The sequence below is a fragment of the Pseudomonas xionganensis genome (genome assembly GCF_009763245.1).
Taxonomy (GTDB): Bacteria; Pseudomonadota; Gammaproteobacteria; order Pseudomonadales; family Pseudomonadaceae; genus Aquipseudomonas; species Aquipseudomonas xionganensis.
In genome coordinates this window covers 620,103-676,137 of the sequence record NZ_WKJZ01000001.1, presented here as the reverse complement: position 1 = coordinate 676,137, position 56,035 = coordinate 620,103, and the positions used below count along the sequence as shown (strand labels likewise).

Sequence of the window (56,035 nt, the reverse complement as noted above, 5' to 3'; positions counted from 1 at the left end):
GGACAGTTGAATATCCAGGTCCTCTGGAATGGGCCAGCGCAAGCGGCGTTCACGCACCAGCACCCGACTGACGCGCTGGCCCTCCAGGTAGGGAGCAATGCCGCGGCGGGTGGTTTCGACTTCAGGCAATTCGGGCATGGTGGCACTTCAAGGCAAAATCGCCGGCAACCTTACCAGCAATCCACAGTGGAGGCAGCAGGGCTCAGAGGCTGAGATCGCGGATGCTCTCGCGCAGCATCTCGAAGTCATACTCGGAAAGCCCGACATACTCCAGCACCAGCTGCTCGATGCACTGCCACTCATGATCGAAGGCCTGACCACCGAGCACCTTGTGGCTGGCGCAGATATGCTCGGCCATCTTGAGAATGGCCAACAGGGTCTTGAGCTGAGCGTCGCCGGACTCGTCGCGGAAAATGGCCAGGGCGTTGTGATGGCTGGCGATGGCCTCGCACAGGTGCAGCGGCAGGTTCCACGACTTGGCCACGTAATAGCCAACCACCGCATGGTTGGTATTGAGCAGGCGGTTCTCGGTGTCGACCACACGGCGCTCGTCGCTGGCGCTGGCATAGGCCTCCTCCAGCACCGTCATATAGTGCGGAAAGCGCTTGATCATCAGCGGGATGCCGCAGTTGTGGAACAGCCCCAGGGTATAGGCCTCATCGGCGGCCTGGTAGCCGATGCGCTTGGCCAGGCTCAGGCAGGTCATGGCCACATCCTGGGCGGTGTCCCAGAAGCGGTTGAGGGTGACGATGGCCTCGTCGGTCAGCTCGCCGCGGATCGACTGGGCATTGATCAGGTTGATCACCGTATTGCAGCCCAGCAGGTTGACCGCCTGCTGGATCGAGGCAATGCGGTTGGTCAGACCGAAAAAGGGCGAGTTGACCAGCTTGAGCAAGGCCCCGGACAAGCCCGGATCCTGGCTGATCAGCTTGGCGATGGCCTTCAGATCCGGCGATGGCATGATCTGCTCCATCTGCAGATCCACCATGATCTGCGGCTGCGGCGGCACACTGATGCCCTGCAGCACCTGCTGGATATATTCGGCGGAAAGCTCTTGGGCCATGACGGACAACCGGAAATGAGAAACAGGCCACAGTCTAGCCAAAGGGCGAAGACTTCGGCAGCTGACTTTTGTAACCGCCGCGACGCTGATGAACCCGCTATAATTCCGCTCTTTTTCTCCCGGAGCCCGCCCCTATGTCCCTGCCCAGCCTGCGCCTGAAAGCCAATGCCGATCGACGCCTGCGCGCCGGCCATCTGTGGGTCTACAGCAACGAGATCGACGTCGCAGCCACCCCGCTGCACGGCTTTGCCGCAGGCGATCAGGCCATTCTCGAAGCCGCCGGTGGCAAGCCTCTGGGCGTGGTGGCCATGAGCCCGAACAACCTGATCTGCGCGCGCCTGCTGTCACGCGACACCAAGCACGTGCTGGACAAATCCCTGCTGGTGCACCGCCTCAACGTCTGCCTGAGCCTGCGCGAGCGTCTGTTCGAGCAGCCCTGCTACCGCCTGGTGTACGGCGACTCCGACCTGCTGCCAGGTCTGGTGGTGGATCGTTTCTTCGACATTCTGGTGGTGCAGCTGGCTTCCGCCACGATGGAACGACACAAGGACGACGTACTGGCCGCCCTGATCCAGGTGTGCAAGCCCAGCGGCATCCTGTTCAAGAACGACTCCGCCGCCCGCGATGCCGAGGGCCTGGAGCGTTATGTCGACACCGCCTTCGGCGTGGTGCCGGAGTGGGTTGCCCTAGAAGAGAACGGGGTGAAGTTCGAGGCACCGGTGATCGAAGGGCAGAAGACCGGCTGGTTCTACGACCACCGCATGAATCGCGCGCGCCTGGCGCCTTACGTCAAGGGCAAGCGCGTACTCGACCTGTTCAGCTATATCGGCGGCTGGGGCGTACAGGCGGCGGCCTTTGGTGCCAGCGAAGTGTTCTGCGTGGACGCCTCGGGCTTTGCCCTCGATGGTGTGGAACGCAATGCCACCCTCAATGGCTGCGCCGAAAAGGTCACCTGCGTGGAAGGCGATGTATTTGCCGCCCTGCGCGAACTGAAGAGCGCCGAAGAACGCTTCGACGTGGTGATCGCCGATCCACCCGCCTTTATCAAGCGCAAGAAGGACATCAAGAACGGCGAGGCCGCCTACCGCCGCCTCAACGAAACCGCCATGCGCCTGCTCAACAAGGACGGCATCCTGGTCAGCGCCAGCTGCTCCATGCACCTGGAGGAAGACAACCTGCAGAACATCCTGCTGACCAGCGCCCGTCATCTGGATCGCAATATCCAGCTGCTCGAACGCGGCGCCCAGGGCCCGGATCACCCGGTGCACCCGGCCATTGCCGAAACCCGCTATATCAAGAGCCTGACCTGCCGGCTGCTGCCCAATAGCTAACCTCCCTTCATGCACCTGCCGCGCGCATGGCGGCAGGTGCAGCGCCTCATCCTGCCCCAAAGTGTTACCCAGCGCCTCACTCGGCCTGGCGTAAATACGCCCCTGTACTAGGCTTGAAAAGCTGAACGATGCGTCAGCCGTAGCTTTGCCAACGGCTGGCCTGCATATTGCTATCTCAGTGGCAAACAAGGTTGGCCCGACACCAGAAGAAACGAGGCCCGCCGCTTTGCACAGTCGAACCACAGGCCATAAGCCGCCGGTTCGTTTTCAAGGAATATGGGGAGGGGTATGGCTGACCTGGCTGGGGACAAAGCGTTCCTGCAATTCACCAACGTCAAGAAGACCTACGACCACAAGAGCCTGGTGGTCAAGGATTTCAACCTGGATGTGGCCAAGGGCGAATTTATCACCCTGCTCGGCCCCTCCGGCTCCGGCAAGACCACCTGCCTGATGATGCTCGCCGGTTTTGAGGATGTGACCAGCGGCGAGATCCTGATCAACGGCCGCTCGGTCACCAGCATCGCCCCCTACGCGCGCAATATCGGCATGGTGTTCCAGCAGTACGCCCTGTTCCCCCATATGACCCTGCGCGAGAACCTGGCCTATCCGCTGAAGATCCGCAAACGGCCCAAGGACGAGATCCGCGCCAAGGTCGACGAATACCTGTCCCTGGTGGAACTGCTGGACTTCGGCAACCGCTATCCCGGCCAGCTCTCCGGCGGCCAGCGCCAGCGCGTGGCCCTGGCCCGGGCGCTGATCTTCGCCCCGGATATCGTGCTGATGGACGAACCCCTGGGCGCCCTGGACAAGAAGCTGCGCGAGCAGATGCAGTTCGAGATCAAGCGCCTGCACGAGCAGCTCGGTTTCACCGTGATCTATGTGACCCACGACCAGACCGAGGCCCTGACCATGAGCGACCGCATCGCCGTGTTCAACAACGGCATCGTCCAGCAGTGCGCGCCGCCCCATGTGCTCTATGAGCGCCCGGCCAACCTGTTCGTCGCCGACTTTATCGGCGAGAGCAACAAGCTCAAGGGCGTGATCGAAAGCGTGGGCGAAGACAGCGTGCAGGTGCGCCTGGAAGATGGCGGCCTGGTCAGCACCCTCAAGGCCAACTGCACCGAGGTGGGCCAGCCGACCACGGTTTCCATCCGCCCGGAGAAGCTCAGCTTCAACGACCGCCTGGGCGGCGCCGGCAATCAGGTGATGGCGCGTTTCGTCACCCGCCACTATGTCGGCGAATACATCCGCTACCACTTCGAGACTGCCGATGGCACCGAACTGGTGGTCAAGAACATGAATGACAGCAGCGCCCCGCAACTCAGTGCCAAGGAAGAAGTCGCCCTGGCCTGGCTGCCGCAAGACAGCCAGGCCCTGGATCGTCCCGTCGCGTGACCCTACCAACCGAAGCAATGGAGCATCGTAATGGCTAGAACACTGACTACCCGCTTTTCCACCTTCGCCCTGGCTGCGGCCCTGGGCACGGCAAGCTTTGCCGCCAGCGCCCAGGACAGCCTGACCGTGGTGTCCTGGGGCGGCGCCTATGGCGCGGCGCAACAGAAACACGTGGTCGATCCCTATATGAAGGACAGCGGGGTCAAGGTGCTGTTCGAGGATTACTCCGGTGGCGTGGCCGAGATCAAGGCCCAGGTCGAGTCCGGCAATATCCAGTGGGATGTGGTCGACTTCGAAGTGATCGACCTGGAGCGCGCCTGCTCCGAAGGCCTGCTGGAAACCCTCGACCACAGCGTGCTGCCCGAGGGTGTGGACGGCACTCCGGCCGCCGACGACTTTATCCCCGAGGCCCTGGCCAGCGACTGCGCAGTGGGCAATATCGTCTGGTCGGTGGTGTTCGCCTATAACGAGCAGACCATCGGTGGCACCAAGGCGGCGAGCATCACCGACTTCTTCGACACCGCCAAGATCCCCGGCAAGCGCGCCATGCGCAAGCGCCCCCAGGTAAACATGGAGTGGGCACTGCTGGCCGACGGCGTGGCGCCCAAGGATGTCTATGAAGTGCTGTCCACCCCGGAAGGCCAGCAGCGCGCCTTCGACAAGCTGGCCACTATCAAGAACGACATCGTCTGGTTCGACTCCTGGTCCCAGGCCCCGCAGCTGCTCAACGACGGCGGCGCGGTGCTGGTGCAGTCGGCCAACGGGCGCTTCTACGATGCCATTCGCCAGGAGAACAAACCCTTCGTGATCGTCTGGGACGGCCATGTCTATGACCTGGATGCCTGGGCCATCGTCAAGGGCTCGCCGAAGAAGGAGCTGGCCATGGAGTTCATCAAGTACGCCACCGGCTCCAAGCCCCTGGCCGGCATGCCGGACGTGGCCTACGGCCCGACCCGCAAGTCGTCCATGCCCCTGGCTGACCAGAGTGCCGCGCCGCACCTGCCCACCGCCCACCTGGACAAGGGCATCCAGGCCGGTTCCGAGTTCTGGGCCGACTATGGCGAGTCCCTCGGCGAGAAGTTCAATGAGTGGCTGCTGAAGTAACGCCTGTAAAAGCCCCTCTCCCCCGGGAGAGGGGTTGGGGTGAGGGCTGCCTCACCATGATTGTTGGAGTAACGCCTTGTCCTCCCTGACCACCCTAGAAGCCGGCCAGGCCGCCAATGCCCGCAACAAGAAACGCCTCACCGCCTTTCTGTTCGTGGTACCGCTGCTGGTGTTTATCCTGATTACCTTCGTCGCCCCGATTGCCAGCATGCTGTGGCGCAGCGTGCACCATCCGATCGTGGCCGAACTGATTCCGCAAACCCTCAGCGAACTGCAGCGCTGGGACGGCAAGAGCACGCCGGACCGCCAGACCCTGCAGACCTTCGCCGTGGAGTTGCACAAGCTCAACGCCGAGCGCCTGTCGGGCAAGCTGGCCGAAGAGTTCAACCGGGCCTATACCGGCATGTCCAGCGTGGTCAAGGCCAGTGCCCGCCGGGTCGGCCGTCTGAGCGAGAGCCAGCTGCAAGCCGAAGGCGCCGAAACCCTGCTCAAGGCGCACAAGAACTGGGAAAAGCCCCAGCTGTGGTTCGCCATTCAGCGTGCCGGCCAGGTCTACACCTATGACTACTACCTCACCGCGCTGGATCTGGAGATACACCCCGAGCAGGGCATCCAGGTACGCGAAGACACGCAGATCTATGTACAGCTCTATACCAAGACGCTGAATATGGCCCTGGTCATCACCCTGCTCTGCGCGCTGCTCGGCTATCCCCTGGCCTATTACCTGTCGGGGCTGCCGGAAAACCGCGCCAACCTGCTGATGGTGCTGGTGCTGCTGCCGTTCTGGACGTCGTTGCTGGTGCGTACCACGGCCTGGATCGCCCTGCTGCAGACCAACGGGGTGATCAACTCCTTCCTGCTCGGCATCGGCGTCATCGGTCAACCCTACGAGATGCTCTACACCTCGTTCGCCACCGTGGTGGCCATGACCCATATCCTTCTGCCCTTTATGATCCTGCCGCTGTACAGCGTGATGCGCGGCATCGACCCCAGCTACCTGCGCGCCGCCATGAGCCTGGGTGCCAAGCCGCTGCCGGCCTTCGCACGCATCTATTTCCCCATGACCCTGCCGGGGCTGAGTGCCGGGGCGCTGCTGGTGTTTATCATCTCGGTCGGCTACTACATCACCCCGGCCCTGGTCGGCGGCACCGATGGGCAGATGATCAGCAATATCATCGCCTTCCATATGCAGCGCTCGAACAACTGGGAGCTGGCCGCGGCACTGGGCTCGCTGCTGCTGGGCCTGATCCTGCTGCTGTACTGGGTCTACGACCGCTTCGTCGGCGCCAGCAATATCAAACTGGGATGAGCTGATATGTCCAAGATTCCCGCCTACTACGGCTTCTGGCACCACCTGGGCAGCTGGCTGCTGAAAACCAGCTCCTGGCTGGTGCTGCTGTTTCTGATTCTGCCGATCCTGGTGATCATCCCGCTGTCATTCAATGTCGAGCCCTTCTTCAGCTTTACCGAGGGCATGCTCACCCTGCAGCCTGAAGCCTTCTCCCTGCGCTGGTATGAAGCCATCTTCAGTGACACGAAATGGACGCTGGCGATCAAGAACAGCTTTCTGATCGGCATCTTCGCCACCCTGATCGCCACCGTGCTGGGCACCTGCGCCGCCGTGGGCCTGGCCCGCGACGATATGCCGGCGCGGCGGCTGATCACCGCCCTGCTGCTGTCACCGATGATCGTGCCGCTGATCATCACCGCCGCCGGCATGTTCTTCTTCTATTCCGATCTGGGCCTGGCCGGCAATTACCTCGGCGTGATCATCGCTCATGCGGCTTTGGGTACGCCCTTTGTCATCATCACCGTCACCGCCACCCTCACCGGCTTCGACTACAGCCTGGCCCGCGCCGCCCTGAACCTGGGGGCCACGCCGCTGCGGGTATTCTTCGACATCATCATGCCGCTTATCCGCCCAGGGGTGATCTCGGGTGCGCTGTTTGCCTTTATCACCTCCTTCGACGAGGTGGTGGTGATCCTGTTTATGGCCGGCCCGCAGCAGCGCACCATTCCGCGGCAGATGTTCTCGGGCCTGCGCGAGCAGATCAACCCAAGCATCCTGGCCATCGCCACCCTGCTGATTCTGGTGTCCATCGCCCTGCTGGTCACCATCGAGCTGCTGCGCCGCCGCGCCGAGCGCCTGCGCGGCGTCGAGCGCATCGACTAGCCCGGCCACCGGACGCGCCGCGCTTTCGCCCCGGCGCGCAGTGGGATTAGAATCACCCCACTGCCGCCCCACCCAGGCGTTCGAGACCCGGCCAGGTCGGTGCCCCATCCCGCACCGCCCCAGGCCACAGCCCGGCAAATGCTTACATCCGTTTGCCTTGGGCCTGATCCCGGCTCACCATAGGCCCCAATACTCGCCCAGCCCCAGTGCCGGCCGCCCCTGACCCGATTAAGCCCGCAGGATGTTCGTCATGCCCGATTACCGCTCGAAAACCTCCACCCAAGGCCGCAACATGGCCGGCGCCCGTGCCCTGTGGCGCGCCACCGGGATGAAGGACGAAGACTTCAAGAAGCCGATCATCGCCGTCGCCAACTCCTTCACCCAGTTCGTGCCCGGCCATGTACACCTGAAAGACATGGGCCAGCTGGTGGCCCGCGAGATCGAGCGCGCCGGCGGCGTGGCCAAGGAATTCAACACCATCGCGGTGGACGACGGCATCGCCATGGGCCACGACGGCATGCTCTATTCCCTGCCGAGCCGCGAGATCATCGCCGACTCCGTCGAGTACATGGTCAACGCTCACTGCGCCGACGCCATCGTCTGCATCAGCAACTGCGACAAGATCACCCCCGGCATGCTGATGGCCGCCCTGCGCCTGAACATTCCGGTGGTATTCGTCTCTGGCGGGCCGATGGAAGCGGGCAAGACCAAGCTGGCCAGCCACGGCCTGGACCTGGTCGACGCCATGGTGATCGCCGCCGACGACACGGCCAGCGACGAGAAGGTCGCCGAATACGAGCGCAGCGCCTGCCCCACCTGCGGCAGCTGCTCGGGCATGTTCACCGCCAACTCGATGAACTGCCTGACCGAGGCCCTGGGCCTGTCGCTGCCCGGCAACGGCTCGACCCTGGCCACCCACAGCGATCGCGAACAGCTGTTCCTGCGCGCCGGCCGCCTGATCGTCGAGCTGTGCCAGCGTTACTACGGCGAGGGCGACGAGTCGGTGCTGCCGCGCAACGTGGCCAACTTCAAGGCCTTCGAGAACGCCATGATGCTGGACATCGCCATGGGTGGCTCGACCAACACCATCCTCCATCTGCTGGCTGCCGCCCAGGAAGGCGAAGTGGCCTTCGACCTGCGCGACATCGATCGCCTGTCGCGCCAGGTGCCGCAGCTGTGCAAGGTGGCGCCGAATATCCAGAAGTACCATATGGAAGACGTGCACCGCGCCGGCGGGGTGATCTCCATCCTCGGCGAGCTGGCTAGAGGCGGCCTGCTGCACACCGAAGTGGCCACCGTGCACAGCAAGAGCATGGCGGATGCCATCGCCCAATGGGATATCACCCAGACCCAGGACGAGGCCGTGCACACCTTCTTCAAGGCCGGCCCGGCGGGCATCCCGACCCAGACCGCATTCAGCCAGAGCACCCGCTGGGACAGCGTGGATGACGACCGCGAAAACGGCTGCATCCGCAGCGTCGAGCACGCCTACTCCCAGGAGGGCGGCCTGGCCGTGCTCTACGGCAATATCGCCGTCGACGGCTGCGTGGTGAAAACCGCCGGGGTAGACGAGTCCATCCACGTGTTCGAAGGCACCGCGAAGATCTTCGAAAGCCAGGACAGCGCCGTGCGCGGCATCCTCGCCGATGAAGTGCAGGCCGGCGATATCGTCATCATCCGCTACGAAGGTCCGAAAGGCGGCCCGGGCATGCAGGAAATGCTCTACCCGACCAGCTACCTGAAGTCCAAGGGCCTGGGCAAGGCCTGCGCCCTGCTCACCGACGGCCGTTTCTCCGGCGGCACCTCGGGCCTGTCCATCGGCCACGCCTCGCCGGAAGCCGCCGCGGGCGGCGCCATCGGCCTGGTGCGCGAAGGCGACAAGATCCTGATCAATATCCACGAGCGCTCGATCAACCTGCTGGTCAGCGATGAAGAGCTGGCCGCGCGCCGCGTGGAACAGGACAAGAAAGGCTGGAAACCGGTGGAAAACCGTCCGCGCAAAGTGACCACGGCGCTGAAAGCCTACGCCCTGCTGGCCACCAGCGCCGACAAGGGCGCGGTGCGCGACAAGGCCCTGCTGGACAAACTGGTGCCATAAACAGCACCTGCGCCTACAAGAGCCCGGCCTAGCGCCGGGCTCTTGCGTTTCAGCTGACGCCCATATAACGCCCGGCCCGATGGTTGATCGCCAGCACCATATTCAGCGCCACCGCGCCAAGGATCGACAGGGCCACCTTGTCCAGCGGCACGATCAGCACCGCGCCCAGCACGATCAGCACGTCGATGCCCATCTGCACCTTGCCGGCACGCAGGTCGAAGCGGCTCTGCAGGTACAGGGCCAGGATATTCACCCCGCCCAGGCTGGCCTTGTGGCGAAACAGCATCAGCAGCCCCAGGCCCATGGCGAAGCCGCCGAACAGCGCGCCATAGAGCGGGTTGAGATGAGCGAAGGCAATCCACTGCGGGGTCAGCTCGGCCAGCAGCGACACCAGGGCCACCGCGCAGAAGGTGCGCAGGGTAAAGGACAGCCCCATACGCCACAGGGCCAGGGCATAGAACGGCAGGTTGAGGCCAAAGAACACCAGACCAAAGGGCCAGCCCAGCCAGTACTTGAGCAGAAAGGCCAGACCCACGGTGCCGCCGGTGAGCAGCCCGGCCTGGCTGTATAGCGTGATGCCCAGGGCCACCATGGCGGTGCCCAGCAGCATGGCCAGGGCATCTTCCCACAGGGGATGACGGATAAAGAGCGCGGCGATGGCATCGGCCTCGTCGCGAGTGGTCTCGGGCTTGTTCATGGGTTAACCGGCCGGCGGAAATACAGGGATCAAGGCTAGCGGAGCCGGGGCCCGGCTGCCTTAACCGATGTCAATGAAAGACGCCGGCTACTTGCGGTCCCACACCTCGAACACATAACCCGGCGTTTCCAGCCCTTCTGGATGTTCAATGGCCGAGGACAGGTGCCAGTCCGCTTCGGCAAACACGGGAAACCAGGCATCGCCCTGGGGCTCCAGCCCGACCCGGGTCAGGTACAGGCGCTCGGCCCGGGCCAGGCCCAGTTCGTAGAGCTGGGCACCGCCGATCAGCATCAGTTCTTCGGCGTCTTCTTCGCGGGCCCAGGCCTCGGCGCGCTCCAGGGCCGCGTCCAGGCTGGGGAACACCTCGGCACCCTGCAGCTGCAGGCCGGGCTGACGGCTGACCACCAGGTTGAGTCGTCCGGGCAGGGGGCGGCCGAGGGAATCCCAGGTCTTACGGCCCATGATGATCGGCTTGCCCAAGGTCAGCGCCTTGAAGTGCTTGAGGTCCGCCGGCAGATGCCAGGGCAGCTGGTTGTCACGACCGATCACACGGTTTTGTGCGAGGGCGGCGATCAGGCAGAGAGGCAGGGAGTTTTTCATGCCGGCGAGCATACCCAGTCGGCGCCGCAGATTGAAGCCCGTCCTGCGATGGGCGGGCTCAAGGCTGCTTGCACACCACCCGATTGCGCCCCTGTTCCTTGGCCAGATACAGGGCCACATCGGCCAGACGCAGGGCATCTTCCAGGCTCTGATGAGGCTGTGGAGGCAGGTAGGCCAGGCCGATGCTGAGCGTCACCACCGGGGCCGCATCCGAATAGGCATGGGCCAGCGCCAGGGCTTCGGTGCTGCTGCGGATTTTCTCCAGAATCCCCAGCATCTGCTGTTCATTGAGGTCATACCAGATGCCGACAAATTCTTCGCCACCATAACGGGCCGCGCAGTCCAGCGGGCGCCGGGCATGCTCACCGATCACCCGCGCCACCTGGCGCAGGGCTTCGTCGCCGGCGGCGTGGCCATAGTGGTCGTTGTAGCGCTTGAAGAAATCCACATCCATCATCACCACGCCCAGGGCATGCCGCTCACGCTGGGCCTGCCGCCAGCTGCGTTCGGCTCGCTCGGTAAAGGCACGGCGATTAAGCAGGCCGGTGAGAAAGTCCTTCTCGGCCAGATCCTGCAACAGGCCGTGGGCGAGAAAGTTCTGCCGGGTGGTGTACTCCAGGGAATAACAGCCCACTGAGCCGATCACATTGGCCAGGCCGAGAAACATCGCATTGTTGATCAGCGCCTCCCCCGTCAGCCCCTGGCGCAGGCTCAGCTCGGTCGCGATATAGGCCATAAAGCTCACCCAGCCACAGAGCACCGCCGTGGTAAAGCGCAAGCCGGTGAGGAAATAGAAGAACACCGTGACCAGGATGATGCCCTCATAGGGCAACGGGAAGGCGTGATAGCGGGCGAGGCCGATGATGCCCACCACCGCCAGACCGGACAGCAGCGCGACAAGGCCGCCGATCAGCTGCAGATAATCACGCAAACCGTAGCGATAGGTCGCCAGCCAGGCCAGCAACAGCAGCGGCTGGATCACCCCCAGCCGCAGAGCGAGAATCTGCCCGCGCAAGGGATCCGGCAGGTTGAACGCATCGATCACCACAAACAGCAGGGCCAGCAGCATGGCCACCAGCAACGCCCAGCGCATGCGGCCCAGAAACGCGTTGGCGTGATAGCGCTTGTAGGCCTGTTCCAGTTCGTCCTCGAAGGCCAGGGTACGAAAGCCCCGCTGATGCTGGCGCAAAAAGGGTGAATCCTGATTGACCCAGTCCAGGTGCGGTAACTTCAAGGGAATACTCGCTTTTATGGTTTTCGATAAAAGGGCCGGAGCAGATATAGGCAGAAAGGCTACCGGCCTGCTTGCAGCCTAGACGGCCCGGCGCCGTCCGTACACCCCCGGCACGCCCCTGCCATGCACGGGCCCATGGGGTTATGCTCTGCACTGATCTGGCCCCCTGGAACGCCGCGTGAACCCAGCCGAACACCCCTCCATCGACCCGCTGCAACGCCTGTGGCTGTGCGAAACCCTGCGCCTGCGTGAGGAGCACAGCGGCCCCCTCGACGATGCCGAAGCCAACCGCCACGCCCGACGCACCGCGACCGACCTGCCCGGGCGAATCGAGGCCCGCGCCCTGTGGCTGGCTGCCCGGGATGGCCAACTGCAGGCTCAGCAACATTGGCTGCAGGGTGCGCGCCTGGCCATCCTGCTGCTGGGCCTGCTGGCCCTGCTCAGCGGCGCGGGCCTGGCCTGGGCAGCCCTGGGCGATGGCCAGCGCCCGGTCAACCTGTTCTGGGCCCTGGGCAGCCTGCTCGGCCTTAACCTGCTGATGCTGCTGGGCTGGCTGATCAGCCTGAGCCTGGGCAGCCGCCATAACGCCGCCCTGGGCCGCCTGTGGCTGTGGCTCAGCGAGAAGCTGGCGCGTGATGCCAGCGCCGCCCAGCTGGGCCCGGCCTTGCTGCTGTTGTTGCAGCGCCGGGGCCTCAACCGCTGGCTGCTGGGCCTGCTCGGCCATGGCCTGTGGCTGCTGGCCCTGCTGATCGCGCTGCTGGCCTGCCTGGCGCTGCTCAGCACCCGGCGCTATGGCTTCGTCTGGGAAACCACCCTGCTCGGCAGCCACAGCTTTATCGCCCTGACCCAGGGCCTGGGCGCCTTGCCCGCCCTGTTCGGCTTCCCCCTACCGGACAGCGACTTGATCCGCGCCAGCGGCGAGGCGCCCCTGGCTGGCGAAGCGCCGCGACAGATCTGGGCCAGCTGGCTGCTCGGGGTGCTGCTGGTCTACGGCATCCTGCCACGTCTGGGCCTGATGCTGCTCTGCCTGTGGCGCTGGCAGCACGGCCGTGGACGCCTGCAGCTGGATCTGAGCCTGCCCGGCTACGCCCTGCTGGCCGAGCGCCTGCAACCGGGCAGCGAACGCCTGGGGGTGTGCGACCTGGCCCCCGCCCAGCTGCACCAGCCCCAGGCCGGCAGCAGCCAGCTGCCCACTCAGGGCGCCCTGCTGCTGGCCATCGAACTGGACCCGCAACGCTCCTGGCCACCGCCCCTGCCGGCCGGAATACAGGATGCCGGCATCCTCGACAGCCGCGAACAGCGTCGCCAGTTGCTCGATCAGCTGGCGCGCTACCCGGCCGAACGCCTGCTGATCGCCTGCGACCCGCGCCGCTCGCCGGATCGTGGCAGCCTGGCGCTGCTTGGCGAGCTGGCTCGCAGCGCCGCCCACACCCGTATCTGGCTGCTCCCCCCTGAACCGGGGCAGAGCCTGGACAGCGAACGCCTGGCCGACTGGCACCAGGCTCTGGACAAACTGCAGCTCAGCTACAGCGACAGTGCGTCATTTAGCTGGCTGGAGACGGGGCATGATTAAACCTGCACATGCCCGTAGGGTGGATGACGCTGTCTTCATCCACCATCGCGGTCGGTGGATGGATAAAGCGCCACCCACCCTACAAAGCCTGAACAAACACCGCAGCAGCGGACACCCCCCCCCCGCTTGCGGGAGAGGGGCCGGGGGAGAGGGTCAATGAGCACACCACTGAAACTCGCCGTGGTCGGCCATACCAATGTGGGCAAGACCTCGCTGCTGCGCACCCTGACCCGCGACGCGGGCTTTGGCGAGGTCTCGCCCCGGGCCAGCACCACCCGCCATGTCGAAGGCGCGCGTCTGTCGGTGGCGGGGCAGGCGCTGCTGGAGCTGTACGACACCCCCGGCCTGGAAGATGCCATCGCCCTGCTCGACTACCTGGAACGCCTCGACCGCCCCGGCGAACGCCTGGATGGCCCGGCACGACTGGCGCGTTTTCTCGATGGCAGCGAGGCGCGACAGCGCTTCGAGCAGGAGGCCAAGGTGCTGCGCCAGCTGCTGGCCTCGGATGCCGGCCTGTATGTGATCGACGCCCGCGAGCCGGTGCTGGCCAAGTACCGCGACGAGCTGGCGGTGCTGGCCATGGCCGGCAAGCCGCTGCTGCCGGTGCTCAACTTCGTCGCCGGCCAAGGCCATCGCGAGGATGAGTGGCGCGCAGCCCTGGCCCGTCTGGGCCTGCACGCCCTGGTCGGTTTCGACAGCGTGGCGCCGCCCCTGGATGGCGAGCGACGCCTGTACGAGAGCCTGGCCCTGCTGCTGGAGAAGGCCCGCCCGCAGTTGCAGCGCCTGATCGAACACCACGAGCAGCAGCGCCAGGCCCGGCATCAGGCCGGCACCCGGCTGATTGCCGAACTGCTGCTGGACGCCGCCGCCTGCCGCCAGGGCGTGGCCAGCCAGGCAGAAGCGGTGGCCATCGAACAGCTGCGCCAGCGCATCCGCCAGCGCGAACAGCGCTGTGTCGAGGCGCTGCTGCGTCTGTATGCCTTCCGCGCCGGGGACGCCCAGGCCAGCGACCTGCCGCTGCTGGACGGACGCTGGGGCGATGACCTATTCAACCCGGAAACCCTCAAGCAGGTCGGCGTAAAGGTTGGCGGCGGCATGGCCGCCGGCGCTGCCACCGGGGTCGGTATCGACCTGCTGGTGGGTGGTATTACCCTGGGCGCAGCGGCAGCCCTGGGCGCCCTGATCGGCGGCAGTGCCCAGACCCTGCGCAGCTATGGCGCGCGGTTAAAAGGCAAGCTGAGCGGCCAGCGCGAACTGACCCTGGATGATGCCGTGCTGCGCCTGCTGGCCCTGCGTCAGCGCCAGCTGTTGCGCGCCCTGGATGCCCGCGGCCATGCCGCGCAGCAGCGCATCGAAGTGAAGCTGCCCGAGGACGACAGCTGGCGCCAGGGCCAGCTGCCCGAGGCCCTGAACAAGGCCCGCGCCCACCCCGAATGGTCGTCCCTGAACCCTGGGGCCGAGCTGGAGCAGATCCAACGCCAGCAGCAGGTCGAGGCGCTTAGCGCCGAGCTGGCAGACGCGGCCTGAGTCAGGCCGGCTTGGCGCCCATCAGCCCCATGATCACCAGCAGCAGCAACAGAATCAGCCCGGCATAAACCGCGCAAAAGCCCAGCAGACGCTTGGGTGCCGGTGCGCCGTTCAGCGCCTGCCAGGCACCGAGGCGCCCGGCCAGCAGCAGGCCAACCAGCATCAGCACGACAAACAGCAGGCTACTGGCCAGCAGCCAGGTCTGGCTCAGGGGCCAGCCAACCATATCCACCAGCACCATGCCGGTAACCGGCAGGCTCAGGGCCAGCAGACCGAGCACCGGCAGGCTGATCAGGCGGGTGCGCTTGAGCTTGCGCTGCAGGACAGCTGCATCGCCACTGCGCTGGGCTTTCCACAGCATAAACAGGTGCACGGGCACGCCGATCAGCAGGAGGATACCGGGCAACATGTGCAGCATTTTCAGCAACGGGTAGTGTTCCACAGCAAACTCCTAATCAACCGAGAAACAGGCGATAGGCCGGGTTATCCGACTCATCCCAGTAGGGGTAACCAATGGCGTCCAGGGCCGCCGGAATCAGATGACGTTCCTCATGGGGCACCTGTAGCGCGGCCAACACCCGGCCATCGGCAGCGCCATGGTTGCGGTAGTGGAACATCGAGATATTCCAGCGCCCACCGAGTTTTTGTAAGAAATTGAACAGAGCACCGGGGCGCTCGGGGAACTCGAAACGGAACACGCATTCATCCGGCACCGCCGCGGCATGGCCGCCGACCATATGGCGGATATGCAACTTGGCCAGTTCGTTGTCGGTCAGGTCCTGCACCGGGAAGCCCTGGTTGCGCAGGCTTTCCACCAGCGCGGCACGGGGGTCGGTTTCCGGGTGGGTCTGCACGCCGACGAAGATATGGGCTTCCCTGTCGCTGTGGTAGCGGTAGTTGAACTCGGTGATCTGGCGCTTGCCGATGGCCTCGCAGAAGGTCTTGAAGCTGCCCGGCTGCTCGGGGATGGTCACGGCGATAATGGCTTCGCGCTTCTCGCCCAGCTCGGCACGCTCGGCCACATGGCGCAGACGATCGAAGTTGACGTTGGCCCCGGAGTCGATGCCGACCAGCACCTGGCCAGTGCAGCCTTCACGCTCCACGTACTTCTTGATCCCGGCCACACTCAGGGCGCCGGCCGGCTCGGTGATGGAGCGGGTGTCGTCGTAGATGTCCTTGATCGCCGCGCAGATCTCGTCGGTGCTGACGGTGATCACCTCATCCACATGATCCTTGCACACCTCGAAGGTGTGGGCGCCGATCTGCGCCACCGCCACACCGTCGGCGAACAGCCCGACGCTCGGCAGCACCACCCGCTCACCGGCGGCCATGGCCGCCTGCAGGCAGTTGGAGTCATCCGGCTCGACACCGATCACCTTGATCTCCGGGCGCAGGTATTTCACGTAGGCGGCGATGCCGGCGATCAGGCCGCCACCGCCGCAGGGCACGAAGATGGCGTCCAGCTGGCCCGGTTGCTGACGCAGGATCTCCATGGCCACCGTGCCCTGGCCGGCGATGGTGTAGGGATCATCGTAGGGGTGGATATAGGTGTAGCCCTTCTCTTCCACCAGCTTGAGCGAGTGAGCCAGGGCCTCGGGGAAGCTGTCGCCGTGCAGCACAACCTTGCCGCCTCGGGAACGTACGCCGTGCACCTTGATCTCCGGGGTGGTCTTGGGCATCACGATGGTGGCCTTGACCCCCAGCACCTTGGCCGCCAGGGCCAGGCCCTGGGCATGGTTGCCGGCCGAGGCGGTGACCACGCCACGGGCCTGCTCCTCGGCCGTGAGCTGGGCCAGCTTGTTGTAGGCGCCGCGAATCTTGAAGGAGAACACCGGCTGCAGGTCTTCGCGCTTGAGCAGAATCTGGTTGGCGAAGCGCTCGGACAGCTGGTTGGCCGGCTGCAGGGGGGTTTGCTCCGCCACGTCATAGACGCGGGAGGTGAGGATCATCTTGACGTACTGTTCGAGCATGGCGGCTTCGCTGGCGGCTGGACGGACTAAGCCCGCGAGTCTACCCCAGGGCCGGCGCGGGCGACCACAGGAATACAGGGGGCTTTGCCGGCAGATGGGGCTATAATCCGCCCCCTTATTCCCCCAACTCCTTTCCCGTGGAACCCGGCATGAACCAGGATCAACTCAAGCAGGCAGTGGCCCAGGCCGCCGTCGACTTCATCCTCCCCAAACTCGAAGCCAAGAGCGTGATCGGCGTCGGCACCGGCTCCACCGCCAACTGCTTTATCGATGCCCTGGCCAAGTACAAGTTCGACTTCGACGGCGCCGTGGCCAGCTCCGAGGCCACCGCCGAGCGCCTCAAGCGCCACGGCATTCCAGTCTACGACCTGAACAGCGTCAGCGATCTGGAGTTCTACATCGACGGCGCCGACGAAAGCGACGAGCGCCTCAATCTGATCAAGGGCGGCGGCGCGGCCCTGACCCGGGAGAAGATCGTCGCCGCCGTGGCACAGACCTTTATCTGCATCGCCGACGCCAGCAAGCTGGTGCCGGTACTGGGCAACTTCCCCCTGCCGGTGGAAGTGATCCCCATGGCCCGCAGCCATGTTGCGCGCCAGCTGGTGCGCCTGGGCGGCGACCCGGTGTACCGCGAGGGCGTGCTGACCGATAACGGCAATATCATCCTCGACGTGCACAACATGCAGATCAGCGATCCGGTGAAGCTGGAGGCGGATATCAACGCCATAGTCGGGGTAGTCACCAACGGCCTGTTCGCCGCCCGCCCCGCCGACCTCCTGCTGCTGGGCACCGCCGACGGGGTCAAGACCCTCAAGCGCTAGGCTGCGCCGGTACTGGCAGGATGCGCTGCAGGGGCTAGGCTAAAGCCGGTCCCTACCCACAAGGAGTGCGTCATGTCCGGCAAATTCGAGCTGAAGAAGGCCAAAGACGGCCAGTTCCATTTCAACCTGCTGGCCAGCAACGGCCAGGTCATCCTCACCAGCGAACTGTACAAGGCCAAGGACTCGGCCCTGAACGGCATCGAGTCGGTGAGGAAGAACTCACAGCGCGACGGTGCCTTCGAAACCAAGGCCTCCAGCAACGACAAGCACTACTTTGTGCTCAAGGCCACCAATGGCCAGGTGGTCGGCCAGAGCCAGATGTATACCAGCGCCGCCAGCTGCCAGAACGGTATCGAGTCGGTGCAGAAGAACGCACCCGATGCCGCCCTGGATGATCAGTCCTCCTAGGGTCTGTTGCCGTTTCATTCGCGGCCCTGTGGGTTGCGCGGAAAATGGCAACAGACCCTAGTCGGCGGGCTTGCGGAATACGTAGAACAGATTGGGTTCGCTGATCAGGTAAAGGTTGCCTGCATTGTCGCTGGCCACCCCCTCGGCCTGCGGTACCCGCTTGGATAATCCCTGCATGCCTTTCAGCAGCGACAGGCGACTGACAGGCTTACCCTTGCTATCGACTTCCAAGACCATGTAAGACTCATGGGATAAGGCCAGCAGGTGCCCTGTACTCGTGTCGTAATCCAGGCTCGACAGATCCCGCACAAACAATCGGGCATCCCGTTTAGTATCGATGTTTACCTGTAAGTCAAGAGGCTTATGCGCGTCGACATGGGGAAAACCAACAATTTCAAAGATCCTCACCGGATCACGCTCTTTGGCCACCAGCAACCGCTGGCGCTCGCTATCCCAGGCTAGCCCTTCAAAACCCTTGTTGCCGTTCAGGCCGATACCTAAGGACAGCTGTTGAAAGCCTGCAACATCAACTGAATCAACACCCTCGCTGAGCACGACCTTGATCAAGCGCTGATCTTGCTCATCAGCCACCACGTAGGTATCGCGTTGCACATACTCGATGGCCTCGGGATCGGAGACGCCCCGTAAAGCGACCTCACGCAGCAGCTCACCCTCAAGGCTCAATTCGATAATTCGTGTCGGCCCACGCACTACACTGAATAAGCTATTGCGATCCGGGTCGTAGGTCAGTGCAGATAGCTCCTCAAGGCCCTCAACCTGTTTGGCTTCGATCACAACGCGATAATCGTTCAAACGCATGGACGGCTTATCGCCCCACCTGAGCTCGTACAACTCCAACGCTGCATACCAGGCACGCTCAAACAGACGATGCTGCTGGGCAAATAACCCAACCAACAGCAATGCCATCAGAAGTGCGCAAAAGAGAATGCGCTTGAAGGTAATGACTACAATCATCGAACTGCCCCATGGACTAAATGCGCCAAGAAAAACCGCACAGGCGACCGCCCGATCGGCATAACAGCCTGAAGATAAAGGGCTCAGCTGAAGCCAAGCTTAATCAACTTACACATGAGAGCTACCAGACACCTCAACCGCGTACCCGCGCAAACACTATGAGACAAGGCGCGTCACAGCACGTGACTGACGAAGCGGCTATGCCCCAGCAGTTCCAGCTCCAGGACGTCGCCCTTGCTCAGCGGGCCGACCCCGGCCGGGGTGCCGGTAAGGATCACGTCGCCGGCCTGCAGGCTGAAGTGGCCGCAGATATGCTGGATCATCGGCAGGATGGGGTTGAGCATGTCGCGGCTATTGCCGTCCTGGCGCACTGCATCGTTGATGCTCAGGCGGATACCGATATCGGTCAGATCTTCCACTGCATCACCCGGCACGAAGGGCGCCAGCACGCAGGCGCCGTCGAAGCTCTTGGCCACTTCCCAGGGGTAACCCTTGGCCTTGAGCTGGGCCTGCAGGTCGCGCAGGGTCAGGTCCAGGGCCGGAGCAAAACCGGAGATGGCGTCCAGCACTTCCTCGGCAGAGGGCTTTTTCGACAGTGGCTTGCCGATCAGCACGGCGATTTCCGCTTCGAAGTGCACGTCGCCACGGTCGTCGGGAATCACGAAACCCTCGTCCAGCGGCACCACGCAGCTGCCCGGTTTGATAAACAGCAAAGGCTCGCTGGGCACCGGGTTGTTCAGTTCGGCGGCATGCTCGGCATAGTTGCGGCCGATGCACACCACCTTGCCCATGGGAAAGTGGATCGGGGTGCCGTCGGTGTAGTGGTGCTGGTAGCTCATGGAGACTCCTGAAGATCGCAATGGTGGAAACGCTGCGCGGCTTTCCACCCTACAGAGCTGTCTTGTTCGTAGGAGCGGGCCATGCCCGCGAAACGCTCGTCTTAAAGTATCGCGGGCATGGCCCGCTCCTACAGGGCTCGATGATTCAGGCGAAAATTTTGCCCGGGTTCATGATGCCGTTGGGATCGAACACCTGCTTGATCGCCTTCATATAGGCAATCTCCGCCTCCGAGCGGCTGTAGTGCAGGTAGTCGCGCTTGGTCATGCCCACGCCATGCTCGGCGCTGATCGAGCCGTTGTACTTCTGCACGGTCTCGAACACCCACTGGTTGACGATGGCGCACTTGGCGAAGAACTCGTCCTTGCTCAGCGCTTCGGGCTTGAGGATATTCAGGTGCAGGTTGCCGTCGCCGATATGGCCGAACCACACCACCTCGAAATCCGGGTAGTTGGCCTCGACAATGGCATCGATGTCCTTGAGGAAGGCCGGCACTTGCGAAACAGTCACCGAAATGTCGTTCTTGTAAGGCGTCCAGTGGCTGATGGTCTCGGAGATGTACTCACGCAGCTTCCACAGGTTCTGCAGCTGCTGCTCGCTCTGGCTCATCACGCCGTCCAACACCCAGCCCTGCTCGACACAATGCTCGAAGGTGGCCAGGGCCGCCTCGGCGACTTCCTCGGTGGTGGCTTCAAACTCCAGCAGGGCGTAGAACGGGCAGTCGGTTTCGAAGGCCGCCGGCACGTCGCCACGGGCCATGATCTTGGCCAGGGCCTTGTCGGAGAAGAACTCGAAAGCGGTCAGGTCCAGCTTGTTCTGGAAGGCGTGCAGCACCGGCATGATCGAGTCGAAGTCCGGGGTGCCGAGCACCATGGCGGTGAGGTTCTTCGGCGCGCGGTCCAGGCGCATGGTGGCCTCGACGACAAAGCCCAGGGTGCCCTCGGCGCCGATAAACAGCTGACGCATGTCGTAGCCGGTGGCGTTCTTGATCAGGTCCTTGTTCAGCTCCAGCAGCTCGCCGGTACCGGTGACGACCTTCAGGCCGGCCACCCAGTTGCGGGTCATGCCGTAGCGAATCACCTTGATGCCGCCGGCATTGGTGCCGATATTGCCGCCAATCTGGCTGGAGCCGGCAGAGGCGAAATCCACCGGGTAGTACAGGCCCTTGTCCTCGGCGAACTGCTGCAGCTGCTGGGTGACTACCCCCGGCTGGCACACCGCGGTGCGGTCGTACTCGTTGAAGGCAAGAATCTGGTTCATATAGTCGAAGGACACCACCACCTCGCCATTGGCGGCGACAGCGCCGGCGGAGAGGCCCGTGCGGCCGCCGGACGGCACCAGGGCGACCTTGTGCTGGTTGGCCCAGCGCACGATGGCCTGCACCTGTTCGATGCTCTTGGGGAAGACGATGGCGCTGGGGGCCGGGGCGTAATGCTTGGTCCAGTCCTTGCCGAAGGCGTTCAGGGAATCGGCATCGGTCAGCACCTTGCCGGGCTCAACCAGGGTCTTCAGCTCTTCGATCAGCGCAGGGTTGGTCATCTACGGAACTCTCAAACGATTCATGGTCACCCTGAGTACGCTTCATCTGCCAGGGTAGGTGTTTCGCGGGGCTCGTATGCTAGCATACGCACCCCCGCAAATCGCCCCATGGGCCGACTTGCGGGGCACGGCCGGCGCCTGATGCCGGCGATTGCCCTGACCATTTCCAGCGGGATCCAAAGGTACTCCGATGAGCAAGACCTCCCTCGACAAGAGCAAGATCAAGTTCCTTCTTCTCGAAGGCGTCCACCAGAATGCGGTGGATACCCTGAAGGCGGCCGGCTACAGCAATATCGAGTACCTCAAGGGCGCCCTGTCCGACGACGAGCTGAAAGCCAAGATCGCCGACGCCCACTTTATCGGCATCCGCTCGCGCACCCAGCTCACCGCCGAGGTGTTCGACTGCGCCAAGAAGCTGGTGGCAGTGGGCTGCTTCTGCATCGGCACCAACCAGGTCGACCTGGACGCTGCCCGCGAGCGCGGCATCGCGGTGTTCAACGCGCCCTACTCCAACACCCGCTCGGTGGCCGAGCTGGTACTGGCCCAGGCCATCCTGCTGCTGCGCGGCATCCCCGAGAAGAACGCCTCCTGCCACCGTGGCGGCTGGATCAAATCGGCGGCCAACTCCTTCGAAATCCGGGGTAAGAAGCTGGGTATTGTCGGCTACGGTTCCATCGGCACCCAGCTCTCGGTACTCGCCGAAGCCCTCGGCATGCAGGTGTTCTTCTACGACGTGGTGACCAAGCTGCCCCTGGGCAACGCGCAGCAGGTCGGCAATCTCTATGAGCTGCTGGGCATGTGCGACATCGTGTCGCTGCATGTGCCGGAGCTGCCGTCCACCCAGTGGATGATCGGCGAGAAGGAAATCCGCGCCATGAAGAAGGGCGGCATCCTGATCAACGCCGCCCGCGGCACCGTGGTCGAGCTGGAGCACCTGGCTGAAGCTATCAAGGACGAGCACCTGATCGGCGCCGCCATCGACGTGTTCCCGGTCGAGCCCAAGTCCAACGACGAAGAATTCGAAAGCCCGCTGCGCGGCCTGGATCGCGTGATCCTGACTCCGCACATCGGTGGTTCCACCGCCGAAGCCCAGGCCAACATCGGCCTGGAAGTGGCCGAGAAACTGGTCAAGTACAGCGACAACGGCACCTCGGTGTCCTCGGTCAACTTCCCCGAAGTGGCCCTGCCGGCGCATCCGGGCAAGCACCGCCTGCTGCACATCCACGCCAATATCCCGGGCGTGATGAGCGAGATCAACAAGGTGTTCGCCGACAACGGCATCAACATCTCCGGCCAGTTCCTGCAGACCAACGACAAGGTCGGCTACGTGGTCATCGACGTCGACGCCGAGTACTCGGACCTGGCGCTGGAGAAGCTGCAGCACGTCAACGGCACCATCCGCAGCCGCGTGCTGTTCTAAGCGTTCGCGTGATGCAAAAAGGGAAGCTTCGGCTTCCCTTTTTTATTGGCTAACCCCCTAGAACTGGCCATCCAGCCGCGCCAGCTCGGCCGTCAGCTGATCCAGCTGTTCCTCATTGAACACCCGCACCCCGGCCCGGCGCAGGGCCGCGGCGGTGACGCCCTCACCGGGCACACGCACACCGCTAAAGCTGCCATCGTAGTTTTCCAGATTGCCGCACGACGGGCTGCGCGCCTTGAGCAGGGCTAGGCGGATGCCATGCTGACGCACCAGCTTGAGGGCCAGTTCGGCACCGCTGACAAAGGCGGCCGTCACATCCTCACCCTCGATCGTCAGCACCGGCAGCTGACCGTCCAGTACCTTGGCACCCTGGCCGCCGGCAATTTCCGCGGGCGCGCGGGGCGTCGGCAGGCCGCCAGCCACTTCCGGGCACAGCGCCACCACCCGGCCTTCAGCCTGCCAACGCTGCAGGGCCGCCAGCGGGCCATGACCGCCGCCGTCATAGCGCACCGGGTGGCCCAGCAGGCAGCGACTGACCAAGAGCTTTTCCATTACCACCTCCTGCTTGTGGGTCACGCAATGTAACACCCGGCGCCCAGCCACCGGCCAGCCGCCCCATCAAAGGGCCGGGGGCTGCCGGCAAACTGCCAGGACGGTCACGCCACAGGGCCGACTCGCCAGCCGCCCCCACCTATCCTTAGGCGGGACAACGCCAGCGACCATGGTGCCAGCTCCCGCGCGCGAACAGACTGGCGCCATCTCTGTTCCTGCGAAGGATACGCCGCCATGCCCCAGTCAATTCGCCGCCTGCTTCTGCTCGCCAGCCTGCTGCCCCTTGGCCAGGCCCAGGCCGATCTGCAACCACTGGATAACCAGAGCCTGAGCGATATCGCCGGCCAGGCCGGCATCACCCTGACCCTGGATATGAAGCTCAACGCCTCGAAAATCAGCTGGGAAGACGACGGTGGCAGCCTGCAACTGCGCAACCTGCAGATCGACAACGGCTGCCTGGCCCCGGGCGACTGCCCGGCCGGTGTGGCTTATGGGCCGGCCAAGCTGTACTTCAACAGCGCCCTGGTCAATGCCCCGACCCTGAAGATCGACGTGGTCAACCAGGGCGGCACACAGAAGCTGCAACTGGCCCTGCCGGATCTGAAAAGCACCAGCGATCAGCTGATGGCCGACGGCCTGATCACCACGCCGCTGACCATCCGCATGCGCGTGGCCGGCGATCTCGGCATCGGCGATGCCGGCGCGCCGGGCTCCAGCACCCTGGGCCGCCTGGAAATCCGCGATCTGAGCAATCTGCAGGGGCAGATTCGGATCTGGGGCCACTGAACCCCGGCTTGAGTCCCGGCTACAACGGCTGCTCGCCGCGACGGCGAAACCAGCCGGTCAGTGACAGACGCTCGCGGCTGGCCGGCAGCACCTCATGGGGCAGGTCGGCGGAGAGAAACAGCAGCAGGGTGCCGGCCTGGGGCAGTACATCGCGGGTACTGCCATCGTTCAGATACAGACGCAGGGCGCCACCCTGCTCGGCCTGCCAGTCTGCATTGAGATAAAACACCGCCGACACTGTGCGCCGATCATCGTCGCGGAAGCGATCCACATGCTTCTGGTAGAAGGCACCCGGCGGGTACAGGGCAAAGTGCCCCTCGAAATCCTCCAGCCCCAGGTACAAGCCCTGATTCAGGGCCAGACGCAGCTCGTCCAGACGCTGCAGATACTGGTCGCTGGCCGCCGACTGCCCTGGTTCCAGCCACTGGATATGGTCGCCGCGCACCCCTTCGCGCACCTGCAATGCCCCGCCACGGCCGACACCGGCCGGCGTCAGGGCACCCTCTGCATCGCGCTTGCGGCACTCTTCGGCCAGTTGCAGGGTCAGAGCTTGTGGAACAAAGGCTGGCTGCAGCGACCAGCCCTGCTCGGCCAGGTCGTCGACGATGCGTGTCAGGCACGCGGTAAAGGTATCGGAAGTCATCATGGCGGCGATTCTAGCAGCTGCAGGGTGCCTGATAACTGCGGCGATCGGGCGCGGCTGCGTCCGGCTCGACAAGCCCCGGCCAGCCGCCGAAAATAGCCGCCGCCCAGAACGGAGTCCCCATGCGCGCCCTCTCTCTACTGCTTACCCTGCTTCTCAGCCTGCCTGCCCTGGGCGATGACTACCTGCTGCTGTATCAGGCCGCCGGCTGGCCACAGCAGCGCATGCACTTCAGCGATGCCCTGCAGGCCACCCAGGAGCGCTACCGCAACAACCTGCCACCGGCGCTGTTCCAGGCCCTGGTGGACAACAGTAACCAGCGTTTCGCCCCGCAGGCAGTGGACCAGCGCGCCCAGGCCGGTCTGCGCGCCCATCTGGCCGAGCCGACGGCCGCGCTGGAGTTTTTCCAGTCCGTCCTCGGGCGCAAGATCGTCAGCGCCGAACTGCTGGCTACCCGCAGCGACCAGCTGGCGCGCTATGCCAGCGGCCTGCCGCGGATTGAGGCCAGCGCCACCCGGCGCCTGCTGATCCGTCACTTGGCCCAGGCCCTGCCGGCTGCCGAGGCTGGCGCCGAGGTCAGCCTGGCCCTGGCCGGGGTGGCCGCCGACAGCCTGAGCCAGATGCTTCCCGGCCTGCTCGGCGGCGGCAACGCCCTGGCCTTGCTGGACAGCCAGCGCCAGCGCCTGGTGGCCCAGGTCAATGGCGATATCGACAACACCCTGCTGCACGTTTACCGCGAGCTGAGCGATGCCGAGCTGCAGGAGTTTGTCGACTTCGCCCAGGCGCCAGCCGGCCAGGCCTATTACCAGGCTGCCCTGGCCGCCCTGCGCGAAGGCCTGGCGGTGGGTCGCAGCAGCGAGAGCCTGGCGCCAGCACCACAAGGGATCTGACATGCGGCTAACAGGCCGCTGAAAAACTACCTGCGTTGGCAATACTGCGTTGAAAACGGCCTCAAAATGCTCATTTACAACACGTAAACTGCGCTTTTTCGGCCGTTTTCGCCTTGTCTTGCCTGCCTCGCCTACGTTTTTCAACGGCCTGCAAATCGGGCGCCCTGCACCTTAGCCGTCAGCTCAGGCGCTCGCGCAGAAAGTCGAAATAACGTTGCCGCAGCTCGGCCGACTCATTGGCCAGGTGATGGCGCGCCTCGGCCAGGCGCAGGATCTGCGGGGCGGCGAACTTGTCCTGCAGCACCTCAAGGTTGTGCCGCCAGGCCACCGTCATGTCCGCCTCGCCCTGGATGATCAGCGGGCTGCGCCGACTCGCGGACGCCGACTCGATCCGCGGCACCCACTGACTGAGGGCACCGACCCAGGCGGTGGGCAGATTGCGCGGCTGCAACGGGTCCCGGTGGTGGACGAAATCGATAAAGGCCGCATCGCTGGAGTTGTGGCTGAAACGCCGCGGGATCTCCTCGACAAAGGGCTTCATCAGCCGATAGCTGAGCTGCGACCAGCCCCAGGCCCGCGGCCGCACCAGCGGCGCCAGCAGTATGGTCTCGCCCACCTGCGGGCCCGGCTCACCGCTGAGCAGGTAGTCGATCAGAATCGCCCCGCCGGTGCTCTGCCCGCACAGGTGCCAGGGCTGCGGCAGGCCCAGCTCGGCGGCCTGGCCCAGCACCCCGTGGAGCACCTGCTGATACTCGGCAAAGTCGCCAATGCTGGCCCGCGCGCCGCTGGACAGGCCATGGCCGGGCAGATCGAAGGTGAGCACGGCAAAGCCCATCTGCAGCGCCCAGTGAATCACATGGCGGTACAGGCCGCTGTGGTCGTAGTAACCGTGCAGCAGAATCAGGCTGGCCCTGGGCACTTCGGGCCACCAGGCCTGCAGGACGATGCGATAACCGGCCAGCTCGACCACGCCGAGCCGGCTGTGGGCCACCCGACTATCGTCGAAGCCATAGAACTGCCGATAGCCCTGCTCGGCCGCCGACAGTGGCGCGGCTGCGCTCAAGGGTCGCAGGCTGGCAATCAGGTGATCGGGCTGAAAGGGCTCTGGCATAAGGCTTCCATCAATCCTGCGGGTACGGGCCGGGCACTCTGCACGGGGCAGATCGGGTTGCGGATATTCAGCTGTCGGGCCAGCCATGGCAAGCTGCGCATCTGTTTATAGAAGGTCGACCATGACTGCCACCACGCGCAAGACCCTACTCGCCATTCTCCTGCTCGGTCTCTGGGGCGCCGCCATGCTAGCCGCCTTCTGGTGGTACGAGGGCCGCTACCTGCGCAGCTTCAGCGAACAGACCGCACTGTTCCAGGGTGACGTGCTGCAACTGCCCGCGCACCTGGCCGGCCCCGGGCCGATCCGCCTGGTGCATTTCTGGGACCCGGCCTGCCCGTGCAATGTCGGCAACCAGCAGCACCTGGCCGAGCTGATCGAACACTATGGCCCGCGCGGCGTCACCTTTCATGCGGTGCAGAGGCCCGGCAGCCGCGGCCAGCTACCGGCCATCCTGAGCGCCCTGCAGGCACTGCCGGAGCTCAGCGGCAGCGAGCGGATCCCGGCCAGCCCGGCAGTGGCGATCTGGGACCGCGAGGGCCGCCTGGCCTACTTCGGCCCCTACAGCGAAGGCGCCACCTGCACCTCCAGCAACAGCTTTATCGAACCCATACTCGAAGCCCTGGCCGCCGGCCGCGCGGTGACGGCCAGCAACAGCCTGGCAGTGGGTTGCTTTTGCGCCTGGAGCGAATGACGGGCTAATCCACCCCCGGCGGCAAGAAGCGCTGGCGGATCGCCTCGGCCTCGCCACTGGCAGCCATCGCGCGCAGCTCGCGGTTGATCGCACTGATCAGCGCCTCCCCCCGAGCCGAGCCCTTGCTCAGCATCAGGTGAAAGGCCTTGTGCCCCGGCAGGCGGATATGGCGCAACCCGTCGGCCTCATAAGCCCCCAGGGCCACACCGCCGTAGAGCGGCTCGATCTCGCTGGGGAAGAAATCGCAACGCTGCCGCGCCAGCATGTCGAGGTTCTGCTGCAGACTGGGAAAGCGCTGAATATCCCAATCGATCGAGTAGACCTCATAGTTATAGCCAATCACCCCACAGACCCGATAATTGTGCAGCTGCACCAGGGCTGCCCGGGGCTCGGTGATAAAGCGTCGCTGTGAATAGAACAGGCCCAGGTGAGCCTGGTACAGCGGCTCGCTGAAATGCGCATAGGCCGCCCGCTCCTCGTTGTAACTGGCATCCCAGGTCAGCTCGCAGCGGCCCTTGTCGGCAAAGTCGGCCAACTCCTGCTGCACCCGCGCCCAGGGCATATAGCGCACCCGATGGGGCAAGCCAAGGCGTTGCAGCACCGTCAGCACCAGGGTGCTGGCCGAGCCGGTCAGGCGGCTGCGATCGACCTCGCCATCGACCCGCTCCCAGTAGGTATAGGGCGGCCACTCGTTGCCGTCACCGAGGCAGATCTGCACCGTGGCGTCCGCCGCCTGGCACAGCGGCATCCATCCGGCCAGCAGCAACGCCAGCCACCCGCTTCTCATCCGATTCGCTCCAGTCGCTGCCCGGGCTGATGCCTTCAGGCTAGCAGCTCGATGCCGACCGGGCGATCCGACGGCAGGCCACCCACACAGCTAGACAAAAGCTGTACATTGTTTAGACTTTGTACAAGATTACATTTGACACTCCGCCACCGTCACAGTCGTCCAGTGCGCAATCCGCGCCGAGGCCCGAGCCATCATGAGCACCCTGCAGTCCCTGATCGACACGCATTACCGCAAGGCCGACCGCATCATGCTCGGCGTACTCTGGCTGATGTTTGCCTATGCCCTGGGCTTGGCCGCCTGGCACGGCACCTGGGGCCAGGCCCTGCTGGTAGGGGGCGGCACGGCGCTGACGATGACCGTCCTGCACCAGCTGATCCCCGGCCGGCGCCTGCTGCGCTGCGCCATGGGCGCGGCGTTTATGGTCATGTCGGCCCTGCATATCAACCAGGCCGGCGGCCTTCTGGAAATGCACTTCGGCATCTTCGTGCTGCTGGCCTTTCTGGTGTATTACCGCGACTGGCTGCCCATCGTGGTGGCAGCCGGGGTGATCGCCGTGCACCACCTGAGCTTCTTCGCCCTGCAGTTGCAGGAAGCCGGTGTGGTGGTGGTGCGCGAAGGCAGCTGGCCGATCATCTTCCTGCATGCCTTCTATGTGGTACTGGAGGCGACCATCCTGGTCTATCTGGCCCGCCAGACCTACGGCGAAGCCCGTGAAGGCGCCGCCCTGATGGACAGCGTGGTGCGCCTGAGCCGCGAAGACCAGGCCATCGACCTGCGCACCCGCAGCCTCACCCAGGGCAAGGTGGCCCTGCGCTTCAACCATTTCCTCGCTCAGCTCGAAGAACTGGTCGGCGAGGTGATCCAGGACACCCAGGGCCTGCAGCGCATGGGCAGCAGCCTGGTGCAGGCCACCGAGCAGTTGCGCCAGGGCGCGGCCAGCCAGCAGGACGAGGTGCACTACATGAGCAGTGCCATGCAGCAGATGAGCAGCGCCATCGACGAGGTAGCCGGGCACGCCGACCGAGCCGCCAGCGCCGCTCAGACCGCCAACCAGCAAGCCGGTGAAGGCAGCCGTGCGGTCAACCATGTACGCAGCGAGATCGACAAGCTGGCCAGTCATATCGACGGCAGCGAGCGCGACATGCAGGCCCTGGCCGTACAGGCCGAGCAGATCGGCAAGGTGGTGGAGGTGATCCGCTCCATCGCCGAACAGACCAACCTGCTGGCGCTGAATGCCGCCATCGAGGCCGCCCGGGCCGGTGAGCAGGGCCGCGGCTTTGCCGTGGTCGCCGATGAGGTGCGCAACCTGGCGCAGAAAACCGCCGCCTCCACGGCAGAGATTCAGGACATCATCAGCCGCCTGCAGCAGAGCAGTCGACAGGCCACCAGCACCATGCAGCAGAGCCGCGACAGCGTGCGCAGCTGCGTAAGCGACAGCGCCCACACCGCCGAGCTGCTGACGGCCGTGGCCCGGGATATTGCCGCCATCACCCAGATGAACGAGCTGATTGCCACGGCCACCCACCAACAGGCCGCTGTCAGCGCCGAGGTCAGCCAGCACCTGCTCGGGGTGCAGCAGGTGACCGAACGCAACCTCGACGATGCCCGTGCCCTGGATCACGATGGCCAGGAACTGAGCCAGCTGGCCGCACGCCTGAGTCGCCTAAGCCAGCGTTTCAGCGTCAGCGACTGAGAGCAGCTGACGATAGCCCTGAGGCGTCTCCCCCTGCCAGCGGCGAAAGGCCCGGTAGAAGGGTGACAGCTCGGCAAACCCGCACGCCCGCGCCACCTCGCGAATCGCCAGGCCCTGCTGCAACAGGTGCAGGGCGCGGGCGCGGCGCACCTCATCGTGCAGGCGGCGAAAGCTGCTGGCCTGCTCCAGCAAGGCCCGCTGCAGGGCTGCCGGCGTCAAGTCCAGGGCCCTGGCGCAACCGGCCAGGTCGCAGCGGCTCAGGCCCAGGTTGACCTCCAGCCAGTAGCGCACCCGGTTGAGCAGCTGGTTTTCCTGCAGCTCGGCCAGCTCGCGTTCGGCTTCGCCCCAGAGCACGGCAAACAGCCGCGGGTTGGCGCTGCGCGAGGGCCGGGCCAGCAGGTCACGGGCAAAGACCAAGACGTCATGATCCTGGGCGAAGGCCGGGGTCAACCCAAACAGGCGGCGCTGCTCGCTCAGGCGCGACGGTGCGAGGTGACGAAAACCCAGCCCGCTAATCCGAAACTCACCATCACTGACACTGGCCAGCATCTTCAGCAGCAGCAGGGCCAGGCATTCCATCTGCTGGCGCAAGGAGCCAATACCACGGTAGTTCAGGTCGAAGATCAGCCGGGCCTGCTCACCCGCCAGTTCCAGGCGCGCGGCAAAACCGCCGGAGAGGATGTGCTGGAAGCGCACAAAGGCCTCCAGGGCCTGGCCCAGGTCGCGGGCGGCCAGCAGCAGATAGCCCACCACATCCAGAGGGCGGGGCTGCATCACCTCAGCCAGGTGCAAGCCAATATCGGCATCCCCGGTGATCCCCGCCAGGGCCTGCCAGAAACGCGGGGCATTGTCGTGCTCCTGGCGTCCGTCCAGCAGCAGAGGCGCCACGGTGGCGCCCCCATAGGCGCGGCGGTAGGTGTCGGTGGGGTCGAAGCCCAGCGTCGCCAGGGCCTCGTAGAGCAGGCGGCGCAGGGTCGGCGAGTGACTCAGGGCCGCGCTTGGCGGCAGGTTCTGCGGCATGGCTGTACCCACTTCGGGGCGATCAATTGACTAGAGACTTTCACGCCGCGCGCATTTGGTCAATGCCAGTCCCGGCCCACGCCCGCACAATGCCTGCGCCATCTCCATAACAAGGACAATCCATGAAACGCAGCCTGACCGCCCTGGCCCTGATCGTCGCCGCCGCTGCCGCCGGCGCCTACTGGTATGTCGACGGCAAACAGCCACAACGCAGCGGTCAGCTGCAACTGCAATCCCTGCAGGCGCAGGTGCTGGTGGATTTCGATGAGCGGGGCGTGCCGCATATCCAGGCCGAGCATGAACTGGATATGTACCGCGCCCTGGGCTTCGTCCACGCCCAGGATCGCCTGTTCCAGATGGAAATCCTGCGCCGCCTGGCCCGCGGCGAGCTGGCGGAAATCCTCGGCAGCCCGCTGCTGGAAACCGACCGTCTGTTCCGCACCCTGGGCATCCGCGAACACGCCGACCGCTATGCCGCCAAACTGGACCCCGCGCTGCCCTCTACCCAGGCGCTGCTGGCCTACCTGGACGGCATCAACCAGTTCCAGGCCAAGGGCCCTGTGCCTCTGGAGTTCGACCTGCTGGGCATCGAGCCACGGCCCTTCACCAGCGCCGACACCCTGAGCGTGGCCGGCTATATGGCCTACAGCTTCGCCGCCGCGTTTCGCACCGAGCCGGTGCTGACCCATATCCGTGACCAACTGGGCACCGACTACCTCAAGGTCTTTGATCTGGACTGGCAGCCCCAGGGCGTGGTCGGCCAGCCCCTGGCTGCGGGTGACTGGCAGGACCTGGGCGCCATCGCCCGCCTCAGCCTCGACGCCCTGGCCCAGGCCGGCCTGCCGCAGTTCGAAGGCAGCAACGCCTGGGCGGTGTCCGGCAGCCGCACCGCCAGCGGCAAACCGCTGCTGGCCGGCGACCCGCATATCCGCTTCGCCGTGCCGGCGGTGTGGTACGAAGCCAACCTGAGTTACCCCGGCTTCAGCCTGTACGGTCATCATCAGGCGCTCAACCCGGTGGCCTCCCTGGGTCACAACCAGGATTTTGCCTGGAGCATCACCATGTTCCAGAACGACGACCTGGATCTGATCGCCGAAAAAACCAACCCGGACAACCCCGAGCAGGTCTGGTATCGCGGCCAATGGGTCGATCTGGAAAGCCGCGAGGAAGTGATCCGCGTCAAGGATGCCGAGCCGGTCAAACTGACCCTCAAGCGCTCGCCACACGGCCCGATCATCAACAGCGCGCTCAACCACAGCAATGCCAGCACGCCGATTGCCATGTGGTGGGCCTTTCTGGAAACCGACAACCCCATACTCGACGGCTTCTACCAGCTCAATCGCGCCGACAGCCTGGAGAAAGCCCGCAGCGCCGTGGAGAAGATCGAAGCCCCCGGCCTGAACGTGGTGTGGGCCAATGCCGGCGGTGATATCGGCTGGTGGGCGGCGGCCAAACTGCCGCGCCGCCCGGCCGGGGTCAATCCGAACTTTATCCTCGACGGTACCACTGGCGAAGCGGAGAAGGACGGCTTCCACCCCTTCAGCGCCAACCCCCAGGAAGAGAACCCGGCGCGCGGCTATATCCTCTCGGCCAACTACCAGCCCGTCTCGCCGGCCGGTATCGAAATCCCCGGCTACTACAACCTGGCCGACCGCGGCCAGCGCCTGGACGACCTGCTCAGCGACGAGCAGGTGAAATGGGACACGCAGAACAGCCAGGCCCTGCAACTGGACACCCGCACCGACTACCCCCAGCGCCTGCTGGCGCCCCTGGCCGAGGCGCTGCGCAGCGCCGCCCGGGACGAACAGGAGCAGGCCCTGGTGCAGGAACTGCTGGCCTGGGATGGCGATCACCGTCTGAACAGCCGCGCTGCCGTGCTGTTCAACCAGCTGGTCTATCAGCTGGCCTTCGAGGCCATGGCCGACGAACTGGGCCAGGCCTTCTTCGACACCCTGCTGCAGACCCGGGTCATCGACAGCGCCCTGCCGCGCCTGGCGGCCGATGCCACCGCCCCCTGGTGGAACCGCCAGGACACCACCGCCCAGGAAACCCGCGAGGCCATCGTCAGCGCCGCCTGGCAAGCCAGCCTGGCCCACCTGCGCCAGCAACTGGGTAACGATCCGGCCAGCTGGCAGTGGGGCCAGGCCCATCCGCTGAGCCACGGCCACCCGCTGGGGCAGAAGGCACCGCTGGACCTGCTGTTCAACGTCGGCCCCTTCCCCGCCCCCGGCGGCCACGAGACGCCCAACAACCTCTCGCACAAACTCGGCCCGGCGCCCTGGTCGGTGGTGTATGGCCCCTCCACCCGGCGCCTGATCGACCTGGCCGACGCCCGCAGCGCCCTGGGCATCAACCCGGTCGGGCAGAGCGGCGTGCTGTTCGATGCCCACTACCGCGACCAGGCCGAGGCCTATCTGCGCGGCGACTACCGACCCATGCCCCTGGACGCCGACGCCATCCGCGCCCACAGCCGCAGCCAGCTGCGCCTGATCCCCTGACCCCTTGCGCCCCGCACCCACGGGGCGCAAGCCAACGAGGAACCACCCCATGCCCCGACTGCTGCAACGCCTGGCTGTGCTCGTGCTGCTCGCGCTGCTGGCCCTGGCCGCCGTGCTGCTGGGCCGCACCTGGCTGCTGCCCGCCCCCCAATACAATGATCAGCCGGTCAGCCTGCCCGCCGGCCTCGATGCCCAGCGCGCCGCCGCCAGCCTCAGCGCCGCCATCCAGCTGCCGACCCTGTCCCATCAGGTCGGCGCCCCCGCCAGCCAGCTGGCAGCCAGCGACGCCGCCTTTGCCGGCATGGCCGACTGGCTGGCGCAACACTACCCGCGCCTGATGGCCGCCAGCACGCGCGAGCACACCGGCAGCCCCAGCCTGTTGTTGCGCTGGCCCGGCCGCGACCGCAGCCTGCCCGCCGTGCTGCTGATGGCGCATCAGGACGTGGTGCCGGTGGCCCCCGGCACGGAAGATCAGTGGCACTACCCGCCCTTCTCCGGCGCCATTGCCGACGGCTTTGTCTGGGGCCGCGGCGCCATCGACAGCAAGGGCTCCATGGTGGCCATGCTGGAGGCTGCGGAAACCCTGCTGGCGCAAGGCTTCGTCCCCGAGCGCGACGTGCTCTTCGCCTTTGGCCACGATGAGGAAATCGGCGGTCACCAGGGCAACCGACGCATCGCCGAAGCCCTGCAGGCCCAGGGCCAGCGGCTGCACTGGGTCAGCGACGAAGGCGGCTTTGTCGTGCGCAACCAGATCCCCGGTATCAGCCAGGACCTGGCCGTGGTCGGCATCGGGGAAAAGGGTTACGTCAGCCTGGTGCTGGAAGCCCAGGCCCAGGGCGGTCATTCCTCGCAGCCGCCGCCGTTCGCGCAAACCGCCATTGGCCGCCTTAGCGCCGCCCTGCAGCGCGTCGGCGCCGCCCCCTTTGCCCGTGGCTTCGACGGCCCCACCGGCGAGCTGCTGGCCAGCTTTACCCCGGCGCAATCCTTCGGCTACCGGGTGATCTTCGCCAACCTCTGGCTGTTCGGCCCGCTGGTAGAACGACAACTGGCCGCCAGCCCGGCTGGCGCCGCCCAGCTGCAAACCTCCCTATCCCCCACCCTGCTGCGTGCCGGGATCAAGGAGAACGTCCTGCCACCCAGCGCCCGCGCCACCCTCAACCTGCGCATCCACGCCCGCGACAGCATCGCCAGCGTGACCGAGCATGTGCGCCAGGCGGTAAATGACGAGCAGATCCGCATCAAGGTCATGCCCGGCGGCCGCGAACCCTCCGCCGTGACCGATGTGCAGGGCGCGGCCTACCAGCAGTTTGCCGAGGTTATCCGGCAAAGCTTTGGCAACACCCTGGTCAGCCCCAACCTCACCGTGGGCGGCACCGACTCACGTCACTACGAACCCCTGACCGATAACGTCTTTCGCTTTAGCCCCCTGCTGATGGAACGCGAAGATCTGCCGCGCATGCACGGCACCAATGAACGCGTGGCGATCGATACCCTGGCCAATGCCAGCGGGTTCTACTATCGGCTGCTGCAAAGCCTGACGCCCACTCACGAGTAAGCGGGCGACTACAGCCCGCAGAACCTGCGGGCTTTCAGGCTTGAGGAAAAAACAGCAGAGCGGCAGACTGCCGGCAGGACTGCTGCCAAAGGCACCCACGCATGGATGTGATCAAAACCCTCAAGCCCGGGCAAAACGGCACCCAACACCTGGTCGAACGCTACGGCGCCGACCTGCCCTATCGCGACAATCCAGCCCTGGGTATGCGCCACCCCACTGTCGAACTGATAGTCCCGCGCAAACCGCTTTTGAAACCCTCCTCCCCGCGCCCCGACACCCCTGCCGCGCCACTGCACCTGCGCATCCACTACCGGGAAGAGGAACTGCAACAGCAGATCAAACAAGCAGGCGGTCATTGGCAGCCCACGCTCAAGACCTGGCTGCTGGATAAGGAAAGCGTGATGCGACTGGGTCTGGAAGATCGGCTGGAGCTACCCTGATGTCTATATATAGATACTTAACACTTGGATTTAGCCATTTATTTCCATATGTGGAAATAACTCCTAGATATAACCATCCAACCTAATCACTGTTATAAAACATAGGGGTCACCGTGCCGACCACAGCAATCGAAGTCATAGATACCGCAATAAAAATCGGCCTCGGCGGAATAATCGGCTTTGCTAGCACTTACGTGGTGACAAAGTTAAATCACAGGCATGAGTCAAGAAAAGATATAACGAAACGCCATTACGACGCCTTAGAACAGGTTGCTGCTCACGTAGAAGTTTTCTCGCATGTAGCGCTAAAGTATTGGGCTTTAGTTGCTGAGTGTGTACGAGTAGAGAACGACGATAGAGAATGGCCAAAAGAAAGGTCCGAACAGCTAGACCTTGTTAAGGCAGAATATTTTAGTGAAGCAAAAAATATTACTGTTGCAGAATCCAAGTTGCTACTGCTCGGCTTAGAGTCTTCTTCGCTTAAGCTCAGGAAATACACTGACTTTTTAAAAACCCTCCGACGCCAGTACTACATCGGAAAAGCAGGATTAACTGAAAAGGAAATGGATGATGTCCGGGAGGATTTACTACAATTGAGGCAAGAGTTCTTTGCTGAACTTTCATTAGCCTACAAAAATGGCTTATAACAACTAATTCAAACCGTTCGTTCCGCTCACTGGAACGGGCTAAGACCCGCCTTTAACCAAAGGCTAGGCTCCAGATAATATTTATTCCAGTTAAAAATTAGGAAAAAATGCTTAAAAATCTACTCAAAGCTACCATACTTGCTGGCGCTGCATACCTATCAGGCTGCGCCGCGTCTGGGCCTGAATTTACAAACATCGCCGAGCCGCCTGCTGACAAGTCGCAAATATACATATATAGACCATGGGCTTTCACCGCAGGCGGGGTTGGGTTGCCCATTTTACACAATGGCGAACAACTTCCTTACCCATTACACAACAAAGGCTACCTGCACTACTTAGCACAAGCCGGCCACCATGAAATTCATGTAAACGCAAATGGCCTCATCGATAGAAAGCTGCAACTTTATACAAAGCCAGGCGAAACATATTTTATAAAGCTCACAATCCAGAACTATTTTGCAGTAATGGGCACACGACTTTTATTGGTTGATAAGGATACAGCCCTTAAAGAAATACAAAATTATAAACTATCAACTACCGGAAATTCCCTTGACGCCTCAACTCAAGATTCCGCCCCAATAATGCAAGGAGCAGCTAAGGCGGCACAGCCGATCTCAAAAAACAACAATGCATTGATTGCGGACGAAATCCGAAAGCTCAGTGCACTTAGAAATGAAGGCACAATAACAAACGAAGAATTTGAAGACAGGAAGTCAAAACTTTTAAGTCTCTAAACATGTAAAGCGTGTCTAAAAACTGCTCAAACTGCACACTCCGCTCACTGGGACGAGCTATAGCACACTCCTTAACCAAACTTTAGCTCTCACTATAAGGAGCCATAGTGAAATCAAAGATTACCGTCATATTTATGGTACTTGCAGGCCTTGGTTTTATTATCAGCCTTGCCGAACATATATCATCAATATTAGGCTCTTCACTCTTTAGCGAAGAGCCGTGGTTTCTCCACCATGGCCTCTTTGTGGTATGGATTCCTACCGCTTTATGCGCCAGGTTTCTGGCCAGAGGGCTGCCCAAGAAAAGAATGTGGAAGGCCGCTCTCAGAGGCTGCCCGAAGCTGATGCGATATATGGTCTATGCGCTGTTCGGCTATACCTTTCTGAACTTTGCACTGTCCTTCGCCACGTCTTCAAGCCACGCTTCTGCCTCAACGTCCACTATCAGGCTCTTTTCAGGGCATTGGTTATTCTTCTATTACGCGGCTTTTGCCACGCTGTATTCATACCTTCAACTTGAGAAGCAAGCCCCTGCACGCCTCTGCCATAACGGGCATGTGCTCGGCTTGTCAGCAAGCTCCTGCCCCGAATGCGGTGTTGCTGTTGGCGATGCTCTTGCAGGTGAGCGCTGATAGTGCGCTCATCTGTCGTTCACTTCGGGCACTGCACAGCCAAAGACTGTGCTTTTGTCTACCCGCTGGTTTAATCGTTTTACTCAAGGAGAATTTATGCCTCTTCGCTATATCCCTGCATTAATTATTGTTATTGCCCTGCTATGTTCCACTGTGTATTTCTACACAGAGGAAACCGCCTATATCAACGGTATGGCCGTGACCGAGGGGACTGTGGTTGCTCTTGGCAGTAAAAGCACTTCGTCTACCACGACCAATGGCAAGCCGACACAGACCAACACCCAAGCCATAGTAGAGTTTGACTCAGACGGCACGACTGTCCGTGTCGAGGGCCGGGCGATGGGGTACCCGCACTGGGAAATAGGGCGCACTGTCGGTGTCTATTACGCCGAAAATAACCCCAATGAAGCCAGGATAAAGCGCTGGGATGAGGTTTATTTCTTCACCCTTGTTAGCGCTTTCTTTTTAAGCGTTTGCTTGCTCTTCGCCGCAATAAACTTTCTTGTCTATAAAGTCAGAGGCAAGCCGCTATCTTAGATAAAACAACGTGGCGGATGCGGCTTAGGCTGCGCCAGCCACTGCTTCAAATCCTTAGCAGTGCCCAGCGAGGCGGGCCTAATCACCCAGCCCAGATATCCACTATGATCATCGGCACCTAGGGCATCGCCCAACGGCACGCGTGTATGGGCAGACGCCATGCCAACCACCCGCTTTGAGGCACTGTATGACTGAACAAAAAGATCCCCGTGTCTTGTTTGCAGCCGAGCGCACCTTGCTGGCCTGGAATAGAACCAGCATTGCGCTGATTGCCTTTGGTTTTCTGATTGAACGTTCCGGCATTTTGATCAAGGTGTTATCCGGCGCGGCGTCTAACTCTATTTCGATGCAGCTGACCATTGTGGCCGGGTTGTTCTTTATATTGTCCGGCTCATTTATTGCGGTGTACTCATCAAAACAATATGCCAATGTCCTGAAAACTCTCACCCCGTCAGATTTTCCGACGGGTTATTCCGGTAAATGGGGCATGGCGGTCAATCTGTGGGTGGCGACATTGGGCATTGTGCTTGCCATTGCGTTATTGCTGGCCCATTGACAGGCTGTTGCAAACGACCTGTGTTGTCTTTTGCGGCATCGCCTGGTTGCAACGAACGGGTAAGCCGTCGGGGACGCAGGTGCAACTCAGCCCGGCGTGCAGCCTGTTAGCCTGCCCGCTCGTTATTGCGTGGCTCCTGGGCATGGGCCACGACACGGTCACGGCCCTGATGCTTGGCCTGGTAGAGCAGGCGGTCCACGCTTTCGAGAAAGCTCAGTGGCAGCTCATGGCTTCCCGGCACCCGGGTGCCGACCCCGAGGCTGACGGTCAGCAGCGGCGCAACCTGGGACTGGGCGTGGTGGATCTGCCGTTCGCGGATCAGCTGGCGGCAGCGTTCGGCCACTTGCGCCGCCGCACTGGCATCGGTTTCCGGTAGCAGCAGGGCGAACTCCTCACCGCCGTAGCGGGCCACCAGATCGCGTGGACGCACGGCGGCCTGGCTCAGGGCCTGGCCGACCAGCTTCAGGCAGTCGTCGCCCTGGATATGGCCGTAGTGGTCGTTGTACTGCTTGAAGTAGTCGATATCCAGCAGGATCAGTGACAGCGGCTGACCACTGCGCTGGGCGTTGGCCCACTCCACCTCGAAGCGGCTGTCGAACATGCGCCGGTTGGCCACGCCGGTCAGGCCGTCCTGGTAGGAGAATTCTTCCAGCTGCTTCTGCAGTTGCAGCAGCTGTTGTTCGGTCTGCTTGCGCTCGCTGATATCGAACATAAAGCCGATCAGGGCCTCGACCTCGCCGGCTTCATTGCGCAGCACATGGACCACATCGCGAATCCACATATAGTCGCCACTCTGGGTCAGGGCGCGGTAGTCGGCCTCGTGATCGATACCGCACTGGGACTGGCTGACGCAGAAGTTGACCACCCGCTCGCGGTCTTCGGGGTGCATGCGTTCGGCCCAGTCGTTGGCGCTGAGCCAGCTGGCCTGGGGCCAGCCGAGCAGGGTTTCGATCTGCGGGCCGATATAGGCGAAGGTCATGGTCGCCCAGTCGATCTTCCAGGGGATGGCTTTGGTCGACTCCAGCAGGGTTTTGTAGACCGAGCTGTCGGTGGGATTGGAGTCGGTCATGGCGGGCAATCCAGATGGGCACGTACCTGAGGTTGTAACCAAGATCGGCGCAGGCCGCAAGCGCCGGGCCGAGAAAGCACAAGGGCCACTGACGTGGCCCTTGTGGGTTTACTGCGGGTTAGCCTCAGGCATGCACCTGGGATGGATCGCGGCGGCTGTCCGGGCCGGCCATCAGGGCGGCGCCGGTGCTTTCGTCCATGGCCTGTTGCAGGGCCTTCTTGCGCTTTTCCTCGGCGCGGTGGGCGAAGAACCAGACCAGGAAGGTGGCGAAGGACACCGCCAGCAGGATCAGGCTGGCCACGGCGTTGATTTCCGGCTTCACGCCCAGACGCACGGCGGAGAACACCTCCATCGGCAGGGTGGTGGAGCCCGGGCCGGAGACAAAGCTGGCTAGTACCAGATCGTCCAGGGACAGGGCGAAGGACATCATGCCGCCGGCCGCCAGGGACGGCGCGATCATCGGGATGGTGATCAGGAAGAACACCTTCCACGGCTTGGCGCCCAGGTCCATGGCCGCCTCCTCGATGGACAGGTCCAGCTCACGCAGACGCGACGACACCACCACCGCCACATAGGCGGAACAGAAGGTGGTGTGGGCGATCCAGATGGTCAGGATGCCACGCTCGGCAGGCCAGCCGATCAGCTGGGCCATGGCCACGAACAGCAGCAGCAGCGACAGACCGGTGATCACCTCGGGCATGACCAGCGGTGCGGTGACCAGGCCACCGAACAGGGTACGGCCCTTGAAGCGGGTCACCCGGGTCAGCACGAAGGCGGCCATGGTGCCCAGCGCCACGGCGGCAATCGCGGTGTAGCAGGCGATTTCCAGGGAGCGCATCACCGAGTTCATCAGCTGGGTGTTGTCGAGCAGGCCGATGTACCACTTCAGCGACCAGCCACCCCACACCGTTACCAGCCGCGAGGCGTTGAACGAGTAGATGACCAGGATCAGCATCGGCAGGTAGATAAAGGCCAGGCCCGCCCACAGCATAAAGTTGGAGAAACTGAAACGCTTCATGGCCGGCCCTCCAGCTCTTTAGCCTGGTTGCGGTTAAACAAGATGATGGGAACGATCAGAATCGCCAGCATCACCACAGCCAGAGCAGAGGCAACAGGCCAGTCGCGGTTGTTGAAGAACTCCTGCCACAGCACCTTGCCGATCATCAGGGTCTCCGGGCCACCGAGCAGTTCGGGGATGACGAACTCACCGACCACCGGGATAAACACCAGCATGCAACCGGCGATGATGCCGTTCTTGGCCAGCGGCACGGTGATCTTCCAGAAGCTGTTGTAGCGGCTGGAACCCAGGTCGGCAGCGGCTTCCAGCAGGCTGGGGTCGTGCTTGACCAGGTTGGCGAACAACGGCAGCACCATAAACGGCAGGTACGAGTAGACGATGCCGATATACACCGCAACGTTGGTGTTGAGGATCTGCAGCGGCTCACTGATCAGGCCGATGCCCTGCAGGACGCTGTTGAGCAGACCGTTGTTGCTGAGAATGCCCATCCAGGCGTAGACGCGGATCAGGATCGCGGTCCAGGTCGGCATCATGATCAGCAGCAGGAACACCATCTGCTTGGCCTTGTCGGCACGGGCGATGGCATAGGCCATGGGGAAGCCGATCAGCAGGCACAGCAGGGTGCTGAAGAACGCCGTCTTCAGTGAGCCCAGATAGGCCGCCAGGTACAGGGCATCCTCGGTGAGGAAGATGTAGTTACCCAGGTTGATGATGATCGACAGTTTGTTTTCCGCCCAGGCGTACACCTCGGTGTACGGCGGGATGGCCACGTCGGCTTCGGCAAAGCTGATCTTCATCACGATGACGAAGGGCAGCAGGAAGAACATAAACAGCCACAGGAACGGCACTCCGATTACGAAGTGGCGACCCTTGGGCAGGCGGCGCAGGAGGCTTCGTTGAATGTTCATGAGCGCAATGCCACCCCGCTATCGTCCTCCCACCAGACGTAGACCTGGTCGTCCCAGGTTGGGCGGGCGCCACGGCGTTCGGCGTTGGCAACAAAGGACTGGACGATCTTGCCGCTGGGCAGTTCGACGTGGAATACCGAGTGGCCGCCCAGATAGGCGATGTCGTGCACGGTGCCGCGGGACCAGTTGTACTCGCAGCTCGGCTGTTCGGTGGTGACGATCAGCTTTTCCGGGCGGATGGCGTAGGTGATGCTCTTGTCCTGCACCGAGGTGCTGACGCCGTGACCGACGTAGATATTACGCTCCAGGTCCGGGCTGTCGATCAGCGCGTGGTCTTCGGCGTCTTCCACCACCTGACCCTCGAACAGGTTGACGCTGCCGATAAATTCGCAGACCAGGCGGCTGGTCGGGGTCTCGTAGATGTCCACCGGGCTGCCGATCTGGGCGATCCAGCCCAGGTGCATGATGGCGATGCGCTGGGCCATGGTCATGGCCTCTTCCTGGTCGTGGGTCACCATCACGCAGGTCACGCCCACGCGCTCGATGATCTCGACAAGCTCAAGCTGCATCTGCGAGCGCAGCTTCTTGTCCAGAGCACCCATGGGTTCGTCCAGCAGCAGCAGCTTGGGACGCTTGGCCAGGGAGCGGGCCAGGGCCACACGCTGACGCTGGCCACCGGACAGCTGATGCGGCTTGCGCTTGGCGTACTGGGTCATGTGCACCAGCTTGAGCATTTCCTCGACGCGGGCGTCGATCTCGGCTTTGGGCAGCTTGTCCTGCTTGAGGCCGAAGGCGATGTTGTCGGCCACGCTCATGTGCGGGAACAGGGCGTAGGACTGGAACATCATGTTGATCGGCCGTTCGTAGGGCGGCAGGTCGGTGATGTCTTCACCGTCGAGGATGATGCGCCCCTCGGTGGGCCGCTCGAAGCCGGCAAGCATGCGCAGCAGGGTGGACTTGCCCGAACCGGAGCCGCCGAGCAGGGCGAAGATTTCGCCCTTGTTGATGGTCAGGGAGACATCGTCCACCGCGACGGTTTCGTCGAATTTCTTGGTGACCCTGTCGATCTTGACCAACACCTCTTTGGGTCGTTGATCACCCTCAAGAACCTTTTTATAGGCACTGGATGCAACTGCCATTACCAAAACTCCCGCAAAATTGACGCCCGACCCCCGCGGCCGGGTGTTTGAATTATTGACCTGACTTGATCCGGCTCCAGGTCCGGGTCATCAGTCGTTGAACCTTGCTCGGCAACTCCGCCGAAATGTACAGCTTGTCCAACACCGCTTGTGGCGGATAAATCGCTTCGTCGTTGCGCATTTCCTCATCCATCAGCTCGCGGGCCGCGGGATTGGGGTTGGCATAACCGACATACTCGCTCACGCCCGCTATCACTTCTGGTTCAAGCAGGTAGTTGATAAAACTGTGGGCCTCACTCACGTTGGCCGCATCTACCGGGATGGCCAGCATGTCGAACCAGAGGTTGCCGCCTTCCTTGGGGATGACGTAGGCAATCTCGATGTTCTTGCCCGCTTCGTCGGCGCGGTCGGCGGCCTGCAGGATGTCGCCGGAGAAGCCGGCCGCCACGCAGATATCACCATTGGCCAGGTCACCGATGTACTTGGAGCTGTGGAAGTAGGTGACATAGGGGCGCACGGCCAGCAGCTTGGCCTCGGCCTGGGCGTAGTCATCCGGGTCGTGGCTATTGGGGTCCAGGCCCAGGTAGTTGAGCACCGACGGAATCATCTCGTCGCCGGAGTCGAGGAAGCTCACGCCACAGGTGGCCAGCTTGGCCATGTTCTCCGGCTCGAACAGCACGGCCCAGGAGTCGATCTCGTCGACACCGAGCACTTCCTTGACCTTGGCCACGTTGTAGCCAATGCCATTGGTGCCCCACAGGTAGGGCACGGAATACTGGTTGCCCGGGTCATTGGTCTGCAGCTGCTTGAGCAGCGCCGGGTCGAGGTTGTTCCAGTTGGGCAGCAGGCTGCGGTCGAGCTTCTGGAAGGCGCCCGCCTTGATCTGCTTGCCGAGGAAATTGTTGGAGGGCACCACCAGGTCATAGCCGCTACGGCCGGCCAGCAGTTTGCCTTCCAGGCTTTCATTGGAATCGAACACGTCATACAGCACTTTGATCCCGCTGGCCTGCTGGAAATCGGCCAGGGTGGTTTCACCGATATAGTCCGACCAGTTGTAGACATTGACGGTACGCTCCGCCGCCTGGGCAGCGGGAAGGGCGATGGCGGCGGCGGTCAGGCCGGCCAGCAAGGTGAGATGACGCATAGGGGGCTTCCTTATTTTTATGCTGAGTGATGGCGGGTAGACCCGCCATCACCAGGGTGTTGCTTGTTGCTTAACGGCCAGACTTGACCTTGGTCCAGCTGCGGGTCACCGCGCGCTGCACCGATGGGCTCAGCTGAGCGAAGGTGTAGAGCTTCTTGCTCGCCTCTTCGGTCGGGTAGATGCCCGGGTTGTTGCGGATTTCCTCGTCCACCAGCGGCGTGGAAGCGGCATTGCCGTTCGGGTAGGCCACATAGTTGGTGATCGGGGTGATGACTTCCGGGGTCAGGATAAAGTTGAGGAAGGCATGGGCGGCTTCGACGTTCTTGGAGTCGGCCGGAATGGCCATCATGTCGAACCAGGCAGCGGCGCCTTCCTTGGGAATGGTGTAGGCGATGTTCACGCCATTGCCGGCTTCTTCGGCACGGGCCTGAGCCTGGAACACGTCGCCGGACCAACCCACGGCCACGCAGATGTCGCCATTGGCCAGGTCGGAAATGTACTTGGAGCTGTGGAAATAGGTGATGTGCGGACGCACGCTCAGCAGCAGCTCTTCAGCCTTGGCCACGTCCTCGGTGCTGGTCGGGTTCGGCGGCAGGCCCAGGTAGTGCAGGGCGGCGGCGTAGACTTCATCCGGGGCATCGAGCATGGAGACGCCACAGGCCTTGAGCTTCTCGATGTTCTCCGGCTTGAAGACCACATCCCAGGAATCGATGGTGTCTACACCCAGGACTTCCTTGACCTTGTCGACGTTGTAGCCGATACCGGTGGTGCCCCACAGGTAGGGGAAGGCGTGCTCGTTACCCGGGTCGTTGTTTTCCAGGGCCTTCATCAGATCCGGGTTGAGGTTCTGCCAGTTCGGCAGCTTGCTCTTGTCCAGCTTCTGGAACACGCCCGCCTTGATCTGCTTGCCCAGGAACTGGCTGGACGGCACCACCACGTCATAGCCGGAATTGCCCGACAGCAGCTTGGCTTCCAGGGTTTCGTTGGAGTCGAAGACGTCGTAGACGACCTTGATACCGGTGGCATCCTGGAAGTTGGACAGGGTGTCTTCGGCGATATAGTCCGACCAGTTGTAAACATGCAGAACTTTGTCATTTGCCTGTGCGGCACTCGCTACAGCCCCGGCGAGGGACAAGGCAAGGAGGGTTTTGCCAAATGTTTTCATGCGTACTGCTCCTGTTGTCGTAGTGGTGTTCCAGAGTATGACGCGGTCTGGTTGTACGCCTGGGCGCATGACCAGACCAAGGCACTGGCGCAGTCTGGCAAGGACGCGACCGTTTTTCCAACCCCTGATTACAGGCTGTTGCAATAACGGCCGCGCCAGCATCAGCCCAGCACCTGTGCGGCGGTCAGGTCGAGACACTGACGTGCCTTGTCGACCAGCTCGTCGATCTCGGTTTTGCTGATCACCAGTGGTGGGGCGATGATCATGGTGTCGCCCACGGCGCGCATGATCAGGCCATTGGCGAAGCAGTGGCCGCGGCAGACCATGCCCACGCCAACGTCGCCGGAGAAGCGCTCGCGGGTGGCCTTGTTCTGCACCAGCTCGATGGCGCCGAGCATGCCGACGCCGCGCACTTCACCCACCAGCGGGTGATCCGCCAGTTCACGCAGACGCTTCTGCAAGTAAGGTGCCGTTTCTTCCTTGACCTGCTGAATAATTTTTTCTTCGCGCAGAATGCGCAGGTTTTCCAGGCCCACGGCGGCCGCCACCGGGTGGCCGGAGTAGGTGAAGCCGTGGTTGAAATCGCCGCCGGCATTGATCACATCGAACACCTTGTCGCTGACGATCAGCCCGCCCATGGGCACATAGCCCGAGGTCAGGCCCTTGGCGATGGTCATCAGGTCGGGCGCCAGATCGTAGTAGTCGCTGCCGAACCACTCGCCGGTACGGCCGAAACCGCAGATCACCTCGTCGGCGACAAACAGGATGTCGTACTTGGCGAGGATCTCCTTGATCCGTGGCCAGTAGCTGTCCGGCGGGATGATCACGCCACCGGCGCCCTGGATCGGCTCGGCGATAAAGGCGGCGACGTTGTCCACGCCCAGTTCGAGAATCTTCTTCTCCAGCTGGTCGGCGGCCCAGACGCCGAAGGCTTCCGGGCTCATGTCGCCACCTTCGCCGAACCAGTAAGGCTGCGGGATATGCTCGATACCCGGAATCGGCAGGTCGCCCTGCTCGTGCATGAATTTCATCCCGCCGAGACTCGCGCCAGCCACGGTGGAGCCGTGGTAGCCGTTGATGCGGCTGATGATGACCTTCTTGTTCGGCTGGCCCTTGCACGCCCAGTAATGGCGCACCAGACGCAGCATGGTGTCGTTGCCTTCCGAACCGCTGCCGGTGAAGAACACATGGTTCATGCCCTTGGGCGCCACCTCGGAGATCGCCTTGGCCAGCTCCAGGGCAGGCGGATGGGCGGTCTGGAAGAAGGTGTTGTAGAAGGCCAGCTCGCGCATCTGCTTGCTGGCGGCCTGCACCAGTTCCTCGCGGCCATAGCCCAGGGCCACGCACCACAGACCGGCCATGCCATCGAGAATCTTGTGACCTTCGCTATCCCAGAGGTAGACGCCGTTGCCGCGGGTAATGATGCGCGGGCCGGCCTCGGCCAGTTGCTGGTAGTCGCTGAACGGCGCCAGGTGGTGCTCGCGGCTCATGGCCTGCCACTGGAGGGTTTGCGGGTTGGTCACGGGTTTGCTCATTTCAACACCTATCAATAAGGCAATGTCCGGAAGATCTGCTGATGCGCGGATCGGCCTTCTGTGGGAGCGGCTTCAGCCGCGAATTTCGCGGATCAATCCGCTCCTACAGGGTGCGCAGCAGGTCACTCAGACACAGCCATCAATAAAGGGCCCGCCCTTCGCAGGCCCCCGCTATTCGTGGCCGCGTGCCGCGGGGATCACCCGCGGCAGCGGCCGGGTCTTACACCGACAGCAGCAGGAATTCACGCTCCCAGGAGCTGATTACCCGCTTGTAGTTCTCATGCTCGGCGCGCTTCACCGCGACATAGCCGCGCATGAACTTCTCGCCCAGGTACTTCTCGGCATCCTTGCAGGCTTCCATGCGCTCCAGGGCGTGCTCGATGGTGATCGGCAGGCGCAGATTGCGGCGCTCGTAACCACGGCCCTTGACCGGCGCGCTGGGCTTGACGTCGCCGACCATGCCCATGTAGCCGCACAGCAAGGATGCCGCCAGGACCAGATAGGGGTTGGCATCGGCGCCGGCCAGGCGGTTTTCCACGCGGCGGTTCTGCGGCCCGGCTTCCGGTACGCGCAGGCCCACGGTGCGGTTTTCCTCGCCCCATTCGACGTTTACCGGCGCCGAGGTATCGGGCAGGAAGCGGCGGAACGAGTTGACGTTGGGGGCGAACAGCGGCAGCAACTCGGGGATGTACTTCTGCAGGCCACCGATATGGTTGAGGAACAGCTGGCTCATGCTGCCGTCGGCATTGGAGAACAGGTTCTTGCCGGTCTTGATGTCCACCACACTCTGGTGGATGTGCATGGCGCTGCCCGGCTGATCGGTGATCGGCTTGGCCATAAAGGTGGCGGCCACGTCGTGCTTGAGCGCCGCTTCACGCATGGTGCGCTTGAACACGGTGATCTGGTCGGCCAGGTGCAGGGCTTCGCCGTGACGGAAGTTGATTTCCATCTGCGCCGGGCCGTCTTCGTGGATCAGCGTGTCCAGGTCCAGGCCCTGGAATTCACACCAGTCGTAAACGTCCTCGAACAGCGGGTCGAATTCGTTGGCCGCGTCGATGGAGAACGACTGACGACCTACTTCCGGACGGCCGGAGCGGCCCATCGGCGCTTCCAGCGGGAAATCCGGGTCGCTGTTGCGTTTGGTCAGGTAGAACTCCATTTCCGGTGCGACGATGGGCTTCCAGCCCTTGTCGGCATAGAGCTTGAGCACATTCTTGAGAATGTTGCGCGGCGACAGCTCGATGGGGTTGCCCTGCTTGTCGAAGGTGTCGTGAATCACCATGGCGGTGGGCTCGATGGCCCAGGGCACCATAAATACGGCGTTCTCGTCCGGACGGCAGAACATATCGATGTCGGCCTCGTCCAGCAGGTCGTAATAGATATCGTCCTCGACATAGTCGCCGGTCACGGTCTGCAGCAGCACACTCTCGGGGAGGCGCATGCCCTTCTCGTCGAGGAACTTGTTGGTCGGCGAAATCTTGCCACGGGCGATGCCGGTAAGATCGCTGATCAAGCATTCAACTTCGGTGATTTTGCGTTCTTTCAGCCAGCTCGAAAGCTGGTCTAGTTTGGTGCTCATAGAGACCTCAGGGTTGGTGAGAGGCGACTTATATATAGTCGTCTCAGCGTTGCCCCGCCTTCTTCCTGCAAGCCTCACCAAAGGCCTGGAAGATGGCGAGATAATTCGGGTTGGATCGTACCTGCCATTCGGGATGCCATTGCACCCCCAAGGCAAAGCTTTTGGCGCCTTCGACGGAGAAGGCTTCGATCAACCCGTCAGGCGCCAGCGCTTCTACGTGAAGGCCCGGCGCCAGACGTTCAACGCCCTGGCCATGAATGGAATTGATCATGAACTCGCGCGGCAAGCCGATGCCGTCGAGCAGCCCGCCCGGCTGCACATGCAGCAGGTGACGCAGGCCATATTGCTGATCCGCTGGCAGCCCTTCGGGCTCGCGGTGATCCATGTAGCCTTCGACCTCCTGCACCTTCTGGTGCAGGGTGCCGCCGAAGGCCACGTTCATCTCCTGAAAACCGCGACAGATGCCGAGCACCGGAATGCCTCGGGCAATTGCTGCTTTAATCAAGGGAATAGTGGTGCTGTCGCGGGCCGCATCGTGCAGGGTGCCGGGCTCGCTAGCCGGGCCGCTGTAGTGATGAGGCTCGACATTGGAGGGCGAGCCGGGAAAGACCAGGCCGTCGATATGATCGAGCAGATAATCCTGATCGACCTGATCGCCCAGCGCCGGGATGATGATCGGCATACCGCCGGCTGCATGCACGACAGCCTGCAGGTACTTGTCACCCGCGGTGTGGTAGATGTTGTGCCCGATCTGCTTGGTGCAGGCACTGACGCCGATGATCGGCTGGCGAGACATGAGACACCCGTTTTATTGCTGTTATGGGTTTGAGCCGAGCTTAGCCTTGTTCATTTTTTTTCACAATAGCCATGTAAAAAATCGAACACAGGCCACTGAGCACCGCGACCGGCAAGGCTTCACGCCGGCAGCGCATGACCCACGGCGCCCTGAAATTGGTCGTGACGCCCTCTTTTAGGGCAGAATAGGCCTCTCTTGACAGTCACAAGTGTTTAAGATTGACTCATACCCATGCATTTGCATGATTGATATTTTTAACAAGAAAGGTGTTGCATCATGTCGGTACCCCCGCGTGCCGTTCAGCTTAATGAAGCGAACGCGTTCCTTAAGGAACATCCTGAGGTCCAGTTCGTCGACCTTCTTATTGCAGATATGAACGGCGTGGTACGCGGCAAGCGTATCGACCGTAACGCACTGCACAAAGTGTATGAAAAGGGCATCAACCTGCCCGCCTCGCTGTTTGCCCTGGATATCAATGGCGCCACCGTGGAAAGCACCGGCCTGGGCCTGGATATCGGCGATGCCGACCGTATCTGCTTCCCCATCCCCAACACCCTGTGCAATGAGCCCTGGCAGAAGCGCCCCACCGCCCAGCTGCTGATGACCATGCACGAACTGGACGGCGCGCCCTTCTTTGCCGACCCGCGGGAAGTGCTGCGTCAGGTGGTGGAAAAGTTCGATGACATGGGCCTGCGCATCTGCGCCGCCTTCGAACTGGAGTTCTACCTGATCGACCAGGAGAACGTGAACGGCCGCCCGCAGCCGCCGCGCTCGCCGATGTCGGGCAAGCGCCCGCATTCGACCCAGGTGTACCTGATCGACGACCTCGACGAGTACGTCGACTGCCTGCAGGACATTCTCGAAGCCGCCAAGGAACAGGGCATTCCGGCCGACGCCATCGTCAAGGAAAGCGCCCCGGCGCAGTTCGAGGTCAACCTGCATCACGTCGAAGACGCGATCAAGGCCTGTGACTACGCCCTGCTGCTCAAGCGCCTGATCAAGAACATCGCCTACGACCACGAGATGGACTCAACCTTTATGGCCAAGCCCTACCCGGGCCAGGCTGGTAACGGGCTGCATGTGCATATCTCGCTGCTGGACAAGAAGACCGGCAAGAACATCTTCGCCGCCGACGATCCCCTGCAGAACCAGCCGCTGCGTCACGCCATCGGCGGCATCCTCGACACCATGTCGGCGACCATGGCCTTCCTCTGTCCCAACGTGAACTCCTACCGCCGTTTCGGCGCGCAGTTCTACGTACCCAACGCGCCGAGCTGGGCCCTGGACAACCGCACCGTGGCCGTACGCGTGCCCACCGGCAGCGCCGATGCCGTGCGCATCGAGCACCGCGTGGCCGGGGCCGATGCCAACCCCTACCTGATGCTGGCCTCGATCCTCGCCGGTATCCACCACGGCCTGACCAACCAGATCGAGCCGGGTGAGCCGATCGAGGGCAACTCCTACGAGCAGCTGGAGCAGAGCCTGCCGAACAACCTGCGCGATGCCTTGCGCGAGCTGGACGACAGCGAAGTGCTGAACAAGTACATCGACCCGAAGTACATCGATATCTTCGTGGCCTGCAAGGAAGCCGAGTTGCAGGAGTTTGAAACCACCATTTCCGACCTTGAGTACAACTGGTACCTGCACACCGTTTGACGCCATACCCAACGCCGGCCCTTGCGCCGGCGTTGTTTTATCCAAGCCACTCCGACCTTCTGGTTGCCGGCCCTCGCCTGCGACAAGCCAGCGGCTTGCCTGCAGAAAGAGCAGGCAGCCACGACCCGGACGGATCAATACAGGGGAGAAACCGATGCGCCGCCTACTTACCGCCCTCCTGGCCCTGCCCCCACTGCTGCTGCCATTGCCGGGCCTGGCCGAAGATGTCCTGCGTGTGCACAACTGGAACGACTATATCGCCCCCCAGGTGCTCAAGCGTTTCGAACAGGAGACCGGTGTGCGCGTGGAGTACCGCACCTACGCCACTGCCGAGGAACTGGACGCGCTGTTCGCCAGCGGCGAGCCGATGGACATCGCCGTGCCCTCCCACGATGTGCTGCCGACCCTGCTGAAAAACAATCAACTGCAAGCCCTGGATGTCAGCCAGCTGCCCAACCGCCAGCATCTGGACAAGCAGCTGCTCAGCGCCATGGCCGCCCACGACCCCAACAACCGCCACGCCGTGCCCTACCTCTGGGGCGCCGTGGGCCTGGCGATCAACACGCCGCAGGCCGAAGCCGCCTTCGGCGGGCCGCTGCCGGACAGCTGGAGCCTGCTGTTCGACGCCGAACAGAGCAGTCGCCTGGCCAGCTGCGGCATCAGCGTGCTGGACGCCTCCAGCGAAACCCTGTCGCTGTTGCTCAACTACCAGGGCCGCAGCCTGGTGCGCAGCGCCCCGAGCCGCATCGAGCGCTCGGCCAAGCTGCTCGGCGAGCTGCGCCCCAACCTGCGTTATGTGGACAGCGAGCGTTATATCGATGACCTCAGCAATGGCCGTCTGTGCGTCGCCATGGCCTGGGTCGGCGACGCCCTGGCCGCCGCCGATGCCGGTCAGCCGGTGCGCTTTCTGGTGCCGAATGAAGGCTCGGTGATCTTTATCGACAACCTGGTGATCCCGGCCAACGCCCAGCGCCCGGATCTGGCGCACCAGTTCATCAACTTCCTGCTGCAGCCGGAAGTGGCCGCCCTGATCACCACCGAGACCCTGTTCCCCAACGCCAACGCCGACTCCGCCGCCTTCCTCGACGAAGCCCTGCGCAACCAGCCCGGCCTCTATCCGGATCGGGAAACCAAGCGCCGCCTGTATGCCACCGACCCGCTGCCGGAAAAGCACAGCGCCGCAGTGGAAAGCGCCTGGGCGCAGTTTATTGGCACGCCGTAGGACGGACATGCCAGCGGCAGTTGTAGGGTGGATGGCGCTTTACCCATCCACCAGCCGCAAACCCCATGGTGGATGAAAAGAGCGTCATCCACCCTACCGGGCTAGGCATCCAAACCGCAGCCCTATGGCCACCTCGGCCATAGCGTAGGGTGGATGTCGCTTTCTACATCCATCGTACCGCTGACGGTGCTTGCCCAAAGGCTTGAAACCGCTGCGCGCTTTTCCAGCCTGCTGACAGACGATCACTCGCCCTGCCCAGGCTTGCCTTGAGCCGCAGCCCTGGCGTCCAATAGCGGCTTCGCCTGCCCAGAGAATCGCCATGAGCCGCCCTGCCACTGCCCGCAAACCCCGCGCCAGCAGCCAGACCCGCATCGCCGGGATTCTCGCCGCCGCCCGCGAACTGCTGGCCGAACAGGGCGTGGCCAGCCTGTCGATCTACGCCGTGGCCGAACGGGCGGCGATTCCACCCTCCTCGGTCTACCACTTCTTCGCCAGCGTGCCGGCCCTGCTCGAAGCCCTCACCGCCGATATCCATGCTGCCTTCCGCGCCAGCCTGGAGCTGCCGGTCGAGCATGACGGGCTGCGCGACTGGCGCGACCTGTCGCGTATCGTCGAGCAACGCATGCTGGCCATCTATGCCGCCGACAGCGCCGCCCGCCAGCTGATCCTGGCCCAGCATGGCCTGGCCGAGGTGACCCAGGCCGACCGCCAGCACGACCTGGAACTGGGCCGACTGATGCAGCACCTGTTCGAGCGTCATTTCGCCCTGCCACAACTGCCGACAGATATCGATGTCTTCGCCCTGGCCATGGAACTCGGCGACCGCGTCTATGCCCGCTCGGTGCAACTGCACGGCGCCATCACCCCGCGCATGGCCGAGGAAGGCATGCGCGTGTTCGATGCCTACCTGGGCCTGTATCTGCCGCCGTACCTGCCCAAGCGACTGCAGCCCCTCTAAGCAGCCCAGCACCCGCCGGGCAGATAACATCTCGACCTATATCCGATAAAAATCCGATAAAAAGCCGGTCTATTTATAATATTGCCTTTCAATACCGATTTTTATCGGATATAAATCTGCAAAAGCGCTGCCGCATGGCGCCGCCGTGCAGCGGCGACTAGTTTTAAACAACCCACCCTGCCTCTCACCCCCGGTGAAGAGCAGGCCCAACCCTAGACCCGGTGCCCACTATGACCACCCTGACCACCACCCCGCGGGCCGACGGCTTTCGCATGCCGGCCGAATGGGAACCCCACAGCCAGACCTGGATGGTCTGGCCCGAGCGTCCGGACAACTGGCGCCTGGGCGGCAAGCCGGCCCAGGCTGCCTTCAGCGCCGTGGCCCATGCCATTGCCGAATTCGAGCCGGTCACCGTCTGTGTCTCTGCCTCCCAGTACGAAAACGCCCGCGCCCGCCTGGATAGCGAGCGCATTCGCCTGGTGGAAATCAGCACCGACGACGCCTGGGTGCGCGACACCGGCCCCACCTTTGTCACCAATGACAGCGGCGACGTGCGTGGTGTGGACTGGACCTTCAACGCCTGGGGCGGCTTCGACGGCGGCCTGTACTGGCCCTGGCAGCGCGACGATCAGGTGGCGCGCAAGGTGCTGGAAATCGAGCGCTGCCAGCGTTACCGCACCGAAGGCTTCGTGCTGGAAGGCGGCTCCATCCATGTGGATGGCGAAGGCACCCTGATCACCACCGAAGAGTGCCTGCTCAACCGCAACCGCAACCCGCAGATGAGCCGCGAGGATATCGAGGCGGTGCTGCGCAGCCATCTGGCGGTGGATACGATCATCTGGCTACCGGACGGCCTGTACAACGACGAAACCGACGGCCACGTCGACAACTTCTGCTGCTACGTGCGCCCCGGCGAGGTGCTGCTGGCCTGGACCGACGACCCCAGCGACCCCAACTATCCGCGCTGCCAGGCGGCCATGGCCGTGCTGGAAAACGCCCGGGATGCCAAGGGCCGTCAGCTGACCGTACACAAGATGCCGATCCCCGGGCCGATCTACGCCAGTGACGAGGAATGCGCCGGGGTCGACCTGGTGGACAGCACCCAGGAACGCGATCCGTCGATCCGCCTGGCCGGCTCCTACGTCAACTTTCTGATCGTCAACGGCGGCATTATCGCGCCCAGGTTCGACGACCCGAAGGACGCCGAGGCCGAAGCCATCCTCAAGCGCATCTTCCCCGCCCACCGGGTGGTGATGGTACCGGGCCGGGAGATACTCCTGGGCGGTGGCAATATCCACTGCATCACCCAGCAGCAACCGGCGCCGCAACAGCGCTGTTGAAAAACTACCTGCGTTGCCATTGCTACGTTAAAAACAGGCTCAGAAAGCCGCTTGCGGCTAACGCACTTCAGTGCGGCCCCGAAGGGGCGAGCGAAGCGAGTAATGCTCATTTACAGCTCGTAAACTCCGCTTCTTCGCCTGTTTTTGCCTTGCACTGGCTGCCTCGCCTACGTTTTTCAACGGCTAACAAGGCTAAGCCGGCGCCCATCCAGGCGCCGGCTAGGTCATCAGGACTTCTTGCAGGTATTGATGCCCAGCAGCGGATAGGCCGGGCAGAAGCGGAAGACTCCGGTGGCCAGCGGCACCACACCGATCAGGCCCCACAGGCCGATCACGCCGGACAGGCTGAGGCCGATCAGCACCAGGCCGGCGGCGATACGCAAACTGCGATCCAATGTACCCACGTTGCTTTTCATGATGATCTCCCGATCAAGAGGCGCGCCGGGACTCCAGCGCGTGGAACAGCCCCATACCAGCCAACATGGCCAGCACGAAGACGATGATCTGCCAGTGCCCGGTGAGCAGAATGGCCACAGCCGGGCCCGGACAGATACCGGCGATACCCCAGCCGATACCGAACAGCAGGCTGCCGCCGATCAGGCGTCGGTCCAGCTCGCGCTTGACCGGCAACTGCATCGGCGCCCCCAGCAGCGAGGTGGCGCGCGTACGCGCCCAGGTCAGAGGGCCGGCCGCCACGCCGATGGCGCCCGCCATGACCAGGGCCAGGGACGGGTCCCAGACACCCGCCAGGTCGAGAAAGGCCAGTACCTTGGCCGGGTTGGCCATGCCGGCCAGCAACAGGCCAAGACCGAAGAGCAGGCCCGCGAGAAAGGCAACCAGTTTGCGCATGCTCAAGCCCCCAGCAGATGACGGATGATGTAGACGGTGGCAAAGCCCGCGGCCATAAACACCAGGGTCGCCACCATGGAGCGCGGCGACAGACGCGAGATGCCACAGACGCCATGACCGCTGGTGCAGCCCGAGCCATAGCGGGTGCCAACGCCGACCAGCAGCCCGGCCAGTACCAGGCCCAGCCAGCTGCTGTGAAACTCGATCACCGGCAACGCGGCAAACAGCCCCCAGAGCAGCGGTGCCAGTAACAGCCCGAGCAGAAACAGGGCCTTCTCGCCACGCCCCTCGCCGCCCTCCAGCACGCTGCCGAGCAGGCCACTGATACCGGCGATACGGCCGTTGCCCAGGACAAACAGACTGGCCGCGAGGCCAATCAGGGCCCCGCCCGCCAGGGACGCCCAGGGGGTGAAGTTGATCCAGTCGATACTCATGTTGCCGTGCCCTCACAGAACAGCTGATACAGGGTGTTGATCACCGCCAGGGCCGCCGGGCTGCAGATGCGGTAATAGATCTGCTTGCCCTCACGGCGGGTATCCACCAACCCCTCACGACGCAGTACCGCCAACTGCTGGGACAGGGTCGGCTGCTGGATACCGAGCAACGCCTCCAGTTCACTGACATTGCGCTCGCCCTGGGACAGCTGGCACAGCAGCAGCAGACGATCCGGGTTACCCAGCGCCTTGAGCAGCTGCCCGGCGGCACCGGCATTGGCGCGCAACTGCTGGATATCGAGAATGGGTTCGTGGCTGGACATGGCTCACCTTTCACTTAAGACAAATACAATTTATGTTTTTATATATTATTCTTCAAGCCCCATTCGTCCAGTACTGCTTAACTGCAGTGATCAGCCCGCGAGGACCCCGCCCATGAGCGAATCCAGCTTTATCCGCCTCAGCCTGCAGCAACAGGCCGATTACCGCTGCCTGCTGCAATTCGACGACGCCACCCCGCCGCTGCTGGCCGATGAACCACCACCGCTGGGTCAGAACGCCGGCCCCAGCCCGGTGCAGTTGCTGCTCAGTGCAGTGGCCAACTGCCTGACCGACAGCCTGCTGTTCGCCCTGCGCAAGTTCAAACAACAGGCCGAACCCCTGAGCTGCCGGGCCAGCGCCGA

56 protein-coding genes (2 of these 56 only partly in view) are annotated in these 56,035 nt (G+C 63.2%); 28 read left to right on the top strand and 28 right to left on the bottom strand.

What is annotated here, in order from left to right; all coding sequences use genetic code 11:
* Positions 1-138, bottom strand: the 5' portion of a protein-coding gene (gene mutM / locus GJV18_RS03085; RefSeq protein ID WP_160343253.1) for a bifunctional DNA-formamidopyrimidine glycosylase/DNA-(apurinic or apyrimidinic site) lyase. The gene continues 675 nt to the left of window position 1, outside the view; only the first 138 of its 813 coding nucleotides appear in the window; its start codon is at positions 136-138; its stop codon lies beyond the left edge, outside the window.
* A 64-nt stretch (positions 139-202) separates the two neighbouring features.
* Complete coding sequence (locus GJV18_RS03080) at positions 203-1,009, bottom strand: HDOD domain-containing protein (protein ID WP_160345955.1); 807 nt, start codon at positions 1,007-1,009, stop codon at positions 203-205.
* A 188-nt stretch (positions 1,010-1,197) separates the two neighbouring features.
* Between GJV18_RS03080 and GJV18_RS03075 the strand changes: the two genes are divergently transcribed.
* From GJV18_RS03075 to ilvD, 6 genes are all read left to right on the top strand, one after another.
* The gene (locus tag GJV18_RS03075; protein WP_160343252.1) at positions 1,198-2,394 is read left to right on the top strand and encodes a class I SAM-dependent rRNA methyltransferase; all 1,197 of its coding nucleotides are present in this window, start codon (positions 1,198-1,200) and stop codon (positions 2,392-2,394) included.
* Positions 2,395-2,682: 288 nt separating this feature from the next.
* A complete protein-coding gene (locus GJV18_RS03070) occupies positions 2,683-3,789 on the top strand; it encodes an ABC transporter ATP-binding protein (RefSeq protein ID WP_160343251.1) in 1,107 nt (368 codons plus the stop codon).
* 30 nt (positions 3,790-3,819) lie between these two features.
* Positions 3,820-4,893, top strand: coding sequence for an ABC transporter substrate-binding protein (locus GJV18_RS03065; RefSeq protein WP_160343250.1), 1,074 nt, complete (start codon positions 3,820-3,822; stop codon positions 4,891-4,893).
* Positions 4,894-4,969: 76 nt separating this feature from the next.
* Positions 4,970-6,202, top strand: a complete 1,233-nt coding sequence (locus GJV18_RS03060) for an ABC transporter permease (RefSeq protein WP_160343249.1) — start codon at positions 4,970-4,972, stop codon at positions 6,200-6,202.
* 6 nt (positions 6,203-6,208) lie between these two features.
* A complete protein-coding gene (locus GJV18_RS03055; protein WP_160343248.1) occupies positions 6,209-7,066 on the top strand; it encodes an ABC transporter permease in 858 nt (285 codons plus the stop codon).
* 250 nt (positions 7,067-7,316) lie between these two features.
* Positions 7,317-9,164: a dihydroxy-acid dehydratase gene (ilvD, locus tag GJV18_RS03050; protein WP_160343247.1), complete on the top strand. Its 1,848-nt coding sequence runs from the start codon at positions 7,317-7,319 to the stop codon at positions 9,162-9,164.
* 49 nt (positions 9,165-9,213) lie between these two features.
* Here the strand turns inward: ilvD and GJV18_RS03045 are convergent, their stop codons facing one another.
* The 3 genes from GJV18_RS03045 to GJV18_RS03035 all read right to left on the bottom strand — a co-directional run bounded on the left by GJV18_RS03045 (position 9,214) and on the right by GJV18_RS03035 (position 11,695).
* On the bottom strand, positions 9,214-9,861 hold the full coding sequence (locus tag GJV18_RS03045) for a YitT family protein (protein WP_160343246.1): 648 nt from the start codon (positions 9,859-9,861) through the stop codon (positions 9,214-9,216).
* Positions 9,862-9,948: 87 nt separating this feature from the next.
* Positions 9,949-10,473 carry a dihydrofolate reductase gene (locus GJV18_RS03040; protein ID WP_160343245.1) on the bottom strand — a complete coding sequence of 175 codons (525 nt, stop codon included), beginning with the start codon at positions 10,471-10,473 and terminating at the stop codon, positions 9,949-9,951.
* Between the two features lie 46 nt (positions 10,474-10,519).
* Positions 10,520-11,695 carry a GGDEF domain-containing protein gene (locus GJV18_RS03035; RefSeq protein ID WP_160343244.1) on the bottom strand — a complete coding sequence of 392 codons (1,176 nt, stop codon included), beginning with the start codon at positions 11,693-11,695 and terminating at the stop codon, positions 10,520-10,522.
* A 178-nt stretch (positions 11,696-11,873) separates the two neighbouring features.
* Between GJV18_RS03035 and GJV18_RS03030 the strand changes: the two genes are divergently transcribed.
* Complete coding sequence (locus GJV18_RS03030; protein ID WP_160343243.1) at positions 11,874-13,268, top strand: DUF2868 domain-containing protein; 1,395 nt, start codon at positions 11,874-11,876, stop codon at positions 13,266-13,268.
* A gap of 156 nt (positions 13,269-13,424) precedes the next feature.
* The gene (locus GJV18_RS03025) at positions 13,425-14,795 is read left to right on the top strand and encodes a GTPase/DUF3482 domain-containing protein (RefSeq protein ID WP_160343242.1); all 1,371 of its coding nucleotides are present in this window, start codon (positions 13,425-13,427) and stop codon (positions 14,793-14,795) included.
* 1 nt (position 14,796) lies between these two features.
* Here the strand turns inward: GJV18_RS03025 and GJV18_RS03020 are convergent, their stop codons facing one another.
* Both GJV18_RS03020 and ilvA read right to left on the bottom strand, forming a co-directional pair.
* The gene (locus GJV18_RS03020; RefSeq protein WP_160343241.1) at positions 14,797-15,237 is read right to left on the bottom strand and encodes a DUF2269 family protein; all 441 of its coding nucleotides are present in this window, start codon (positions 15,235-15,237) and stop codon (positions 14,797-14,799) included.
* A gap of 13 nt (positions 15,238-15,250) precedes the next feature.
* The gene (gene ilvA, locus GJV18_RS03015) at positions 15,251-16,765 is read right to left on the bottom strand and encodes a threonine ammonia-lyase, biosynthetic (RefSeq protein ID WP_160343240.1); all 1,515 of its coding nucleotides are present in this window, start codon (positions 16,763-16,765) and stop codon (positions 15,251-15,253) included.
* Positions 16,766-16,914: 149 nt separating this feature from the next.
* On the opposite strand from ilvA, the gene rpiA reads away from it, so the two are divergent.
* Together rpiA and GJV18_RS03005 are read left to right on the top strand one after the other, a co-directional pair.
* Positions 16,915-17,586, top strand: a complete 672-nt coding sequence (gene rpiA / locus GJV18_RS03010; protein ID WP_160343239.1) for a ribose-5-phosphate isomerase RpiA — start codon at positions 16,915-16,917, stop codon at positions 17,584-17,586.
* Between the two features lie 72 nt (positions 17,587-17,658).
* Positions 17,659-17,994 (top strand): YegP family protein, encoded by a 336-nt coding sequence (locus GJV18_RS03005; protein ID WP_160343238.1) that lies wholly within the window; start codon positions 17,659-17,661, stop codon positions 17,992-17,994.
* 57 nt (positions 17,995-18,051) lie between these two features.
* Here the strand turns inward: GJV18_RS03005 and GJV18_RS03000 are convergent, their stop codons facing one another.
* The 3 genes from GJV18_RS03000 to GJV18_RS02990 all read right to left on the bottom strand — a co-directional run bounded on the left by GJV18_RS03000 (position 18,052) and on the right by GJV18_RS02990 (position 21,345).
* Positions 18,052-18,969: an SdiA-regulated domain-containing protein gene (locus GJV18_RS03000; protein ID WP_160343237.1), complete on the bottom strand. Its 918-nt coding sequence runs from the start codon at positions 18,967-18,969 to the stop codon at positions 18,052-18,054.
* Between the two features lie 173 nt (positions 18,970-19,142).
* A complete protein-coding gene (locus GJV18_RS02995) occupies positions 19,143-19,808 on the bottom strand; it encodes a fumarylacetoacetate hydrolase family protein (protein WP_160343236.1) in 666 nt (221 codons plus the stop codon).
* A 145-nt stretch (positions 19,809-19,953) separates the two neighbouring features.
* A complete protein-coding gene (locus GJV18_RS02990) occupies positions 19,954-21,345 on the bottom strand; it encodes an FAD-binding oxidoreductase (protein ID WP_160343235.1) in 1,392 nt (463 codons plus the stop codon).
* 190 nt (positions 21,346-21,535) lie between these two features.
* Here GJV18_RS02990 and serA point away from each other — a divergent pair, with 190 nt between their 5' ends.
* Complete coding sequence (gene serA, locus GJV18_RS02985) at positions 21,536-22,765, top strand: phosphoglycerate dehydrogenase (protein ID WP_160343234.1); 1,230 nt, start codon at positions 21,536-21,538, stop codon at positions 22,763-22,765.
* A gap of 57 nt (positions 22,766-22,822) precedes the next feature.
* Here the strand turns inward: serA and GJV18_RS02980 are convergent, their stop codons facing one another.
* Positions 22,823-23,317 carry a DUF523 domain-containing protein gene (locus GJV18_RS02980; protein ID WP_160343233.1) on the bottom strand — a complete coding sequence of 165 codons (495 nt, stop codon included), beginning with the start codon at positions 23,315-23,317 and terminating at the stop codon, positions 22,823-22,825.
* A gap of 234 nt (positions 23,318-23,551) precedes the next feature.
* Between GJV18_RS02980 and GJV18_RS02975 the strand changes: the two genes are divergently transcribed.
* Positions 23,552-24,103, top strand: coding sequence for a DUF6160 family protein (locus GJV18_RS02975; protein WP_160343232.1), 552 nt, complete (start codon positions 23,552-23,554; stop codon positions 24,101-24,103).
* 19 nt (positions 24,104-24,122) lie between these two features.
* Here the strand turns inward: GJV18_RS02975 and GJV18_RS02970 are convergent, their stop codons facing one another.
* On the bottom strand, positions 24,123-24,746 hold the full coding sequence (locus tag GJV18_RS02970; protein WP_160345953.1) for a 2OG-Fe(II) oxygenase: 624 nt from the start codon (positions 24,744-24,746) through the stop codon (positions 24,123-24,125).
* Positions 24,747-24,868: 122 nt separating this feature from the next.
* On the opposite strand from GJV18_RS02970, the gene GJV18_RS02965 reads away from it, so the two are divergent.
* Positions 24,869-25,636, top strand: coding sequence for a hypothetical protein (locus GJV18_RS02965; protein WP_160343231.1), 768 nt, complete (start codon positions 24,869-24,871; stop codon positions 25,634-25,636).
* Positions 25,637-25,814: 178 nt separating this feature from the next.
* Here the strand turns inward: GJV18_RS02965 and GJV18_RS02960 are convergent, their stop codons facing one another.
* Positions 25,815-26,747, bottom strand: a complete 933-nt coding sequence (locus GJV18_RS02960) for a phospholipase BipL (RefSeq protein WP_160343230.1) — start codon at positions 26,745-26,747, stop codon at positions 25,815-25,817.
* Between the two features lie 85 nt (positions 26,748-26,832).
* Here GJV18_RS02960 and GJV18_RS02955 point away from each other — a divergent pair, with 85 nt between their 5' ends.
* On the top strand, positions 26,833-27,438 hold the full coding sequence (locus GJV18_RS02955; RefSeq protein ID WP_160343229.1) for a DUF6436 domain-containing protein: 606 nt from the start codon (positions 26,833-26,835) through the stop codon (positions 27,436-27,438).
* Between the two features lie 4 nt (positions 27,439-27,442).
* Here the strand turns inward: GJV18_RS02955 and GJV18_RS02950 are convergent, their stop codons facing one another.
* On the bottom strand, positions 27,443-28,225 hold the full coding sequence (locus GJV18_RS02950; protein ID WP_160343228.1) for a substrate-binding periplasmic protein: 783 nt from the start codon (positions 28,223-28,225) through the stop codon (positions 27,443-27,445).
* Positions 28,226-28,421: 196 nt separating this feature from the next.
* On the opposite strand from GJV18_RS02950, the gene GJV18_RS02945 reads away from it, so the two are divergent.
* Positions 28,422-29,921 carry a methyl-accepting chemotaxis protein gene (locus tag GJV18_RS02945; RefSeq protein WP_160343227.1) on the top strand — a complete coding sequence of 500 codons (1,500 nt, stop codon included), beginning with the start codon at positions 28,422-28,424 and terminating at the stop codon, positions 29,919-29,921.
* Here GJV18_RS02945 and GJV18_RS02940 read toward each other — a convergent pair.
* Complete coding sequence (locus GJV18_RS02940) at positions 29,892-30,941, bottom strand: AraC family transcriptional regulator (protein ID WP_160343226.1); 1,050 nt, start codon at positions 30,939-30,941, stop codon at positions 29,892-29,894. The genes GJV18_RS02945 and GJV18_RS02940 overlap by 30 nt on opposite strands.
* A 122-nt stretch (positions 30,942-31,063) precedes the next feature.
* Here GJV18_RS02940 and GJV18_RS02935 point away from each other — a divergent pair, with 122 nt between their 5' ends.
* The 8 genes from GJV18_RS02935 (at position 31,064) to GJV18_RS02900 (ending at position 38,540) form a co-directional block, all read left to right on the top strand.
* On the top strand, positions 31,064-33,439 hold the full coding sequence (locus tag GJV18_RS02935) for a penicillin acylase family protein (RefSeq protein ID WP_160343225.1): 2,376 nt from the start codon (positions 31,064-31,066) through the stop codon (positions 33,437-33,439).
* Positions 33,440-33,488: 49 nt separating this feature from the next.
* Positions 33,489-34,994 (top strand): M20 family peptidase, encoded by a 1,506-nt coding sequence (locus GJV18_RS02930; RefSeq protein ID WP_160343224.1) that lies wholly within the window; start codon positions 33,489-33,491, stop codon positions 34,992-34,994.
* Positions 34,995-35,095: 101 nt separating this feature from the next.
* Positions 35,096-35,434, top strand: coding sequence for a hypothetical protein (locus GJV18_RS02925; RefSeq protein ID WP_160343223.1), 339 nt, complete (start codon positions 35,096-35,098; stop codon positions 35,432-35,434).
* A 113-nt stretch (positions 35,435-35,547) separates the two neighbouring features.
* Entirely contained in the window at positions 35,548-36,081 is a 534-nt protein-coding gene (locus GJV18_RS02920; RefSeq protein WP_160343222.1) for a hypothetical protein, read from the top strand.
* A 107-nt stretch (positions 36,082-36,188) separates the two neighbouring features.
* Positions 36,189-36,815 (top strand): DUF2846 domain-containing protein, encoded by a 627-nt coding sequence (locus tag GJV18_RS02915; RefSeq protein ID WP_160345951.1) that lies wholly within the window; start codon positions 36,189-36,191, stop codon positions 36,813-36,815.
* A gap of 107 nt (positions 36,816-36,922) precedes the next feature.
* Positions 36,923-37,447 carry a hypothetical protein gene (locus tag GJV18_RS02910; protein WP_160343221.1) on the top strand — a complete coding sequence of 175 codons (525 nt, stop codon included), beginning with the start codon at positions 36,923-36,925 and terminating at the stop codon, positions 37,445-37,447.
* 96 nt (positions 37,448-37,543) lie between these two features.
* Positions 37,544-37,984 (top strand): DUF3592 domain-containing protein, encoded by a 441-nt coding sequence (locus tag GJV18_RS02905; RefSeq protein ID WP_160343220.1) that lies wholly within the window; start codon positions 37,544-37,546, stop codon positions 37,982-37,984.
* 187 nt (positions 37,985-38,171) lie between these two features.
* Positions 38,172-38,540: a YidH family protein gene (locus GJV18_RS02900; protein ID WP_160343219.1), complete on the top strand. Its 369-nt coding sequence runs from the start codon at positions 38,172-38,174 to the stop codon at positions 38,538-38,540.
* Positions 38,541-38,646: 106 nt separating this feature from the next.
* On the opposite strand, the gene GJV18_RS02895 is transcribed toward GJV18_RS02900, so the two are convergent.
* The 9 genes from GJV18_RS02895 to GJV18_RS02855 all read right to left on the bottom strand — a co-directional run bounded on the left by GJV18_RS02895 (position 38,647) and on the right by GJV18_RS02855 (position 48,893).
* A complete protein-coding gene (locus GJV18_RS02895) occupies positions 38,647-39,609 on the bottom strand; it encodes a sensor domain-containing diguanylate cyclase (RefSeq protein WP_160343218.1) in 963 nt (320 codons plus the stop codon).
* 124 nt (positions 39,610-39,733) lie between these two features.
* Entirely contained in the window at positions 39,734-40,627 is an 894-nt protein-coding gene (locus GJV18_RS02890; protein WP_160343217.1) for an ABC transporter permease subunit, read from the bottom strand.
* Positions 40,624-41,505: an ABC transporter permease subunit gene (locus GJV18_RS02885; protein WP_160345950.1), complete on the bottom strand. Its 882-nt coding sequence runs from the start codon at positions 41,503-41,505 to the stop codon at positions 40,624-40,626. The genes GJV18_RS02890 and GJV18_RS02885 overlap by 4 nt, the downstream gene beginning before the upstream one ends.
* Positions 41,506-41,531: 26 nt before the next feature.
* Complete coding sequence (gene potA, locus GJV18_RS02880; RefSeq protein ID WP_160343216.1) at positions 41,532-42,674, bottom strand: polyamine ABC transporter ATP-binding protein; 1,143 nt, start codon at positions 42,672-42,674, stop codon at positions 41,532-41,534.
* A gap of 52 nt (positions 42,675-42,726) precedes the next feature.
* On the bottom strand, positions 42,727-43,818 hold the full coding sequence (locus GJV18_RS02875; protein WP_160343215.1) for a polyamine ABC transporter substrate-binding protein: 1,092 nt from the start codon (positions 43,816-43,818) through the stop codon (positions 42,727-42,729).
* A gap of 70 nt (positions 43,819-43,888) precedes the next feature.
* On the bottom strand, positions 43,889-44,983 hold the full coding sequence (locus GJV18_RS02870; RefSeq protein ID WP_160343214.1) for a polyamine ABC transporter substrate-binding protein: 1,095 nt from the start codon (positions 44,981-44,983) through the stop codon (positions 43,889-43,891).
* A gap of 161 nt (positions 44,984-45,144) precedes the next feature.
* Entirely contained in the window at positions 45,145-46,518 is a 1,374-nt protein-coding gene (locus tag GJV18_RS02865; protein ID WP_160343213.1) for an aspartate aminotransferase family protein, read from the bottom strand.
* A 220-nt stretch (positions 46,519-46,738) separates the two neighbouring features.
* Positions 46,739-48,097: a glutamine synthetase family protein gene (locus tag GJV18_RS02860; protein ID WP_160343212.1), complete on the bottom strand. Its 1,359-nt coding sequence runs from the start codon at positions 48,095-48,097 to the stop codon at positions 46,739-46,741.
* Positions 48,098-48,140: 43 nt separating this feature from the next.
* Positions 48,141-48,893, bottom strand: coding sequence for a gamma-glutamyl-gamma-aminobutyrate hydrolase family protein (locus tag GJV18_RS02855; protein WP_160343211.1), 753 nt, complete (start codon positions 48,891-48,893; stop codon positions 48,141-48,143).
* Between the two features lie 276 nt (positions 48,894-49,169).
* Here GJV18_RS02855 and GJV18_RS02850 point away from each other — a divergent pair, with 276 nt between their 5' ends.
* From GJV18_RS02850 to aguA, 4 genes are all read left to right on the top strand, one after another.
* Positions 49,170-50,549, top strand: coding sequence for a glutamine synthetase family protein (locus GJV18_RS02850; RefSeq protein ID WP_160343210.1), 1,380 nt, complete (start codon positions 49,170-49,172; stop codon positions 50,547-50,549).
* 154 nt (positions 50,550-50,703) lie between these two features.
* Positions 50,704-51,771, top strand: coding sequence for an extracellular solute-binding protein (locus GJV18_RS02845; RefSeq protein ID WP_160343209.1), 1,068 nt, complete (start codon positions 50,704-50,706; stop codon positions 51,769-51,771).
* Between the two features lie 319 nt (positions 51,772-52,090).
* The gene (locus GJV18_RS02840) at positions 52,091-52,729 is read left to right on the top strand and encodes a TetR/AcrR family transcriptional regulator (RefSeq protein WP_160343208.1); all 639 of its coding nucleotides are present in this window, start codon (positions 52,091-52,093) and stop codon (positions 52,727-52,729) included.
* A 230-nt stretch (positions 52,730-52,959) separates the two neighbouring features.
* Entirely contained in the window at positions 52,960-54,069 is a 1,110-nt protein-coding gene (gene aguA / locus GJV18_RS02835) for an agmatine deiminase (RefSeq protein ID WP_160343207.1), read from the top strand.
* A 227-nt stretch (positions 54,070-54,296) separates the two neighbouring features.
* Here aguA and GJV18_RS02830 read toward each other — a convergent pair whose 3' ends face one another.
* The 4 genes from GJV18_RS02830 to GJV18_RS02815 are packed head-to-tail and all read right to left on the bottom strand — an operon-like array spanning position 54,297 to position 55,675.
* Complete coding sequence (locus tag GJV18_RS02830) at positions 54,297-54,485, bottom strand: YgaP family membrane protein (protein WP_160343206.1); 189 nt, start codon at positions 54,483-54,485, stop codon at positions 54,297-54,299.
* A 13-nt stretch (positions 54,486-54,498) separates the two neighbouring features.
* Positions 54,499-54,918 carry a DUF6691 family protein gene (locus GJV18_RS02825; RefSeq protein WP_160343205.1) on the bottom strand — a complete coding sequence of 140 codons (420 nt, stop codon included), beginning with the start codon at positions 54,916-54,918 and terminating at the stop codon, positions 54,499-54,501.
* Positions 54,919-54,920: 2 nt separating this feature from the next.
* Positions 54,921-55,352, bottom strand: coding sequence for a YeeE/YedE family protein (locus tag GJV18_RS02820; protein WP_160343204.1), 432 nt, complete (start codon positions 55,350-55,352; stop codon positions 54,921-54,923).
* Entirely contained in the window at positions 55,349-55,675 is a 327-nt protein-coding gene (locus tag GJV18_RS02815) for an ArsR/SmtB family transcription factor (RefSeq protein WP_160343203.1), read from the bottom strand. Before GJV18_RS02815 ends, GJV18_RS02820 begins: the two co-directional genes overlap by 4 nt.
* A gap of 112 nt (positions 55,676-55,787) precedes the next feature.
* Between GJV18_RS02815 and GJV18_RS02810 the strand changes: the two genes are divergently transcribed.
* Positions 55,788-56,035, top strand: partial view of an OsmC family protein gene (locus tag GJV18_RS02810; protein ID WP_160343202.1) — the 5' portion only. Its footprint extends 214 nt past the window's final position; the window shows 248 of its 462 coding nt (coding positions 1-248); the start codon lies at positions 55,788-55,790; its stop codon lies off the right edge, out of view.

Coding starts and splice junctions, on each gene's coding strand:
- GJV18_RS02820 (WP_160343204.1), bottom strand. CDS start 55,352: ATGAGTATCGACTGGATCAACTTCACCCCCTGGGCGTCCCTGGCGGGC.
- GJV18_RS03065 (WP_160343250.1), top strand. CDS start 3,820: ATGGCTAGAACACTGACTACCCGCTTTTCCACCTTCGCCCTGGCTGCG.
- GJV18_RS02825 (WP_160343205.1), bottom strand. CDS start 54,918: ATGCGCAAACTGGTTGCCTTTCTCGCGGGCCTGCTCTTCGGTCTTGGC.
- ilvD (WP_160343247.1), top strand. CDS start 7,317: ATGCCCGATTACCGCTCGAAAACCTCCACCCAAGGCCGCAACATGGCC.
- GJV18_RS03045 (WP_160343246.1), bottom strand. CDS start 9,861: ATGAACAAGCCCGAGACCACTCGCGACGAGGCCGATGCCATCGCCGCG.
- GJV18_RS02890 (WP_160343217.1), bottom strand. CDS start 40,627: ATGAAGCGTTTCAGTTTCTCCAACTTTATGCTGTGGGCGGGCCTGGCC.
- GJV18_RS03025 (WP_160343242.1), top strand. CDS start 13,425: ATGAGCACACCACTGAAACTCGCCGTGGTCGGCCATACCAATGTGGGC.
- GJV18_RS02840 (WP_160343208.1), top strand. CDS start 52,091: ATGAGCCGCCCTGCCACTGCCCGCAAACCCCGCGCCAGCAGCCAGACC.
- GJV18_RS03000 (WP_160343237.1), bottom strand. CDS start 18,969: ATGATTGTAGTCATTACCTTCAAGCGCATTCTCTTTTGCGCACTTCTG.
- GJV18_RS02995 (WP_160343236.1), bottom strand. CDS start 19,808: ATGAGCTACCAGCACCACTACACCGACGGCACCCCGATCCACTTTCCC.
- GJV18_RS02980 (WP_160343233.1), bottom strand. CDS start 23,317: ATGGAAAAGCTCTTGGTCAGTCGCTGCCTGCTGGGCCACCCGGTGCGC.
- GJV18_RS02860 (WP_160343212.1), bottom strand. CDS start 48,097: ATGAGCACCAAACTAGACCAGCTTTCGAGCTGGCTGAAAGAACGCAAA.
- aguA (WP_160343207.1), top strand. CDS start 52,960: ATGACCACCCTGACCACCACCCCGCGGGCCGACGGCTTTCGCATGCCG.
- GJV18_RS03040 (WP_160343245.1), bottom strand. CDS start 10,473: ATGCTCGCCGGCATGAAAAACTCCCTGCCTCTCTGCCTGATCGCCGCC.
- ilvA (WP_160343240.1), bottom strand. CDS start 16,765: ATGCTCGAACAGTACGTCAAGATGATCCTCACCTCCCGCGTCTATGAC.
- GJV18_RS02845 (WP_160343209.1), top strand. CDS start 50,704: ATGCGCCGCCTACTTACCGCCCTCCTGGCCCTGCCCCCACTGCTGCTG.
- GJV18_RS02970 (WP_160345953.1), bottom strand. CDS start 24,746: ATGACTTCCGATACCTTTACCGCGTGCCTGACACGCATCGTCGACGAC.
- GJV18_RS02850 (WP_160343210.1), top strand. CDS start 49,170: ATGTCGGTACCCCCGCGTGCCGTTCAGCTTAATGAAGCGAACGCGTTC.
- serA (WP_160343234.1), top strand. CDS start 21,536: ATGAGCAAGACCTCCCTCGACAAGAGCAAGATCAAGTTCCTTCTTCTC.
- GJV18_RS02935 (WP_160343225.1), top strand. CDS start 31,064: ATGAAACGCAGCCTGACCGCCCTGGCCCTGATCGTCGCCGCCGCTGCC.
- GJV18_RS02900 (WP_160343219.1), top strand. CDS start 38,172: ATGACTGAACAAAAAGATCCCCGTGTCTTGTTTGCAGCCGAGCGCACC.
- GJV18_RS02895 (WP_160343218.1), bottom strand. CDS start 39,609: ATGACCGACTCCAATCCCACCGACAGCTCGGTCTACAAAACCCTGCTG.
- GJV18_RS02905 (WP_160343220.1), top strand. CDS start 37,544: ATGCCTCTTCGCTATATCCCTGCATTAATTATTGTTATTGCCCTGCTA.
- GJV18_RS02815 (WP_160343203.1), bottom strand. CDS start 55,675: ATGTCCAGCCACGAACCCATTCTCGATATCCAGCAGTTGCGCGCCAAT.
- GJV18_RS02975 (WP_160343232.1), top strand. CDS start 23,552: ATGCCCCAGTCAATTCGCCGCCTGCTTCTGCTCGCCAGCCTGCTGCCC.
- GJV18_RS02960 (WP_160343230.1), bottom strand. CDS start 26,747: ATGCCAGAGCCCTTTCAGCCCGATCACCTGATTGCCAGCCTGCGACCC.
- GJV18_RS02990 (WP_160343235.1), bottom strand. CDS start 21,345: ATGACCAACCCTGCGCTGATCGAAGAGCTGAAGACCCTGGTTGAGCCC.
- GJV18_RS02955 (WP_160343229.1), top strand. CDS start 26,833: ATGGCAAGCTGCGCATCTGTTTATAGAAGGTCGACCATGACTGCCACC.
- GJV18_RS02950 (WP_160343228.1), bottom strand. CDS start 28,225: ATGAGAAGCGGGTGGCTGGCGTTGCTGCTGGCCGGATGGATGCCGCTG.
- GJV18_RS02915 (WP_160345951.1), top strand. CDS start 36,189: ATGCTTAAAAATCTACTCAAAGCTACCATACTTGCTGGCGCTGCATAC.
- GJV18_RS02965 (WP_160343231.1), top strand. CDS start 24,869: ATGCGCGCCCTCTCTCTACTGCTTACCCTGCTTCTCAGCCTGCCTGCC.
- GJV18_RS02855 (WP_160343211.1), bottom strand. CDS start 48,893: ATGTCTCGCCAGCCGATCATCGGCGTCAGTGCCTGCACCAAGCAGATC.
- GJV18_RS03005 (WP_160343238.1), top strand. CDS start 17,659: ATGTCCGGCAAATTCGAGCTGAAGAAGGCCAAAGACGGCCAGTTCCAT.
- GJV18_RS03070 (WP_160343251.1), top strand. CDS start 2,683: ATGGCTGACCTGGCTGGGGACAAAGCGTTCCTGCAATTCACCAACGTC.
- GJV18_RS02945 (WP_160343227.1), top strand. CDS start 28,422: ATGAGCACCCTGCAGTCCCTGATCGACACGCATTACCGCAAGGCCGAC.
- GJV18_RS03055 (WP_160343248.1), top strand. CDS start 6,209: ATGTCCAAGATTCCCGCCTACTACGGCTTCTGGCACCACCTGGGCAGC.
- GJV18_RS03075 (WP_160343252.1), top strand. CDS start 1,198: ATGTCCCTGCCCAGCCTGCGCCTGAAAGCCAATGCCGATCGACGCCTG.
- GJV18_RS02925 (WP_160343223.1), top strand. CDS start 35,096: ATGGATGTGATCAAAACCCTCAAGCCCGGGCAAAACGGCACCCAACAC.
- GJV18_RS02940 (WP_160343226.1), bottom strand. CDS start 30,941: ATGCCGCAGAACCTGCCGCCAAGCGCGGCCCTGAGTCACTCGCCGACC.
- GJV18_RS02875 (WP_160343215.1), bottom strand. CDS start 43,818: ATGCGTCATCTCACCTTGCTGGCCGGCCTGACCGCCGCCGCCATCGCC.
- potA (WP_160343216.1), bottom strand. CDS start 42,674: ATGGCAGTTGCATCCAGTGCCTATAAAAAGGTTCTTGAGGGTGATCAA.
- GJV18_RS02870 (WP_160343214.1), bottom strand. CDS start 44,983: ATGAAAACATTTGGCAAAACCCTCCTTGCCTTGTCCCTCGCCGGGGCT.
- GJV18_RS02830 (WP_160343206.1), bottom strand. CDS start 54,485: ATGAAAAGCAACGTGGGTACATTGGATCGCAGTTTGCGTATCGCCGCC.
- GJV18_RS02865 (WP_160343213.1), bottom strand. CDS start 46,518: ATGAGCAAACCCGTGACCAACCCGCAAACCCTCCAGTGGCAGGCCATG.
- rpiA (WP_160343239.1), top strand. CDS start 16,915: ATGAACCAGGATCAACTCAAGCAGGCAGTGGCCCAGGCCGCCGTCGAC.
- GJV18_RS02930 (WP_160343224.1), top strand. CDS start 33,489: ATGCCCCGACTGCTGCAACGCCTGGCTGTGCTCGTGCTGCTCGCGCTG.